This is a genomic window from Pseudomonas sp. DL (assembly GCF_047199225.1).
Lineage (GTDB): Bacteria > Pseudomonadota > Gammaproteobacteria > Pseudomonadales > Pseudomonadaceae > Pseudomonas > Pseudomonas aeruginosa.
In genome coordinates this window covers 6084127-6139931 of record NZ_CP178323.1, presented here as the reverse complement: position 1 = coordinate 6139931, position 55805 = coordinate 6084127, and the positions used below count along the sequence as shown (strand labels likewise).

Here is a 55805-nt window from a genome sequence, read left to right as displayed (position 1 = left end):
AAGAGCGTGACGCCCTCGCCAAGGCGATGGAGGAGTTCCTTTCCCGCGGTGGAAAGGTGCAGGAGATCGAACCCAACGTGGTGGCCGATCCGCCGAAGAAGCCGGACAGCAAGTACGGCAGCCGCCCCATCTGATTTCGCGCCATCCCAAGGCCCGCCTCCCGCAAGGGATGGCGGGCCTTGTGCTATGGCGCCGGTCACTTTGACGGGCATCTCGCCCCGCCGCATCCCGGTTGGCGAGCCGATCTTTCGCCTGTTCAGGCACGGCTGGCGACGGGCCAAGGCCTTTTCCTTTCCGGTGGCAGCGCTACCGTTCCACATCGTCAACCGAAGCTGCTTGCCATCCAGGCGCTCCAAGCGGCGTCCGGGGTTGCCGGAGAGCGAGCTGTAGAGCTTGCTTAAGAATTTTCCTAGCGATTCTTAGGCGGATTCGCGGAGCCGTGTAGGTCCTGTCTTATGGCTCCTTTCCAGGTGTTCTGAAAAGATTAGCCACCCATCAAGTTCACTCCGGTTCCGGCGGATTTTCCCGGACATGCCGGACACATCGGTTGTCATCCCATGGAGTTCAAGACGTTCCGTCGAACCCTGCTGCTCGCGGCAGTCCTGTTCGTTCCCGCCGGCACCAGCATGGCTGCCAATCTGTACGCTTTCGGCGGCCGCGATATCGCCGTGCCCTCGATCCTTCCCGAGGGAAGTGTCATGTCGCGCTACACGTTCACTCCCATGCAACTGTGCGGCAAGCCCAGCTGCGATCTCATCGGCGTCTCTCTGTACAACAAGGGAAGTGTCTGGGACCCGGTCGATGGTCCGGACCTGAATACCAACGTGCCGGGCCTCTCGGTGCGCCTGCTGCTGGATGGCATACCGGCGAGCAGCCGTTTCAAGGGCACTTTCTCGCAAATCGCGGAGATCCAGTTGTTCCGCAACTCGACGCCGCTCTCCGACGGCCAGTTCGCGAGCGGAGCCTTCAACTCGTACTTCCTCATTACCTACAAGGACGGGCTTATCGCGTCTGGCACCTCCTCCATCAGGTTGACCGGGAGCGTCACCACGATCAATGCGACCTGCCAGGTCGCCGACCAGACCGTGAAGCTGCAGTCGATCGCTGCCGCCCGGCTGAACGGCGTCGGCACCTACGCGGCCGTTACCCCGTTCAATCTGGTAGTGGCCGGCTGTCCTCGCGGGTACAACCGCGTCGGCTACAGCCTTCAAGCGGTGGGGGGCGCGGTGGCCGAAGGCTCGGGTGTATTGCCGCGCCTGGCGGGCAGCACCGCGACCGGCGTATCGATCCGGGTCACCGACGAGGCCGGCGTGCCGCTACGGATGGGACTCTCGTTGCCGGTGACCGCGTACGACAAGAACACCGGCGGGGCTTACTGGATCCCGATGAAAGCGTCCTATGTGCAGACCGCCGAGAAAATCACGCCCGGCTCGGTCCTGGCCGCGATGGTGATCCTGCTCGACTACCAGTGAGGCAGGGGAGGGCAAGAGCGCGCCTCACCCGAACGCCTCGAAGAACGCCAGGGCCCGCGGGTCGCTGGCATAGGCGATGTTGATACGCAGCCAGTCGCTCTCCTCGCCTTCCGGGCTGAAGCCGCTGCCCGGCGACAGCAGCACGTCCAGGCGTGTCGCCACGGCCTGCAATTCGGCGAACGGGTAGTCGCCGATACGGGCCCAGACGAACATCCCGCCGACCGGTTCGGCGAACACCTCCCAGCCGTTGTCCCCAAGCACCCGCAGGGTCGCCGCCATCTGCCGGGTCAGGCGCTGGCGCAGGCGTTGCACCAGCTTGCGGTAACTGCCGTTGGCGAGCATGGTCGAGACCACGCATTCGGCGAAGCGCTGGCTGCCGATGCTGGTGTACATCTTCACATCCGCCAGGCGCCGGATCAGCTCGGGGCCGGCGATCAGGTAGCCGACCCGTAGCGAGCAACTGAGGGTCTTCGAAAAGCTCGCCAGGTAGATCACCCGGCGCAGCGAATCGAGGGTTGCCAGGCGGGTGCTGGGGCCGTTCTGGAAGTCGGCGTAGATGTCATCCTCGACGATGTGGAAATCATGCTGCTCGGCCAGTTGCAGCACGCGGTGGGCCACTGAGGGGCTGAGGCTGGTGCCGGTGGGGTTGTGGTACATGCTGTTGGTGAAAAGGAACTTCGGCTTGTGCGCGCGGAGGATCGTCTCCAGCGCGGCGGTGTCCGGGCCGTGGCGGGTGCGCGGCACGCCGAGCATCTTCACCCCGTGGAACTTCAGCAGGTTGAACAGGTTGTAGTAGCCGGGGTTCTCCACCACCACCACGTCGCCCGGCTTGAGCAGCGTGCGTACCAACAGGTCGAGGGCATGGCTGGCGCCGGTGGTGGTGAGGATCTGCTCCGGGTCGACATGGATATCGATCAGCCGCAGGCGTTTCTGGATGTGCTGGCGCAGCGCCGGCAGGCCCAGCGGAGTGCTGTAGTCGAACAGCCCGGCGAGTTCGCTGCGGGCGACCTGGCGGATCGCGTAGCTGAGTTCCTCGACTTCCCGCCAACTGTCCGGAATCCAGCCGCAGCCGAGCTTGAGTTTCGTCGAGCTGCCGCTGAACTGGCCCCATGCGTTTTCCGCGCCTTCGTGCCATTCGCTGTCGAGGTCGGTAGTGGCGGCGGGCGCCTCGGCGACGAAGAACCCCGAGCCGTGCCGCGATTCCAGCATCCCCAGGGCGACCAGGCGGTCGTAGGCCTCGATCACGCTGGACTGGCTGAGCTGGTTTTCCCTGGCCAACTGGCGTATCGACGGAATCCGCGTGCCGGCGCGGACGCGATTGCCGCGGATCCAGCCGCTGACCCCTGCGACGATCTGCTGCACCAGCGGCTCGCTGGCATTGCGGTCGATCCGGAGGTGCATGCCTGACTCACTGTTTGGTCTTTTGGGGCGAACAGTTAAGCACAAATCCGAACAGCTGTTACTTGTTCCGTAGCGCCGCCGCGCCGGATAGTCGACGCCTCTTCTCGCGGGCTAGCCAATGCCCACCGCTCTGCCGCGGCAGGCCCTTGAACGGAGAAACGCATGAGCAATACCCGTCGCCACGCCGCATGCCTGGCCTTCGGCCTGTGCCTGATCACCTTGGCGGTGAACCTCCAGGCGCCGCTGTACACCGCCTACGCGGAGCTTTCCGGCTACGGCGCGGCAGCTACCGCCAGCGCTTTCTCCGGCTATGTGCTCGGCGTACTGCCGGTGCTGCTGGTACTCGGCGGGTTGTCCGATCGGATCGGGCGCAAGCCGCCGATCGTCGTCGCGCTGCTGCTGTCGATGGTGGCCACCCTGGTGATGGCGCTCTGGCCGCGCCTGGAGGCGCTCGGCGTGGCGCGCCTGTTGCTCGGCGTCGGCACGGCCCTGGCATCGGCCACCGGGACGGCCTACATGAGCGAACTGATCGCGGGCGGGGATTCTCGCACCTCGGCCAACTGGGTGACCGCCAGCACCTCGCTCGGCTTCGGCCTCGGCGCGGCACTGACCAGTCTGTTCCTGCTGTTCCGGGAGAGCCTGGTGCCCGGCAGCTTCTGGGTCCAGCTGGGACTGGCCTGCGTGGCCCTGGCGGCGGTGGCGGGCCTGCCGGACGAGGCGCCGCGCGGGCGCGATACGCCGATGCTGCGGCTGCCGTTCTTTCCCGCCGGCAGCCTGCCGTACGGCCTCTCGATCCTGCTGGCATGGGCCACTGTGGGTCTGGTCATCGCGGTCCTGCCTTCGCTGCTGGCGGCCCACGGGCTGGCGCGCTGGTCGGGCTTCTTGACCTTCACCGTGATCAGCTGCGGCCTGCTGTTCCAGCCGCTGGCGCGGCGGATGGCGCCGGCCTCGGCGACCTGCCTGGGGCTGGTGATCCTGCCGCCGAGCTATGCCCTGCTGGCCTGGGGCGCGATCCACGGCTCACTGGCTGCGGTGCTGTTCGGTGCGCTGGGCGCGAGCAGTTCCTGCTACGGCTTCACCTACCTGGGCGGGCTGTCGGCGGTGAATGTCCTGGCCGGTGCGGAAAAGCCGCGGGCCAGCGCGGGCTACTTCCTGTTGGCCTACCTCGGCTTCAGCCTGCCGGTGATCTTCACCGGGTTGATCGCGGATCGCTTCGGTGCGTCGACGGCGTTGCTGCTTTTCGGCGTGTCGCTGACGTTGGCTGCCGTTGCGGTGGCGTTTTCCATCTTGCGCGGGGTCGGGCGCTTAAAGGCCAGCGCTTCGCGTGCCTAGGCGCTACCCGCGACCGGGGGCCCGGTCCGTCATTGCAGGCGGGCGAGCAGGGCCGGCAGCTCGGCGAGGCTGCGGATCTCCGCGCTCGGCTCTTCCTCCCCGGCCCAGGGCTTGCCGCTTGGGTTGAACCAGATGGCACGCATGCCGGCGCGGCGCGCTCCGGCGATGTCGTCGCTGGGGTGGTCGCCGATGTGTACCGCTGCCGAGGCCTCGACGCCGGCGCGCTTCAGGGCTTCGCGGAATGGCGTCGGGTCGGGCTTGCCGACGCCCAGTTCCTCGGCGCAGAGGGCGAACCGGAAGTAGTCGGCCAGGCCCAGGCGGCGCACGTCGGCGTTGCCGTTGGTGAGCACGCCGAGGGTGAAGCGGTCGGCGAGGATCTCCAGGGTCGGGTGGACGTCGGGAAACAGGGTGACCCGGTGGCGCGCTTCGAGGAATACCTGGAAACCGGCCTCGGCCAGGCTTTCCGCCTCCGCCTGTGGATAACCGGCGTCGAGCAGGGCATGGAACAGGATGCGCCGGCGCAGCTCGCTGAGACGGTGGCGCAGCATCGGCTCGCGATCCAGCAGGCGGGTGCGGATCGCCCACAGGTGCTCGATGGGTACCGGACCCAGGCGCGCCGCGTTGCTCGCCAGCCATTCGCGGAGCAGGGCCTCGGCGTTGTTCATCACCGGGGCGACGTCCCACAGGGTGTCGTCGAGGTCGAAGGTGATCAGTCGCAGGCTGCTCATGGGTCGTTGCCTCCATCGGCGTTGCCCTTGCGCTTGGCGCGGGGATGGGCGCGGTCGTAGACCGAGGCCAGGTGCTGGAAGTCCAGGTGGGTATAGATCTGGGTCGTGGCGATGTCGGCGTGGCCGAGCAGTTCCTGCACGGCGCGCAGGTCGCCGGACGACTCCAGCAGATGGCTGGCGAAGGAGTGCCGCAGCATGTGCGGGTGCAGGTGCTGGCCCAGCTCGCGGACGCCGGCCTGGCGCACCCGCAGCTGGATCGCCCGCGGCGTCAGGCGCTTGCCGCCGCGACCGATGAACACCGCACCGTCTTCCGGAGCGGCCTGGGCGCGCAGCGGCAGCCAGGCTTCGAGCGCCTGGCGCGCGGCCTTGCCGACCGGCAGCTCGCGGACCTTGTTGCCCTTGCCGCGCACTCGCACCAGGCCTTCCTTGAGGTCCAGCCATTCGAGATCGAGGCCGACCAGTTCCGAGAGGCGCAGCCCGGAGGAATAGAACAGCTCCAGCAGGGCCTGGTCGCGGCGGGCGATGAAGTCATCCTCCACGGCACCGTCGAGCAATTGCAGGGCGCGGTCGGCGTCGAGGGTCCTGGGCAGCTTGCGCGGACTCTTCGGCGCGCTCAGGCCGTTGGCAGGGTCGTGCCGGCAGCGCCCTTCGCGTAGCAGGTACTGGTAGAGGCCGCGCGTCGCCGAGAGCAGCCGTGCCAGGCTGCGGCTGGACTGGCCCTGCTGGTGCAGGCGGGCGACGAAGGTGCGCAGGCTGCGGGTGTCGAGGGCGTTCCAGTCGGAGAGCCCGGCCTTTTCGGCGAGGGCGAGGATCTTCAGCAGGTCGCGGCGGTAGCCGTCGAGGGTGTGCGCGGAGACCTGGCGCTCGCTGCGCAGATGTTCGAGGAAGGCATCCAGGTCGGCGCGCATCTCGGACCGCCCGCCGCGCTCAGCGGACCGAGCGCAGCGGCGAGGAGAAACGCGGCAGCACGCGGGCCAGGACCTCGGCGACGTAGCCGAGGAACAGGGTGCCGAGGGAACTCTTGTAATGCTGCGGATCGGGACTGCCGATGGCGAGCACGCCGTGCAGGCCCTGGAAACTCAGGGAGACCACCGCTGCGGAGCCGATCTCGTCGCGGTCGCTCTCGCCGAAGAGGAACGCCAGTTCGTGCGGACGCAGCACGCCGCAGACGGTCTTGCCGCCGGAGAGCAGGCCGCCGATGGCCTGGTGCGCCTCCGCGCTGCTCACCGAGCGGCCCACCGAGACGCTACTGTCGCTGAACAGGATCAGGCTCACGTAGGGCACCTGGAACTCGTGGCGCAGGCTGTCCTCGACGGTACTGACCACGTCTTCCAGGCTGGTGGCGTCGAGCAGGTCGAGGACCAGGCGGCGGGTCTTGTCGAACAGGCGGTCGTTCTCGCGGGCCACGTCCATCAGTTGCGAGAGCCGGTGGCGCATCTCGATGTTGCGCTCGCGCAGCAGGCGTACCTGGCGCTCCACCAGCGACACTGCGTCGCCGGGCTGGTGTGGGATGCGCAACTCGGGGATCAGCTCGTCATGCTCGACGAAGAACTCCGGGTGCTGGCTCAGATAGGCGGCCACCTGCTCGGCGTCCAGCGCTGCTGTCGGTTCCTGGCTTTTCTCGGTCATAAGCGTCTCGGTTCTCGCGGGCGACGGCCCTTACAGGCGGACCTGGCCTTCATACACGCGGACGGCAGGCCCGGTCATCATAACGGGCTGGCCGGGACCTGCCCACTCGATGTGCAGGCGGCCGCCGGGGAGGTCGATCTGCACCGGCGATTGCAGCCAGCCCTGGCGAATCCCGGCAACCGCCGCGGCGCAGGCGCCGGTGCCGCAGGCTTGGGTCTCGCCGACGCCGCGCTCCCAGACGCGCAGGCGCGCATGGTGCGGATCGAGCACCTGGAGGAAGCCGATGTTGGCCTTCTTCGGGAAGCGCGGATGGACTTCCAGTTGCGGACCGAGGCTGTGTACCGGTGCGCTGTCGACGTTCTCGACGCGCAGCACGCCATGGGGATTGCCCATGGATACCGCGGCCAGTTCGACGCGCTGGCCATTCACCTCTATCTCATAGGACAAGGCTTCGCGCTCGGCCTGGAACGGTATCTCGGCCGGGGCCAGGCGCGGCGGACCCATGTCCACCGTGACCTGGCCGTCCGGGCGGATATTCAGCTCGATGATGCCGCCCTTGGTTTCTACGCGGATGCTCTTCTTCACCGTCAGGCGCTTGTCCTGAACGAAGCGGGCGAAGCAGCGAGCGCCGTTGCCGCACTGCTCGACCTCGGAGCCGTCGGCGTTGAAGATCCGGTAGCGGAAGTCGACGTCGGGGCTGCTCGGGGCTTCGACGATCAGCAACTGGTCGAAGCCGATTCCGGTGTTGCGGTCGCCCCAGAGCTTGACGTGCTTGGGCTGCACATGGGCGTGCTGGCTGACCAGGTCGAGGACCATGAAGTCGTTGCCCAGGCCATGCATCTTGGTGAAGCGCAAAAGCATGGTCTGGGCCTCACTGCGGCAGCAGGCTTTCGCCGGCGTAGAGCTCTTGGACGGTCTCGCGGCGACGGACCTCGTGGGTCTGCTCGCCATCCACCAGCACCTCGGCGGCGCGGCCGCGGGTGTTGTAGTTCGAGCTCATGACGAAGCCGTAGGCGCCGGCCGAGCGCACCGCCAGGAGGTCGCCTTCGGCGAGCGCCAGGTCGCGATCCTTGGCGAGGAAGTCACCGGTCTCGCAGATCGGCCCGACCAGGTCGTAGCGGCGCGGCGCGGCGTCGCGCGGGCGTACCGCCTGCACGTCCATCCAGGCCTGGTAGAGAGCCGGGCGGATCAGGTCGTTCATCGCCGCGTCGACGATGGCGAAATCCTTGTGCTCGGTGTGCTTGAGGTACTCGACACGGGTCAGCAGCACGCCGGCGTTGGCGACGATGGACCGGCCCGGCTCGAACACCAGGGTCAGGTCGCGGCCGTGCAGGCGCTCGCGGATGGCGCGGATGTAGTCGCCGGCCAGCGGCGGCTGTTCGTCGCGGTAGCGCACCCCGAGGCCACCACCGAGGTCCAGGTGGCGAATGCCGATGCCTTTGCCGGCCAGGCGGTCGACCAGCCCGAGCAGGCGCTCGAGGGCGTCGAGGAAGGGCTCCAGCTGGGTCAACTGCGAGCCGATGTGGCAGTCGACGCCGATCACCTCCAGGTGGTCAAGCTCGGCGGCGCGGGCGTAGACCGCCTCGGCCTCGTCGATGGCGATGCCGAACTTGTTCTCTTTCAGGCCGGTGGAGATATAGGGGTGGGTCTGGGCGTCCACGTCCGGGTTGACCCGCAGCGATACCGGCGCTTTCACGCCGAGTTCCGCAGCTACCCGTTGCAGGCGCTCCAGCTCTTCGCCGGACTCGACGTTGAAGCAGTGCACGCCGACTTCCAGGGCGCGGCGCATGTCGTCGCGGGTCTTGCCGACGCCGGAGAACACCACCTTGGCCGGATCGCCGCCGGCGGCCAGGACACGCTCCAGCTCACCGCGGGAAACGATGTCGAAACCGGCGCCGAGGCGCGCCAGCACATTCAGCACCCCGAGGTTGGAGTTGGCCTTGACCGCGAAGCAGACCAGATGCGGCATGCCGGCGAGGGCATCGGCATAGGCGCGGTACTGGGCCTCGATGTGTGCGCGGGAATAGACGTAGGTGGGCGTGCCGAAACGCTCGGCGATGCGGGAAAGCGCCACCCCTTCCGCGAACAGCTCACCGTCGCGGTAACTGAATGTGTCCATGGGCGCTCTCTCAGAAACCGTAGCGGTCTTTGCTGTGTTCTTTCTTGGCTTTTTCGTCGTCCGGCAGGTACAGCGGGCCTTTCTGGCCGCAGGCGGCGATGGAGCCGGCGAGGAGGGCGAGCGCGACGAAGGACAGGAACAGCCGCTTCATGACGGAATCCTTGTAGAAAACGTGAATTGTTCCGGAGTATACCGACCCCCCGGCGCCTTGCCTATGCGAGCCGGATCAGGTGTGCCGGGGCTTGCAGGGGAATGGCCTGCGGCAGAGGGGATGCCGGCGTTTTCCGCGAGCGTCGCGGCAAAACAGCGCGGACTACGGCAATACCAGCGTAGAATTGTCGGAATAGGGCAAGACGAAGGTAGTCGTCCGCCTTTTTTCCCGTTAGCGAATGCCGAGGCAATGCATGAGTACGATGAATGAAGCGCGTTTCCACGACCTGGTCGATGCGCTCCAGCAGCAGGTGGAAGACGCCTTCGATGACAGCGACTTGGACCTCGACCTGGAGAACGCCGGCGGCGTGCTCACCGTACGCTTCGAGAACGGCTCGCAGCTGATCCTCAGCCGCCAGGCGCCGTTGCGCCAGCTGTGGGTGGCTGCGAAGTCGGGCGGCTTCCACTTCGATTACGACGAGGCCAGCGGCCTCTGGCGCCACGATGGCAGCCAGGAACCGCTGGGCGCGCTGCTCAACCGGGCGACCCTGGAGCAGGGGGGCGAGGATGTCGAGTTCCCCGGCCTCTGAGGCTTCGCCGCCGGCGGTGGCCTCGCCCTGCCGGCGCCTGTGCTGCCTCGACGATGCGGACGTTTGCGTCGGCTGCGGACGTTCCCTGGCGGAAATCCGCGAGTGGGGCAAGGCCGACGATTCCCGCCGCTTGCAGATCAGGTCACAGGCCGCTCGACGCCAGTCGCTGGCGGGCCGTCTCTCCTGATAGGGGGGATGTTGCTAATTCCTGCGACTGTGTTAGTGTCCGGGAAAACCCCGCCTTCGGGCGGGGTTTTTGCTTTTTTGCGATTCCTGCTTTTCATCGATCAACCGAACCGGACCAAGGAGCACGCCTGCGATCATGAGCACGCCGCCGATCACCATCACTCGTCTGGACCTGCAGCGCCTGGAGCGCCTGCTGGATGGCCTGGACGAATTCGGACCCGCCGCCGAGGCGCTGGAGGCCGAACTGTCGCGCGCCCAGGTGGTGGGGCATGACGAGATTCCGCCGGGCGTCGTGACCATGAACTCCACCGTGCGCTGCCGCGAGGAAAGCAGCGGCAAGGAGTACACCCTGACCCTGGTCTATCCCGAAGACGTCGCCGGCGAAGGCAAGGTCTCGATCCTCGCGCCGGTGGGCACCGCGCTGCTGGGCCTGACCATCGGCCAGACCATCGACTGGCCGGCGCCGAGCGGGAAGACGCTGAAGCTGACCCTGCTGGAAATCGAATACCAGCCGGAAGCCGCCGGCGACTACGCGCGCTGATCGGTTTTCGCCCGTCGCCATTCGGCGACGGGCTTCGCGACCCTCAGTCGCCCCCACCGCCCCCGCATCCTCCACCCCCGCAACCGCTGCCGCCGTCTCCGCCGCTATCGCCGCCGCAGCCGTGGCGCGAATCCTGTCCGTCCGAACCGAAGGTACTGCCGCTATCGCTGGCGCAGCCGCTGCTGCAACCGATATGGCTGGCGCAATACACCGCTGCGCCGCCGTCTTGCCGCTGCGCGCAGTTCAGGGTGTAGCGGAAGCCGTCGGCGATCGCCAGTTCCGTGTCGAGAGCGAACAGCAGCGGTAGGCGCGTGGGGTTCTGGGGGTCGATGCCTTCGCGGCGACAAGCCAGCTTCCAGGCGCGCCGAATGCCTTCCTGGGCCTGTCGGGGGCTGCGCATCGCCTGCGCCGGCGTATGGTGGAGGAAGCGCCCGAGTCCCTTGCGGCAGACGTGCTGGTAGAGCCGGGTATGCAGGATCAACTCGTGCCAGGCGACATCCACCACCTGGGACGGCATCGCGACCATCCGCTTGCCGGCGGCGCGGCATAGCAGCAAGTATTCGCGCAGGCCGCCGAGCACCCGTTGGACCTGTTCCTCGCTGAGCTGCGGATAGCGCTCGCGGACCGCCTGGGCGACCCGCGGCGGCAGGCGGAATTGCTGGATGAAGCGGTAGCGCCGGCGATCCAGGCCGCGGCGGTAGAGATAGCCGCCCACGAATGCGGCGCCAGCGAGCAGGGTAATACCGAGGAGTGCCATCCGTACGTCCTTGTCGAGCCCCGCGCGGTGCGGCGCTGGGTCATTGTTCCAGCAGCGCCTGGTTCAGCGCCGTTTCCAGGACGCTTTTATAACGCAGATAGTGCAGCGTTTGCGGCTGTTCGTCGGCGAACAGCCGCGACAGGTCGAGGTCGGTCAGGTAGCAGGGGTAGGGTTCGCTTTCCGCGCGATGCGCCAGGATATGCCGGGCGACCGCCTTGAACAGGCCGGCGCCGTACTCCAGTTCGGAAAACTCCTGGTGGTCGCAGTACAGGGTGACCTGCACGCGCTTGCGTTCGCCGCGTTCGAGTAGCGCCTGTAGCTCGTACAACGCGGGTCCGGCCAGGGCCTCCGGCGCTTCGCGAGGCTCGACGTGCAATCTGCCGTCGTTGGAGAGCAACTCGTAGTAGCGGATATCCAGCGAGGCCGGCACCTGTTCCGCCAGCGACAGGGCGTTGCGCCGGTACAGCAGCGATTGCAGGAAGCGCTGCAGCGGTGCGAGCAGGCTGCGTTCGTCACGCAACGCCTGGCGCTGGCGCCAGAGCGCGTTGCGTTCGTCGAGCAGGCTGATCTCGGCGCTGTCGAAGTCGCGCCGGTAGAACACCTGGATGCAGTCCGGCCGCCCCATGGACAGGATCAGCCCGAGGTCCTCGCCTTCCAAGGCGTGGCGATCCAGCTTCAGGGCGCTGTAGCCATCGCGCTCGCGGCCCAGGTGCTGGAGCAGGCTCGGCAGGTCGGGCAGGCTCTCGTGGCTGACCGCCTCCGGCGACATTTCCAGCAGGTGGTACTGCTGGCGGATCTGCAGCAGGTAGCGGCTCGGCTGGCCGCCAAGCAGTTGCCCGTAGGTTTCGCGGAACAGCTCTTCGACCCGCACGGCGATGGCGGCGGCCCGGTTGCGACAGAAGCAGCGCACCATCAGTTCGGGTGGCTGCGGCGGGCTTCCGGGCTTTTCGCGGACGGCGTCGAGGAACTCGGCAAGGCACTCGGGCAGCGCCTGGGGGCCTGCGTAATGGCGCACCGTCAGTTCGTTCCAGCTGTTGAGGCTGAGCTGGTCGAGGGTCAGCACCAGGTTGTCGCGCACCCCGGCATAACCGAGCACGTCGGTACGCCCGGTAGCCATGTGCAGGTTCATCTGGCTGTGGTGGCGCAGCGGGTCGACACCGACGTTGACCAGCAGCAGGACGCTCTTGAGCCGACGCGGTTGCAGCAGGTCGGCGTCGTCCACGGTCGCCAGGGGGACCGGCAGGAACTGCCGCAGGCTGCCCAGGAGATTGTCCAGTTCGGCATCGCCGAGGTCGCTCTGGCCGGGATGCAGGGACAGCCGGGTGGCGCTGTCGATGACGCCGTTGCGATGGCACCAGGCGAGCAGCTCGACCAGCCTGAGGCTGCGTTTCAGCGGCGCGTAGTCAGGCCACTGGTGAGCGCCCAGGGCACCGGGGAAGATCGCCCACTGCGCCTGCTCGCGGTCGTCGTCGGCGGGCAGCTGGACCAGGGTCAGGACGTCTTCGCCGAGATCCGGGGCGATCCCCGGGTTGATGTTCTCCACCTTGCCTGCCTTGCGCTCGAAGGCGGCATACAGGCGGCGGCCGAGCAGGCCCAGGTCGCGGCTGTCGATGCCGCTGTCAGCGCCTTGCTGGCGGGCGATCTGGAACAGCAGGCGGTAGCTGTAGGTCAGTTCGTTGACCACCGTGCGACGCTCTTCCATCACCTGGCGCATCTTCCACTGGCTGCGGCTGTCGAGCAGGGCCAAGCGGCGAGGCTCCCATTGCCATTCCACGACGAGCCGCTCCATCGACAGGTGCTGCCAGCCCTTCTGCGCCTGGCGCTGGCGACCGCCGAGCTTGCGCCCGACCTTGAGGTACAGGCAGCGCCGCACGAGTTCCAGGCGTTCCGGCGCCTGCTGTTCCCGCAGGTAGCGTTCGAGATGGCGATAGACCAGGACGTAGGGGTCCAGTTCGTCGAGATCGAGCTGGCCGGCGAATACCTGCTCCTTGAAGCGCAGGGCGACGCAGCGGACCCGCGGGTGCTCGCTGGCGTAGGCTTCGGTGAGCAGCAGCTTGAGCAGCGACTTGTAGGGCGAATCGATGGCCTTGGACAACTGCCAGAGGCCGGCGCCGATGAACTCCCGGGCGGGGATGTGCGCCAGGTGGCCGAGGTCGAGCACCTCTTCGGCGCGGATGAAGCGTTTGCCGAGCAGGGTCCGGCAGTATTCGTCGTAGCGCCGTTCATGGGCCGGCGGCACCAGCCACCATAGAGGGGTGCGTCCGCCGAGCCAGATCGCGCTACGGTAGAACTCGTCGAGCAGCAGGAAGTGCTGGGTATTGCCGTCGCCGCCGGACTCTTTCCAGTCTTTGCGTTCGTCCTGGCCGAAACGGGCGACGTCGATCAGGAAACAGTGCACCTCGCTGCCCTGGCTGCGCGCCCAGTCCTCGATCAACGCGCACTTGCGGCGCAGCTCCTGGCGCGCGCCGGGCTCCAGTTCTGGGGCATGGCAGACCCAGAGGTCGAGATCGCTCTGTTCCTCCTGGGCCAGGCTCCCCAGGCTGCCCATCAGGAACAGGCCGTGGATCGGCTGCTGTGCGGGTTCTTGCCTGCGTGGCTTGTAGACAAACGAGCGGGCCAGGCGCTGGGCTTCGGCGAGTACTTCGTCGTCCGCCTCAAAACCGCTCAGGCCCGCTGGCGTGCTGGCCGACAGGTAGCCCGGCAGCAGCGGATGGTTGATGTGGAACAGCAGCGGTAGCAGGCGCAGGACCCGCTCCTGGCGGCTGGACAACGCCTGCCGGGCGCGTTGCAGGCGACCGGCATTGACCGCCAGGAAGCGTTGGCGCAACTGGCCGAGGACCTTGCGGTCGATGCCATCGTCGAGATCGAGGCTGAGTGCGGGATGTCGGTTCATGGGCGTCCGGGCACAGGCAAGGCCAGGCGCCGTGCCTGGCTCCGGTCATGCCATTGTATCGCCCGGAAGCGCGGCGGCTTGAGCACCGCACCGCGAACCGGGGTAACCGTCGCGGCCTGTCGGGAGCAGGTCGCGATGGCCGCTTCCGTCAACCCTTGAGGATGGTCAGCAGGCCCTGTGCCTGCTCCGCGGCGTCCAGCCCCAGACTGGTCAGGTAGCCGCCGTCGGGCTGGTCGATCAGCCCCTTGTCGTGCAGGCGTCGGGCGGCGGCGACGGCCTTGCCGTCGGCGGTGTGATGGACCTTGAGTCCTTCCTGGGTGTTGTTCAGGTTGAAGAGCGCCAGCAGTTCCAGTTCGTCGATCAGCTCGGGAGTGAAGGCCATGTCGGCTCCTTGCGGTGTTGAGCACCGGTGAGTGTAGTTGGACTAGGGCGTAGCGTCGGCGGCCTGGCTCCAGCCGTCGAGGATCTTCTGGTACTCGCCGCTGGCGAGGATGCGCTGCATGCCGAGGTCGAAGCGTTCGAGCAGATGCTCGGCCTGCGGGTGGCGGCGCGAGAACGACAGGTACAGCTCCGGGCGGTGGACCGTGGCCACCGGCTGGAACTGGCCTTCCAGTTCGGGATGTTCGCTGAACAACTGGCGAGCCGTATTGCGGTAGGCCAGGGCGTAGTCGACGCGGCCGCGCTGGAGCATGAGGAAACCGTAGTAGTCCTTGCGCACCGGGATGCGCACCAGGTCGTGGCGGCGATCGAAGCCGTCGCCGTATTCATAGCCGAGGGTCACCGCGACTTTCCGTCCGCTCAGCGCCTGCTCCGCATTCACCGGCCGCGCTTCGTCGCGTCGCGCCCAGAGCTGGATCTCCGCGCGGAACAACGGATGCCGGGGCAGACGGTAGTCGGCGAGGATGTGCGGGTTCGGCGAGGTATTGAAGCAGCCGGCGATCAAGCCTTTCAGGGCCAGCTTCATGCAGCGGGAGTAGGGGTAGGGATTGAGCTGGACCGGCGTGTCCGCAGCCCTGAAGGCGGCCCGCACGATGTCCGCGCTCATGCCCTGGATGCGGCCGTCCTTGTAGGCAGTATAGGGATACCAGTCGTCTTCGGCGCCGAGCACCAGGGGTTCTGTCGGGACGGCCGCTGCCGGGCCGGAAAGGGCCAGCAGCAGGCAGATGGGCAGGAAGTGGAACCAGGATCGCATCCGGTATCGCTCCGCGAAAGCAGGTGGCACGGAGAGTGGGCGCCACCTTTCTACCAGAGCGGCAGGCGTTTGGCGAAACAAAACCGCATGGATACGAGGGGAATTCGCCGGCACCAGTCGGCCCGGCTCCGCTCATTCGTCGTCCGGCAACGTCGGCAGGGCACGCAGCGCATGCTCGTAGCCGGCGCTGTCGAAAGCGCGGTCGGCGGCGAGCATGGCGTTGATCTCGTGGGCCAGCACGTAGGCCATCATGCCCAGCGCCTCGTCGCGCTCGTAGCCGACCAGGGTCAGCTTGTTGAACACGGCGCGCGCCGCCGGCGGATTCTCGCTTTCGATCTGGTTCTCGATGGCCTGGATCAGTTTTTCCTCGGCGAAGCCGTCTTCCTGGTTGTCGTCCTGTTCGCTCATCGGGCGTTCCTCGTTCTGGCGCAAAGTACCGCTTGTGCGGCGGCGGGAAGTTGTCCACCCTGCTTGGCCAACGGATGGCCGCGAAGGTAGCGATACCCGACATGATCACCTATTACATCCTTTCCGGCGACCGCCTGGAGCGACGCCAGCACGGCGATGCCCAGCGGGGGTTGCCGCCGGGCACCCTGTGGATCGACCTGCATCACCCGACCCCCGAAGAGGAGCGCCTGCTCGAATCCCACCTGCAGGTGAACATCCCGACCCGCGAGGAGATGGCCGAGATCGAGGATTCGTCGCGCTTCTACGAGGACGGCAACGTCCTCTACATGACCACTTCGGTGGTCGGCGGGATCACCGAGCACCGGCCGAGCACAGAGGAAGTGACCTTCGTCCTCAGCGAGAAATGGCTGATTACCGTGCGCTACGCCGACCTGCGTTCGTTCCGCGAGTTCGAGAACCGCTGCATCCGCCAGCTCGACGCCAACCGCAGCAGCACCCAGTTGTTCGCCCTGATGATGGACAGCCTGGTGGACCGCATCGCCGACGTGTTGGAGGCCGTACAGGGGCAACTGAGCAGCATGTCGCGGGAGATCTTCGCCGAGTCCACCGCCCAGACCCGCAAGCCGAAGACCGACCTGCAGCAGATCATCAAGCACCTCGGGCGCAGCAGCTCGCTGCTGTCCAAGCTCAACGACAGCCTGCTCAGCATCAATCGGATGAACAGCTATTTCCGCCAGGGTTGCAACGGCTGGCTTTCCGAGCCGGCCAAGGTGCTGGCGAAGACCGTGGAGCGCGATGTGCGCTCGCTGGACGAGTACCTGGCGAAGATGTCCACCGAGATCAACTTCCTCCTCGACGCGACCCTTGGCCTGATCAACATCGAGCAGAACAGCATCATCAAGGTGTTCTCCATCGCCGCCGTACTGTTCCTGCCGCCGACCCTGGTGGGCACCGTCTACGGCATGAACTTCAAGGACATGCCCGAGTTGGACTGGTCCATCGGCTATCCGATGGCGCTGGGGATGATGGTGGTATCGGCGATCCTTCCGTACCTCTGGTTCAAGTTCAAGAACTGGCTCTGAGGCACTCGGCAGGTGTGCAACTTTTTGCTGGATAACTTCGGGAAAAGCTGTGGATACCACGCTGGGGCCAAGGCCTGACGGGGTCTTCGATGAAGTGAGCAAGTTCTTGCATAGCACTGTGCAACAACTTGCTCACTTTTTCGGGGTAAACCCAGGGGAAAGTGTTCGTGCGGGCCGGGAGATTCTTCAAGAATTTGATTTAAAAGGTAAATATTTTATTGGCACGAAGCTTGTTGGGTAGCTGCCGCACCAGGACATGTCGTCCCGGCTACCACTGACAAGGAATGCATCCATGGCAACCCCCGCCTATATGTCCATCACCGGCACCAAGCAGGGCCTGATCACCGCCGGCGCCTTCACCGAGGATTCGGTCGGCAACACCTACCAGGAAGGCCACGAGGACCAGGTGATGGTCCAGGGCTTCAACCACGAAGTGATCATCCCGCGCGACCCGCAGTCCGGCCAGCCGACCGGCCAGCGCGTGCACAAGCCGGTGGTCATCACCAAGGTCTTCGACAAGGCCTCGCCCCTGCTGCTGGCCGCCCTGACCTCCGGCGAGCGCCTGACCAAGGTCGAGATCCAGTGGTACCGCACCTCCGCCGCCGGCACCCAGGAGCACTACTACACCACCGTCCTGGAAGACGCGATCATCGTCGACATCAAGGACTACATGCACAACTGCCAGGACCCGGGCAACGCCCACTTCACCCACCTGGAAGACGTGCACTTCACCTACCGCAAGATCACCTGGACCCACGAAGTCTCCGGCACCTCCGGCTCCGACGACTGGCGCTCCCCGGTCGCCGGCTGAGCCGCGACCGCCGCACGCGGCCAGCCTCGCTGGCCGTCGTGCCCTCGATGACCCACAGCGCCGTGGCCAGGAAAGCCCGCGCCGGGTCGATGCCGCTTTGTTTGTTGTAGGCAGCTTCCGATCGAGCCTGCGCGCCCTTGTCTCGCCCGCGCCAGGCAGGACAATCGAATCGGTCGCCTGCGCCAGTGAGGGACAACGGATGTTCGCAGCAGCCAACCAGACCCATTTCAGCCTCGCCATCGACGGCCTCGCCCTCGACCTGCAGGTGCTCTCCTTCAGCGGCCGCGAAGCCATCAGCCAGCCGTTCGCCTTCGACCTGGAGCTGGTCGGCGAACGCCCCGTGCCGGACCTCGAAAGCCTGCTGCACAAACCCGCCTTCCTTACCCTCGGGCCCGCCGGCAACGGTATCCACGGCCTGGTGCGCAGCGCCGGACAGGGCGACTCGGGCAAGCGCCTGACCCGCTACCGCATCACCCTCGTCCCGCAACTGGCCTACCTCGCCCAATGCACCAACCAGCGCATCTTCCAGCACCTCACGGTGCCGCAGATCGTCGGCCGGGTGCTGGAGGAACACGGCATCCTCGCCGACGCCTACCGCTTCCAGCTCGGCACCCGCTACCCCGAGCGCGAATACTGCGTGCAGTACGACGAGAGCGACCTGCAGTTCGTCCAGCGCCTGTGCTGCGAGGAGGGCATCCACTTTCATTTCCAGCACAGCGCCACGGCGCACCTGCTGGTGTTCGGCGACGACCAGACGGTGTTCCCGCGGCTCGCGCCGGTGGCCTACCAGCAGGACTCCGGCCTGGTCGCCGACCGGCCGGCGGTCAAGCGCTTCGGCGTACGCCTGGAAACCCGCACCAGCCGCGTCACCCGCCGCGACTACGACTTCGAGAAACCGCGCCTGACGCTGGAAAGCGCCGCCCGCGGCGAAGCCCGGCCGGACCTCGAGGACTACGACTATCCCGGTCGCTTCGTCGACCGCGAGCGCGGAAAGCACCTGGCCAGGCGCGCCCTCGAACGGCAGCGCAGCGACTACCGCCTGGCCGAGGGCCGCAGCGACCAACCGTTGCTGCTCAGCGGCCACTTCCTGCCGCTGGCCGCCCATCCCCAGGCGGGCTGGAACGACCTCTGGCTGCTCACCGAGGTGATTCACGAGGGGCGGCAGCCTCAGGTGCTGGAGGAAAGCATCGTCTCCGATGCCTCGGCGAGCCCGGACGACTTCCGGCAGGGTTACCGCAACCGCTTCCAGGCCACGCCCTGGGAGGCGTTCTTCCGTCCCCCACCGACGCCGCCGAAGCCGCGCATCCTCGGCACGCAGAGCGCGGTGGTGACCGGTCCGAAGGGCGAGGAAATCCACTGCGACCGCTACGGTCGGGTGAAGGTGCAATTCCACTGGGATCGCGAGGGCCAGGCCGACGACAGCAGCAGTTGCTGGTTACGCGTTGCCTCCGGCTGGGCGGGAAGGAACTACGGCGCCATCGCCATCCCGCGGGTCGGCATGGAGGTGCTGGTGACCTTCCTCGAAGGCGACCCCGACCAGCCGCTGGTCACCGGCTGCCTGTTCCACAGGGAACATCCGGTGCCCTACGAACTGCCGGCGCACAAGACCCGCAGCGTCTTCAAGAGCCTCAGCAGCCCTGGCGGCGGTGGCTACAACGAGCTGCGCATCGAGGACCGCAAGGGCCAGGAGCAGATCTTCGTCCATGCCCAGCGCGACTGGGACGAAAACATCGAGCACGACCAGAAGATCCGCGTCGGTCACCAACGCCACGACACCGTGGAGGCGAACAGCTACAGCGAGTTCAAGGCCGAGGAACACCGCACCACCCACGCCGAGCGCAAGGTGGAGGTCCGCGCCAGCGACCACCTCACCGTAGCCAACGACCAGCACCTGAAGATCGCCAGCGGCCAGTTCGTCGAGGCCGGGCAGGAGATCCACCTGAGCAGCGGCCTGAAGGTGGTGCTGGAGGCCGGCGCCGAACTGACCCTCAAGGGCGGCGGCAGCTTCCTCAAGCTCGACGCCAGCGGCGTGACCCTCTCCGGGGCCAACGTCCGGGTCAACTCCGGCGGCAGCCCGGGCAGCGGCAGCGGCGCGGCGCCGCTGTTGCCGGGGCCGCCGCTCGACGCGGATGCGGCGACAGTGGGCCAGGTACTGGACAACCCGGCGCGTAGCCGTTCCGAGCGGAAGGGGCCGGAACAACTGGTCGTCGATGTCTGGGGAGACCCGGCGCAAGGAAGCCAGGTCGTACTGTTGCCACCGGAGAGCGAGGCATGAGCGGATTCCAGGACCAGAGTATCGACGAAGGCGTGCGCAAGCGCACCGCCTACCAGAACGATCGGCGTGCACGACTGGCATTGAACGTCGAGCGACAGGACGGCGGTATCCTGCAGATTCCGGTGGCCAGCGATATGCTCGGCCATGAGGAGCACGAGCGTATCCAGCAGAACACCTTCCTGGCCGTGATGCCGCTGGTCCGCCTGCCAACGCTGGGTAAGGCCGGTTATGGCGACCAGCTGCCCGCCGGCGCGCTACCGCGGGCGGGACGGATCTACCTGTTCCAGGACGGCAAGCTGTGGCGCGAACTGGAGTGTGATGGCAAGGGCAACCTGTTTGAAGTCGACCTCCTGCAGGGGCGCAGCCAGCGTGCGGACAAGCGTCCGGCCGTAGGCAAGACACAAGCGCTGATCCTGGTGCCGGTGCTGGTCAAGGGGCAGTTCGTGATCCCACGCTACACCATGGCCTATAGCGAAACTCCCTGGCCTTGGTCGTACATCGACTGGCTGGAGGAGGACCCGCAGCGGGTCAACCGGCGCTGCCAGCAGATGGCGTCCGCTTGGAACGCCTCGGTGGCCAACCAGCACTGGAAAGCCTCCATCCATCATCCCGCGCTGGTCATTGATCATCACGCCCAGGGTTTGCGACCTCGCGACTTCAACGTCGAGAGCGCGCTGGAAGACCCGGCGGAATTCACACCTGCGTTCGCCGCCTTTCGCGAAGAGTCGCTGGTGTGCCAGTTGCAGCGACGCCAGCAGGAATTGGCGCCCCTGCTGAAGCAGGCTCCGCCCTCTGCGCTACCTACTCTGGAGGCCGGAGAGGACGTACTGGAAACCCTCAAGCTGCGTGGCCATCCCAACCTCATCGGGCTGATGCTCGACGACTCGCTGTTCGCCTTGCGCCACGCTGCGGCGCAGGCGCGCCACTGCGCTGCCTACTTGCGCAGCCTCAATGCACTGCTGCCGCACCGTCCCAACGGACGCTATGCACAGGTGCTGAGCAACATGCTCGACGGCCCGCTCGCCAAGCTCAGGGGCGAGGTCGATCAGGCCGAACTGGACGAGGCGATCTTCGCCGAGGAGCGACAGTCTTGCCGAATCCACCTGACGCAGCAGGTCGAGCATCTGGTTGCCCTGCTGGAAGGCCCCTTGCACCCGGTGTTGCAGGACTGGACCCACCAGTGCGACGAAGCCCTGCTGGAGCCCTACAGCCTGATGAGCGAGGCACTGGCTGCGCTGAACCAGCTTCCCGACCGCTGCGACGCACTGTACAGCGGTACCGCCTACCGGGCGCTGGCGGCACATGTCGAGCGGGTGGTCAGCACGGTTCTGCAGGCAAGCCACCCGCTTGGCGCCATGCTCCTGGCCAAGGACGAAGGACAACTTCCCGAGCCGGTTCGGCGCCTGCAGGCGCTGCGCGATAGCCCGCGGACGCCGGACCCCGATGCAATGGGCCTCAGCACGCTGATGCTGGGAGCCAGTCTGCTGGGCGAGGTCGACCAGCCCAGCGCCGGCAAGAGCCTCGCCTACTTCCTCGGCGACCTGCTGGACGTGTTCGGCGCCAGCGTAGTCGAGCAACTCGGCCGGCTGTCCCAGGGCGCCACCCAGATCCAGCTCGACCGCTTGTTCGCACCGACCTTCAATACTCTGAGCGCCCTCTCGGTGAAGATGAAAGGTATCCGCCTGCTGCCCGACAGTCAGGTGCCGCTCGACATGGTTGTCGTCGGCGTGCGCGGAGCCGGCCTGCGCAACGGTCTGACCGAGGTCGAGCGCCAGGAGCTGAGGCGCAAGAGCTATCGGCGCGCCATCGTTCAGGACGGTGCCGGCAATCCCCTGGCCGGCACCAGTCCCCGCGACACCGGCATGAGTCGCGCCAACCTGCGCAACGTCATGGTGGTGGCGGTACCCAAGGATCACCCGGACCTGCTTGCCTACACGAAATTCCGTACGCAGTTAGGCACGTTGACCCAGGTGATGGAGAACACTCGCATCGTGCCGACGATGATGCTGGGGTTTGCGATTTATAACTTGAATGTGCAGGTGCAGGCATACAGTGGCTTTGTAGACAGTGGAGAAAAGCACAGAGGGACGATCGGGGCTGTCGGTGCAGTAATCGATTTAACAGCCGCTGGAGGAAGCCATGCAAAGCTGCTTTTCGGACCATCTACTGCAAAGTATCTAGAAACCCCACGTATATCGGTAGCCCAAATATCCCCTCGATGGGCCAGGAATCTAGAAGTTCAAACAGGCAGCCCTAAGTTAGGGTTGCTACGTGGGCTTGGTGGCGCAGCCACACTATTCGGTGCAGGCATCAGTGTATGGGATGGCTACCGAGCTTTGAGGCAGGGAGATAGCGATGCGGCTGCGGCCTACGGTGTGGCCGCAGTGGGTGGGGGCCTGTGGGGTGCCTACGTCCTAGGATGGATAGTAAACCCTTATGCTTTGCTGGCTGGTGCGGTTTTGGCGATCGGAGGCACTGTGGTCGCTAATCTACTGACTGACAGCGATGCGGAAACCATCGTCAAGAAAGGCCCCTTCGGCCGGCAATTCGCCGAGGCTGGCCTGCTCGATTCGCTGATGGGCCAGGACCAGCGCTTCGCCCATCTGAAAGACCCGCAAACGGCCTATCGCCAATTGCTGGGAGTCCTCGGCCATCCGCGGGTCTTTGTCCATCGCCTGGAAGACTGGCGCAAATTGGCGCCGGCGGCGCATCGATCTGTCTTGCAGGAAGCGGAACGGGGTCGCCAAGCGGTCAGCCGCACTGCGCTATCCTGCATCGACCCCAAGTTGCAGGCGCTGGAGGCAAACGATTGGGCCGTGGTGCTGAGTTCCCCGCTCCTGGCCATGTTCGAGAATGGCCAGAAGGCGTTCCGCCTGGTGGCCCAGGAGTTTCTCAGCAGCTTGCCGATCGATCCGGGCACCCTGTTCGGCGTCAAGCGCTACCATCGGGTCCCCGCGGGCCCCGCCAAGCTCGAAGCCTTGCCGTTGGATGCTGCCAGCGTGCTCTACGTGCTGCCGGCCAGCCTGCCGATTCCGCAGTTGTCTCCTCGGGCCCGCTATAGCATGCGCATGACCCAGGGTTTGAAGATCAGCGCACAGTTCGAACTCAATGCCGACCAGCCTGAGCAGCGGCTTGTCCTGCCTCAACCCAGCCCGAAGAGTTGGAGTGCATTCACATCCGCCAATCGGTACCTTCCCCCGGACGACTTGGACCCCCATGCTGCGCCACCTTATTGGTTGATAGAGAACAGTGAGTTCAACGTATGACTGTACACATGGATGCCACGTACTCAGCCAGTGCTTATCGCAGTGAAGTCAACGACTCTTTACCGCCGCCAAGGTGGAAGGAGGAGTCTAACCGTAATGGTATTTTTGACACCCATCTTGCCTTTGGGAACTATGCCAATCTAGATCCGGAAATGGAGATTGTAGGGCAGCTTTCGATCGGGGCTGAGGATAAGTCAGAGGTTGGAGGTGCTGAGGCATATTGCAACTCTATGCGTTGGCAGTTTCAGAACTCTAGCAGAATTCCTTATATAATATTCACGCTTAGGATGCTGTGCTATTTTTTTGTATGGATTGCTTTGGGAATTGGCATAATGGGAGAAGCCACCGGAGAGTGGAGGAGGGACATGCAGCAACTCTACACCTTGGTTTGCTCATTCTTTGTGGTGGCTGTTTCAGTAATATCCATGGTGGCCTTTCTTTCGAATAAAAAATATCTTCACGTTATTCAGATGTCGGGTTTTTTATTTTCAATCCCATTGGCTTTGTACCAGTATGGAACAATATTTGGAACCAATGGTTTGCAAATAGCAATTTGGATAGGCGTAGCTACTTATTTTATGGGTGCAGTCGGCTTCAGCGCCATCCTTTGGCTCTACAGCAAAGTCTTCAAGCAAGATGGCAGTGAATTCAATCGCCTGGACGGCATGCTCCGCTTCAAGCGTCGCTTCCGCCGCCTGTTCGTCGCTCCCTTCGACGAGTTCGATCCGGTGCTGCAATTGCTGCCCAGTGGCTACGGCAGCCACGACTATGCGCTCTGGTTGCATCACCGCTATACCGACAACAAGGTCTGTCTGGCCACCCGCGTCCACTCCCTCGGTCTCGACAAGGTCAATGCCCTGGCCTTCTGGGACTGCCTGCAACGCTACATGGACGTGACCCAGCCGTTGCCCGACCTGCCGGTCCTGGAGCCGAGCCGCCCCTTAGATCCGGTCACCGCCGAGCATGATCGGCATACCGGACGCGATCCCCATTACTGGCGCCAGCGCACCTACCAGGGCTGGCCAGCCAAGGAGCGCAAGGAGCTGGACCGACGCCTGCATGAGTATCCCTGGCAACAGCAGCCCTGCATCGTCAGGGCGCGCATCGATCCCGGGCTAAGCATCGAAGCCTATTACCGGCGCCAGGAAGCCAAGGGCATTTTTGCCACGCCCAGGGCCGATGATTTCAATGATGAGCACTGATGCTGAGTTATTCCGCCATTGCGACCGGTTAGCGAAGAAGGACTTTCACTAGAGTGGCTGTCGATCTACAAGGGCGTTCCTGTCCCGCCGTGCGATCAAGTCTCGGGTAGGACAGGGAGATCTGCCGGGCACTGGGCGCGACTTCAGCGCTGTGCCAGCAGTTTTCTGCCGCGGGCGACGGCGGCACGGACCTGGTTCGGCGCGGTGCCGCCGATATGGTCGCGGGCGTTGACCGAGCCTTCCAGGGTCAGCACGTCGAAGACGTCGGCGTCGATCTGCTCGCTGAAGCGGCGCAGTTCGTCGAGGCTCATCTCGGCGAGGTCCTTGCCGCTGTCTACGCCGTACTTCACTGCGTGGCCGACGATCTCGTGGCAGTCGCGGAACGGCAGGCCCTTGCGCACCAGGTAGTCCGCCAGGTCGGTGGCGGTGGAGAAACCGCGGCGTGCCGCCTCGCGCATGATCTCGCGCCGGGGCCGGATCGCCGGGACCATGTCGGCGAAGGCGCGCAGGCTATCGCGCAGGGTGTCGGCGGCGTCGAACAGCGGTTCCTTGTCTTCCTGGTTGTCCTTGTTGTAGGCCAGCGGCTGGCCCTTCATCAGGGTCAGCAAGCCGGTGAGGGCGCCGAACACCCGGCCGGACTTGCCGCGTACCAGCTCCGGCACGTCGGGGTTCTTCTTCTGCGGCATGATCGAGGAGCCGGTGCAGAAGCGGTCGGGCAGGTCGATGAACTGGAACTGCGCGCTGGTCCACAGCACCAGCTCTTCCGAGAAGCGCGACAGGTGCATCATCGCCAGGCTGGCGGCGGCGCAGAATTCGATGGCGAAGTCGCGGTCGGAGACGCCGTCCAGGGAGTTGCCGCCAACCGCGTCGAAGCCCAGCAACTGGCAGGTGATCTCGCGCTGGATCGGGTAGGTGGTGCCGGCCAGGGCCGCCGAGCCGAGCGGCATGCGGTTGACCCGCTTGCGGCAGTCGACCAGGCGCTCGTAGTCGCGGCCGAGCATCTCGAACCAGGCCAGCAGGTGGTGGCCGAAGGTCACCGGCTGGGCGGTCTGCAGGTGGGTGAAACCGGGCATGATGGTGTCGGCTTCCGCTTCGGCCAGGCCCAGCAGGCCCTCCTGCAGGCGGGTGATCTCGGCGAGGATGGTGTCGATCTCGTCGCGTAGCCAGAGGCGGATGTCGGTGGCCACCTGGTCGTTGCGCGAGCGGCCGGTGTGGAGCTTCTTGCCGGTGACGCCGATGCGGTCGGTCAGGCGCGCCTCGATGTTCATGTGCACGTCTTCCAGGTCGACGCGCCAGTCGAAGCTGCCGGCTTCGATTTCCGCCTGGATCTGTTGCAGGCCGTCGACGATCGCATCGCGCTCGGCGTCGCTCAGCACGCCGACCTTGGCCAGCATCGTGGCGTGGGCGATGGAACCCATGATGTCGTGGCGGTAGAGACGCTTGTCGAAGTCGACGGAGGCGGTGAAACGGGCGACGAAGGCGTCGACGGGCTCGCTGAAGCGGCCGCCCCAGGACTGGTTGGTCTTCTCTACGCTCATGGTATCTCTCGCTGCAACAAGAAACGGACAGGCCGCGCGGCCTGCGTGACGGGCAAAGTGCGACGATGATAGCAGGCCGGGAGGAAAAACCGGCGGCTCGTCGACGAAGCCGGAACGAGCGCTGTTTCGCGGTTTTTTGCGGCAGATGGCATTTCGGTGCTTTATTTCGCCCGTACGCCCGCGGCTGTCTTGCGGGCGCCACGGGCCTTGCGGAAACTCTGTCGATGCCTATCCGATTCAAGCCCGGCCGCTCGACCCGGCCGGCCGTCCAAGACGACTTCTTCATTCCCGAGCTCTGCGAAGCCGAAGCCCTGTTCACCCTGGTGCTGCTGGCGGAGCTGCTGGTGCTCGTGCTGGTGCTGGCGGAGCCGATGACGCCGAGCTTCAACTGGGTGCGCCTGGCCCTGGCGTCGCTGTTCGTGCAGTGGATCGTACTGCTCTCGGCGGCGCTGTTCTGCCGCCTGCGGCCATTGCTCGCACGCCTGCCGGTGGCGCTGGCGGGGAGTGCCTGCTGCCTGTTGGTGGTGGCCCTCACCCTGGGCTGCACGGCGGTCGCCGAGCACTATCAGCTGGGCGGAGAACTGACGCGTGCCGGCGAGGTCAATCTGTATCTGCGGCACGCGCTGATCGCGCTGATCATGTCCGCCCTGGTGCTGCGCTACTTTTACCTGCAGAGCCAGTGGCGCCGGCAGCAGCAGGCCGAGTTGCAGGCGCGCCTGGAATCGCTGCAGGCGCGGATTCGCCCGCACTTCCTGTTCAACAGCCTGAACAGCATCGCCAGCCTGATCGAGCTGGACCCGCTGAAGGCCGAGCATGCGGTGCTGGACCTGTCCGACCTGTTCCGGGCCAGCCTGGCGAAGCCCGGCACTTTAGTTTCCTGGGAGGAGGAACTGGCGCTGGCAAGGCGCTATCTTTCCATTGAGCAGTATCGTCTTGGCGATCGCCTGCAACTGGACTGGCAGGTGCACGGGGTGCCGGCCAACCTGCCGATCCCCCAACTGACCTTGCAGCCGCTGCTGGAAAATGCGCTTATCTATGGCATCCAGCCGCGGGTCGAAGGTGGCCTGGTGCAGGTCGAGGCGGTTTATCGTGAAGGAGTGTTCCAGCTATGTGTGAGCAACCCCTACGACGAGGCGCTCGAGTCGCCCCCGTCGAAAGGCACGCGACAGGCGTTACACAATATCGATGCACGACTTGGGGCACTTTTCGGGCCTAAAGCGAGTCTCAGCGTCGAGCGCCGTGACGGACGGCACTACACCTGTCTACGCTATCCATGTGCGCGACTCATGCAGGAAGCCTGAGCTTATGAATGTCCTGATTGTCGATGACGAACCTCTGGCGCGAGAGCGCCTGGCCCGATTGGTAGGGCAACTGGACGGCTATCGCGTCCTCGAGCCCTCGGCCAGCAATGGCGAAGAAGCGCTGACGCTGATCGACAGCCTCAAGCCCGATATCGTCCTGCTGGATATCCGCATGCCCGGTCTGGACGGCCTCCAGGTCGCGGCCAGACTCTGCGAGCGGGAAGCGCCGCCGGCTGTGATCTTCTGCACGGCCCATGACGAATTCGCCCTGGAAGCCTTCCAGGTCAGCGCCGTGGGCTACCTGGTCAAGCCGGTGCGCAGCGAAGACCTGGCCGAGGCGTTGAAGAAAGCCTCGCGACCGAACCGCGTGCAACTGGCCGCGCTGACCAAGCCCCCGGCCTCCGGCGGCAGCGGTCCGCGCAGCCACATCAGTGCACGGACCCGCAAGGGGATCGAGCTGATCCCGCTGGAAGAGGTGATCTTCTTCATTGCCGACCACAAGTACGTGACCTTGCGCCATGCGCAGGGCGAGGTGCTGCTGGACGAGCCGTTGAAGGCGCTGGAAGACGAGTTCGGCGAGCGCTTCGTGCGCATCCACCGCAACGCGCTGGTCGCCCGCGAACGGATCGAACGCCTGCAGCGTACGCCGCTGGGGCATTTCCAGCTCTACCTGAAAGGCCTCGACGGCGATGCGCTGACCGTCAGCCGGCGGCACGTGGCCGGGGTCAGGCGTCTGATGCATCAGCTCTGACGGCGGTCGGCGGTTCGCCAGCGACCCGGGTGCGGCTATCGGGCCCAGCGTCCGCGCACTCGGGTTCGAACTGTTATCATGGGCGCATCCCTGTGCACGGAATATCCCATGTCGTCCCGCGAAATCCGCATCGCCACTCGCCAGAGCGCCCTCGCCTTGTGGCAGGCCGAATACGTCAAGGCGCGCCTGGAACAGGCGCATCCCGGCTTGACCGTCACCCTGCTGCCGATGACCAGTCGCGGCGACAAGCTGCTCGACGCACCGCTGGCGAAGATCGGCGGCAAGGGCCTGTTCGTCAAGGAACTGGAAACCGCCCTGCTCGAAGGCGCCGCCGACATCGCGGTGCATTCGATGAAGGACGTGCCGATGGACTTTCCCGAGGGGCTCGGCCTCTACACCATCTGCGAGCGCGAAGACCCGCGTGACGCTTTCGTCTCGAACACCTACGCCAGCCTCGAGCAACTGCCAGCCGGGAGCGTGGTCGGCACCTCCAGCCTGCGCCGCCAGGCGCAGCTGCTGGCGCGCCGGCCGGACCTGCAGATCCGTTTCCTGCGGGGCAACGTCAATACCCGCCTGGCCAAGCTGGATGCCGGCGAATACGACGCGATCATCCTCGCCGCCGCCGGCCTGATCCGCCTCGGCTTTGAGTCGCGCATCCGCTCCTCGATCAGTGTCGACGACAGCCTGCCCGCCGGCGGACAAGGCGCCGTCGGCATCGAATGCCGTACGGCCGACAGCGACCTGCATGCCTTGCTGGAACCCTTGCACCATACCGACACGGCTCTGCGGGTCACTGCCGAGCGCGCGCTGAACAAGCGGCTCAACGGCGGTTGCCAGGTGCCGATCGCCTGCTACGCCATCCGCGAGGGCGACCAGCTGTGGCTGCGCGGCCTGGTCGGCCAGCCTGATGGCACCCAGTTGCTGCGCGCCGAGGGGCGGGCGCCACTGGCGGAAGCCGAGGCGCTGGGCGTGCGGGTGGCCGAGGACCTGCTGGAGCAGGGCGCCGAAGCGATTCTCGAAGCCGTCTACGGCGAGGCCGGACATCCGTGAGCGGCTGGCGGCTCCTGCTGACGCGCCCCGACGAGGAGTGCGCGGCCCTGGCCGCCAGCCTCGGCGAGGCGGGCGTCCATAGCAGCAGCCTGCCGCTGTTGGCGATCGATCCGCTGGAAGAAACCCCGGAGCAGCGTACGCTGATGCTCGACCTGGACCGCTACTGCGCGGTGGTGGTGGTCAGCAAGCCGGCGGCGCGCCTGGGGCTGGAGCGGCTCGACCGCTACTGGCCGCAGCCGCCGCAGCAGACCTGGTGCAGCGTCGGCGCGGCGACCGCGGCGATCCTCGAGGCCTACGGCCTCGACGTAACCTACCCTGAACAGGGCGACGACAGCGAAGCGTTGCTGGCGCTGCCGGCGTTCCAGGATTCCCTGCGCGTGCACGATCCGAAAGTGCTGATCATGCGCGGCGAAGGTGGCCGAGAATTCCTCGCCGAGCGCCTGCGCGGCCAAGGCGTGCAGGTGGACTACCTGCCACTCTACCGGCGCCGGGCTCCGGACTATCCGGCCGGAGAGCTGCTGGCAAGGGTGCGGGCGGAACGCCTGAACGGCCTGGTGGTCAGCAGTGGACAGGGTTTGCAAAATCTGTATCAGTTGGCGGCAGCCGATTGGCCCGAGATAGGCCGGTTGCCGCTGTTCGTACCCAGCCCGCGGGTCGCCGAGATGGCGCGCGAACTGGGTGCGCAACGGGTGATTGATTGCCGGGGCGCGAGCGCGCCGGCCTTGCTGGCGGCCCTGACGAGCGCCGCCTAGAACTTTCTTGACCAAAGGATGGACCTGTGAGCGAAGCAGTCACTCCCCAAGACGACGCAAGAACTTCCACTTCCACCCCTTCTCCCGTTGCACCCGATGCATCCAGGCGTTCCGGTACCGCCACCGGCCTGGCGTTGCTCGCCCTGCTGGTTGGCGTGGCGGGACTCGGCGCGGGTGGCTGGAGCTTCTGGCAGGTCCAGCAGTTGCAGGGCACCGAGCGTGACCAGCTGGCGCAGCTGGAAGATGCCCGTGGCAAGACCGAATCCCTGGCCCAGCGTAACCAGCAACTGGCTGCCCGCCTGGACGCTTTGCCTACCGCGGACGAACTGGAGGCCCGGCGACGCCTTGTGGTGGAGCTGCAGGGCGACCAGCAGCATCTCAGCGAGCAACTGAAGAAGGTCCTCGGCCAGAGCCGCCAGCAATGGCGACTGGCCGAGGCCGAACACCTGCTGCGCCTGGCCAGCCTGCGCCTGTCCGCCTTGCAGGACGTGGGCAGCGCCACCGAACTGGTGCAGGGCGCCGATGACATCCTGCGCGCGCAGAACGATCCCGGCGCCTATGCCGCCCGCGCCAAGCTGGCGGCCAGCCTCGAGGCCCTGCGTGCGTTGCCGGAGCCGGACCGTACCGGGCTGTTCGTGCAACTGGCGGCGTTGCGCGAGCAGGTCAACCAGTTGCAACCGCTCACGCCGACCTTCAAGGAAGGCGAAAGCGGTGCCAGCAATGTCGCCTGGGGCGACGGCAACAGCACCTGGGAGCTGTGGTGGGAGAAGATCTCGCGCTACATCCGCATCGACTTCAATGCCGGCCAGGACATTCGTCCGCTGCTGGCCGGCGAGCAATTGGCGCAGGTGCGCCTGACCATCGGCCTGGCCCTGGAGCAAGCCCAGTGGGCGGCGCTGAATGGCAAGCAGGAAGTCTACGAGCAGGCGCTGAAGCAGGCCCAGGACGTGCTGGACGGCTATTTCAACGTAGAGCTGGCCGACAGCCGCGCGTTGAAGTTGCGTATCGATGAGTTGGCGAAGCAGCCGGTCACCGTGCAGGTCCCTGACCTCGCACCGGCCCTGAGCGCCTTGCAGTCCTACGTGTCGCGCCGCGAGGCCGCCGGCAACCTGGTGCCCGAGGCGCAGGCGGCTCCGGCCACGGAGGGCCGTCCATGAGACGCATCTACCTCCTGGTTCTGGCGGTGGTGCTGGTCGCCACGCTGGTTGGGCTGGCGATCTCCGAGCAGGCCGGCTATGTGCTGATCGCCTACAAGAGCTTCCGTTACGAATCCAGCCTGTGGTCGTTCCTCGCCCTGCTGGCGGTGGTCTGGCTGCTGGTGGTGCTGGTGCGCCTGGTCCTGCGCCTGCTCGGCAGCTCGGGGCGGGTGGTCAACCCCTGGTCGCGCTACAACCGCCGGCGTCGCGTGCAGATGGCCGAGCACAGCGGCCTGCGCGATCTCGGCGAAGGCAACTGGCCGCAGGCGCTGCGTCATTTGCGGCGGGCTGCGGAGATGGGCGAGCGGCCGCTGATGCATTACCTCGGCGCGGCGCGGGCCGCCAACGAACTCGAGCGCTACGACGAGGCCGACGACCTGCTGAACCGGGCTCGCGAGCGCGAGCCGGATGCCCAATTGCTGGTCGGCCTGACCCGTGCGCAACTGCTGATCAATCGCGGCGACTACCCGCAGGCACGCAATACCCTCGAAGAGCTGCACGGGCTCCAGCCGCAGCACCGCACGGTATTGCGGCTGATGCAGCAGCTGTACGTCACCCAGCACGACTGGCAGGCCCTTTGCGTCCTGCTGCCGGAGCTGCGCAAGGAGCGTGTGCTGAAGGATTCCGAACTGCGCGACCTCGAACGCCGTGCCTGGGTGGCTTCCTTGCAGGAAGCCGGCGAGCGTGGACTGAACGAGGGCGAGACGGCGTTGCAGCCGCTGACCCAGCGCTGGCAGAACGTGCCTTCGGCGCTGCGTGCAGACCCGGCGATCGTCGCGGGCCATGCCGCCCAACTGCTTCGCCTGGGCGCCGAGGAAGAGGCTGAAGAAGTCCTCCGCCATGCGCTCAAGCAAGGCTTCGACGCGACCCTGGTGCAACTCTACGGGCAGGTGCGCGGGCGCGATCCGGGCAAGCAATTGCAGGCCGCGGAAGGTTGGCTCAAGGAACATCCGAACGATCCCGGCCTGCTGCTGACCCTGGGGCGCCTGTGCCTGATCAACAAGCTCTGGGGCAAGGCCCGGGAATACCTGGAGGCCAGCCTGAGCTTCCAGCGCAGTGCCGAGACCTGCGCCGAGCTGGGACGCCTGCTGGCGCAGCTCGGCGAGGTCGAGCGCAGCAACCAGTTGTTCCAGGAGGGCCTGGTCCTGCTCGATCGGCGTACTCCGGGGCTGCCCGTGGTGGTGGCGGGGATTTGAGCATGGGGAACGCCACCCGGCGTTCCCCGTTCGGCTCCATCGGCAGGACTGTGGCGGCTTGTCGCGGGCGCCCGGCATGATTCGGGGTGCCTTGCCGCAGAGCTGCCTTGCGGCTTGAAACGGCCGGAGGCTTTCCACTACCGTAGGCGGCCTTTCCCCTGTGTACCTGTGGATCCGCCATGCCCCTGGCCAGCCCCCGTCAGCTTTTCCTTCTCGCGTTCCTGGCCTGCGTCGCCATCATGGGCGGGGCGCTGTACCTGGAACATGTGGTTGGCCTGGAGGCCTGCCCGCTGTGCGTCGTGCAGCGGATCTTCTTCATCCTGATCGGCCTGACCTGCCTTGCTGGCGCGATCCAGGGGCCCGGCCTGCGTGGGCGGCGTATCTACTCCGTGCTGGTGTTCCTGCTCGCTCTCGGCGGCGGGGCCACGGCCGCCCGCCAGGTATGGTTGCAGACCGTTCCGCTGGACCAACTGCCGGCCTGCCTGCCCAGCCTCGACTACATGATGCAGGCGCTTCCCTTCCAGGAAGTGATCCGCCTGGTCCTGCATGGCACCGCGGATTGTGCCCAGGTGAGCTGGACGCTGTTCACCCTGAGCATTCCGGAATGGAGCCTGCTGGCGTTCGTTGCCTATCTCGGTTTCTCCATCGTGCAGTTCCTCCGACGTGCCTGACGCGGGCTGTCCCGTGGCCTTTCGTCAGCTCTCGAGCGTCGGCCGTATCGATTTGGCGAAAACCAGAGCGGATGCGGGATACCGATCAAACATCCGTATGAATTTTTCTGTACGGGCGTCTTGATGGGGTCATCCCGGGGGCATAATCTGGCTTTCCGTAGCGCCGGAGTCCGCCCCTTGCACAGGCGTTCTCCCACAGAGCGCAGAGAGTGCGTCAGCAATGCGTCTCGGAGCGGACGATGATTCTCCGGGACGTCCGAAGAGGGAAGCGAGGACAACATGCTCGAAAGCTGCCGTAATGCCCAAGAGCGGTGGGGGGGCGTGCACCAACTGATCGATCGCTGGCTGCATGAGCGCCAGCAACTGGTGCAGGCCTTCGATGCCCTGAGCGGTATTCAGGCACCGGCGCCCAACGCCGAAGAACTCCAGCATTTCTGCCAATTGCTGCTGGACTACGTATCTGCCGGACACTTCGAGGTCTACGAGCAACTGACGGCGGAAGGCAAGGCCTTCGGCGATCAGCGCGGCCTGGAGCTGGCCAAGCAGATCTTCCCCCGGCTGGAAGCCATCACCGAATCCGCGCTGAACTTCAACGATCGCTGCGACAACGGCGATTGCCGTGAAGGAGCCTGCCTCATCGCGGAGCTGAAGGTCCTGCGGCAACAGTTGCACGAACGCTTCGAGCTGGAGGACTGCCTCATCGAAGTCCTGCACAACGCCCACAGCCAGAGCGGCGCAGAGGGTTCGGCAGTACCGGTCTGATTCACCGGCGAGTCGTTACGAAACGGCGCGTCTCCATGCGGGAGAGCGCCGTTTTTGCATTTCAGCGGAAGCCCAGCAGGTCGATCTCGAAGACCAGCGGAGCGTCGGGCGGGATCAGGTCGCCAGCGCCTTCGTGGCCATAGGCTTGCGCCGAAGGAATCACCACTCGCCAGCACGCGCCGACAGGCATCGCTCGCAACGCTGTGCGCCATCCCTCTATCACACTGTCCAGGGCGAACCACTCGGCGCTTTCGCTCTGGTCGAACACTTGACCGTCGGCGAGCAGGCCGCGGTAACGGACGTGTACCTGGGTTGCCGCGCCGATGCCGTTACCTTGGCCACGACGTAATTCGCTGACGAGGACGCCGCCGGTCAATTCGCGGACGCCGAAGCGGGCTTTTTCGTTGGCCAGGAAGCGGGCCTCGGCGGGTGTGGTCCGCGGTGTTTCCGTCGTGGCGTTCTCGTGTTGCAGCAGAAGTTTTTCGATGCGTTCGGGGGGGATTTCAAGTGCCTCGCCGCGATAGGCCTGGCGCAGTCCGAGAAGTAGTTCGGATAGCTCTAGGTCGGGCATTTCCTGCTGTAGGCGCGTGCCCAGGCGGGCGCCTACGGCATAGGCCAGTTCGTCCTTGGGGGGCGCGGCGAAAAGCGGCAGCGGCAGTAGAAAAAGACCGATGAAAAGGCGGCGCGGCATGCGGTTTCTCCAGACGAATCGGCGGGCAATCCTGGCGCACGTCGCTTGTAGCACATCGAACCCGTTGGCGAGAGGGGGTTTGCGGGTCTAGTATGGGCGCAACCACGTCCGCCTGGAGGCACGTCATGTCGGCCAACAAGAAGCCCGTCACCACCCCCTTGCACCTGTTGCAGCAACTTTCCCACAGCCTTGTCGAGCACCTGGAAGGTGCGTGCAAACAAGCGCTGGTCGATTCGGAAAAGCTCCTGGCCAAACTTGAAAAGCAACGTGGCAAAGCCCAGGAAAAACTGCACAAGGCTCGCACCAAGCTGCAGGATGCTGCCAAGGCCGGCAAGACCAAGGCACAGGCCAAGGCGCGCGAGACCATCAGCGACCTGGAAGAAGCGTTGGATACCCTGAAGGCCCGGCAGGCGGACACCCGTACCTACATCGTCGGCCTCAAGCGTGACGTACAGGAAAGCCTCAAGCTGGCGCAGGGTGTCGGCAAGGTGAAGGAAGCTGCTGGCAAGGCTTTGGAGAGCCGCAAGGCGAAACCCGCGACCAAACCTGCTGCGAAGGCGGCAGCCAAGCCTGCGGTGAAAACCGTAGCGGCGAAGCCTGCGGCCAAGCCGGCTGCGAAACCGGCTGCGAAACCGGCGGCCAAGCCTGCGGCGAAAACCGCAGCCGCGAAGCCCGCAGCCAAGCCGGTGGCGAAGCCTGCTGCGAAACCGGCGGCCAAGCCCGCGGCGAAAACCGCAGCCGCGAAGCCCGCAGCCAAGCCGGCGGCGAAGCCTGCGGCGAAAACCGCAGCCGCGAAGCCCGCCGCCAAGCCGGCGGCGAAGCCTGTCGCGAAACCGACGGCCAAGCCCGCGGCGAAAACCGCAGCCGCGAAGCCCGCCGCCAAGCCGGCGGCGAAGCCTGTCGCGAAACCGGCGGCCAAGCCTGTGGCGAAACCCGCGGCCGCGAAGCCTGCAGCCAAGCCGGCTGCGAAGCCTGCGGCGAAACCGGCGGCCAAGCCTGCGGCGAAACCCGTAGCCGCGAAACCTGCCGCAGCCAAGCCCGCCACCGCTCCTGCTGCGAAGCCTGCGGCGACTCCCAGCGCCCCGGCAGCCGCCTCCAGCGCTGCTTCGGCAACGCCTGCCGCGGGCAGCAACGGCGCCGCCCCGACCAGCGCCTCCTAAGGCGCTGTCTGCAAAGCCGCCGAGCCAAGCACCAGCAAAGCCCGGCGCTCTGCTTCCGTGCAGATGTCCCGGCTGCAGGCTTGCAGCCAGGCATCCGCACTGCGATTCGCTTCCTGGCCCTCCAGCCAGGCTGTGGCCAGGTCGGCCAGGCGTTGCAGGTGTTCCCGTTCCGCTCGTAGTTCCTGGGCCTTCATTTCCTCGCGGAGTTCGGCCAGGCAGGCGTCGTGGGTTGCCGCTTCGCGCCAGGCGCAACGCAATCTGCGCAGGGGTTCGATGACCGTTTCGCGCCAGGGACGCGCGGCGTTCTCCAGGATCTGGGCGCGTTCTTTCGAGCAGCTCACACCGCGCCTGCCAAGCCAGGCGGCGACCAGCAACAGGCAGACGTCCGCACCTTGCTCCTGAAGCGCGAGGCAAGCCGTTTCCACGCCCGGCCGGGCATAGACGTCCACCGCGAATTTCCAGACATTTCCAGTCATACAGCCTCACGCTCCGCAAGGGCGAAACTGATAAACTCCGCCGCCATGATCCGACTCCTCAATCTTACGCTACAGCGCGGGCCGCAGCGCCTCCTGGAAGCTGCTGAACTGACCCTGCACGCCGGCCAGAAAGCCGGTCTCATCGGGGCCAATGGCGCTGGCAAGTCCAGCTTGTTCGCGCTGTTGCGCGGCCAGCTCGGGCAGGATGCCGGCGACTGCCTGTTGCCCGCCGACTGGCGCATCGCGCACATGCGCCAGGAGGTCGATACCCTGGATCGCCTGGCGGTGGATTACGTGCTCGACGGCGACAGTCGCCTGCGCGAGATCCAGGCGGCGCTGGCCGTCGCCGAAGCGGCGCACGACGGTTCTGCCCTGGCGCGCCTGCATACCGAGCTGGACAACGCCGACGGTTATACCGCCGATGCACGGGCGCGCAAGCTGCTGGCCGGGCTCGGCTTCAGCAGCGAGCAGATGGAGCGCCGGGTCGGTGATTTCTCCGGTGGTTGGAGGATGCGCCTGAACCTGGCGCAGGCGCTGATGTGCCCGTCCGACCTGCTGTTGCTCGACGAACCGACCAACCACCTCGACCTGGACGCCATCCTCTGGCTGGAAGAGTGGCTCAAGGGTTATCCCGGCACTCTGGTGCTGATCTCCCACGACCGCGACTTCCTCGATGCGGTGGTGGACCACGTGGTGCATCTGGAAAACCGCAAGCTGACCCTCTACCGCGGCGGCTATTCCGCTTTCGAGCGGACCCGCGCCGAGCGGCTGGCTCAGCAACAGCAGGCCTACGAGAAACAGCAGGCGCAGCGTGCGCACATGGAAAGCTTCATCGCCCGCTTCAAGGCCAAGGCCACCAAGGCGCGCCAGGCGCAGAGCCGGATCAAGGCGCTGGAGCGTCTAGAGGAACTGGCGCCGGCACATGTCGATTCGCCGTTCAATTTCAGTTTCCGCGAGTCGGACAAGATCTCCCGGCCGTTGCTGGATCTCGGCGAAGGCCGTCTCGGCTATGGCGACAAGGCGGTGCTGGAGAAGGTCAAGCTGCAACTGGTGCCCGGTGCGCGGATCGGCCTGCTCGGTCCCAACGGCGCCGGCAAGTCGACGCTGATCAAGACCCTGGCCGGGGACCTGCCCGAGCTGGGCGGCCGCCTGCTGCGCGGCGAGAACCTGGCCATCGGGTACTTCGCCCAGCACCAGCTCGATTCGCTGGATCCACAGGCCAGCCCGTTGCTACATCTGCAGCGTATCGCCCCCGGCGAGCGCGAACAGACCCTCAAGGACTTCCTCGGCGGCTTCGACTTCCGCGGCGTTCGGGTGGACGAGCCGGTATTGAACTTCTCCGGTGGCGAGAAAGCGCGCCTGGCCCTGGCGCTGATCGCCTGGCAGAAGCCCAACCTGCTGCTGCTCGACGAGCCGACCAACCACCTCGACCTGGAAATGCGCCTGGCCTTGACCATGGCTCTACAGGAGTTTTCCGGGGCGGTCCTGGTGGTTTCCCACGACCGGCACCTGCTCAAAAGCACCACCGATGAATTCCTCCTGGTCGCCGATGGGCGCGTGGTGCCGTTCGATGGCGATCTCGACGATTACGCCCGTTGGCTGGTCGACTATCGCGCGCGCAAGGCGCCGCAGGCCGAGACCGCGCCGGGTGCGCCGACCGAACGCACCGACAAGCGCGCCCAGCGCCAGGCAGCGGCCGCGCTGCGCCAGCAGCTGGCGCCGCACAAGCGCGAGGCCGACAAGCTGGAGCGCGAACTCGGCGGCCTGCACGAAAAGCTAGCCGCTATCGAGGCGCGGCTGGGCGACAGCGCCCTGTACGACGTATCGCGAAAGGACGAATTGCGCGAGTTGCTGTCCGAACAATCGAGCCTGAAGGTTCGCGAAGGCGAGCTGGAGGAACGTTGGCTGGAGGCCCTGGAAACCCTCGAAGCCCTGCAGAAAGAACTAGAGGCCAGTGAGTGATGGAAGACTTGCAGGTGTTGACGCAGACCTGGAGCGGGCCGCTGGTGGTGGCGATGCAGATCCTGCTCATCCTGCTGGTCGCCTGGCTGCTACAGCGCCTGGTCCGACGCACGGTGACCCGTATCGGCGAGCGTTATCCGGTGCCGCCGGAGCTGCTCCTGCCGCTGCGTGGGGGCCTGCGCTGGCTGATCATGGTCAGCGCACTGATCATGGTGCTGGAGCGCCTGGGCGTGTCCGCCGAAGTGCTGTGGACCGCGCTGACCGGTTTCGCCGCGGTGGCGGCGGTAGCCTTCTTCGCCATCTGGAGCGTGCTCTCCAACCTGTTCTGTGCGTTGCTGATCTTCACCGTCGGGCCGTTCCGCATCGGCGACCGCGTGGAGCTGATCGATAGCGCCGACAAACCGGGCGTCACCGGACGCGTGGTTGCCATCAATCTCTTGTATACGACACTGGAAGAAACCCTCGAGGATGGCTCGCCGGGCCCGCTGCTGCAGGTTCCCAACAGCCTGTTCTTCCAGAAAGCCGTGCGTCGCTGGCGTGGGCCAGGTTTTTCAACTCCAACAAAAAACGGGAAATAACCATCTATGGAATGGCTCGCCAGTCCTGAAATCTGGGTCGCGTTCCTGACCCTGACCGCCCTGGAAATCGTCCTCGGCATCGACAACATCATCTTCATCTCGATCCTGGTCGGGCGCCTGCCGCCGGCCCAGCAACCGAAGGCGCGCTTCTTCGGCCTGGCCCTGGCCATGGGCACGCGGATCCTGCTGTTGCTCTCGATCACCTGGGTCATGCGTCTGACCACCGACCTGTTCCACCTGTTCGGCCAGGGCATCTCCGGGCGTGACCTGATCCTCTTCTTCGGCGGCCTGTTCCTGCTGTTCAAGAGCACCATGGAGATCTACCACAGCCTGGAAGGCGCGGAAGAAGAGCAGAAGAGCGGCGGCAAGGTCCACGGCTTCATGGGCATCATCGTCCAGATCGCGATCATCGACATCATCTTCTCCCTGGACTCGGTGATCACCGCCGTCGGTCTGGTGCAGAACGTGCCGGTGATGGTCGCGGCGATCGTCATCTCGGTCGGCGTGATGATGCTGGCGGCAGGCACCATCAGCGACTTCATCGAGAAACACCCCTCGCTGAAAATGCTCGCCCTGTCGTTCCTCATCGTGGTCGGCACTGTGCTGGTGGCCGAGTCCTTCGAAGTGCACGTGCCGAAAGGCTACGTCTACTTCGCCATGGCCTTCTCCCTGGCGGTGGAGGCGCTGAACATCCGCTTGCGCGGGGCCCTGGCGCGCAAGCGCGGCGAGGAGCCGGTGAAGCTGCGCAAGGGTTCGCCGGACTGAGAGCGTTCGGAGCCAGGGCGAATAGCCGCATCGCGGTGGTCCGCCCAACATGGCTGAGCGCGTATCCTCGGGAAAGCCCGGCATCTGCCGGGTTTTTTCTGTCCGCCAGGTTGCGCCCGCAAAGGTTGGGAGAGGCGCGTGGTCGGAAAACCTGTGCGGCTGCTCCGCCTTGGTGCACACTGGCTTTTTCGTTCCCGCCGCCAGCCGCGTTCGCTTTCCGAGGTGTGCAATGCTCGTCAGTACCTGGTTCGCCTTCTTCCTCGCCTGCTGGGCCATCAGCCTGTCGCCGGGCGCCGGAGCCATCGCCTCGATGTCCTGCGGGTTGCAGTACGGCTTTGCGCGAGGCTACTGGAACGCGCTGGGCCTGCAGATCGGCCTGGCCCTGCAGATCGCCATTGTCGCCGCCGGCGTCGGTGCGTTGCTGGCGACCTCGGCACTGGCTTTCAGCCTGATCAAGTGGTTCGGCGTGGCCTACCTGGTGTACCTGGCGGTGCGCCAGTGGCAGGCGCCGCCACAGGCCTTGAGCACCGATGGCGAACGGCCTCTGGGGCGACCGTTGACCCTGGTGCTGCGTGGTTTCCTGGTCAACGCCAGCAATCCCAAGGCGGTGATCTTCATGCTCGCGGTGCTGCCGCAGTTCATCGACCCGCACCAGCCGCTGCTGGCGCAATACCTGATCATGGGCGGCACCATGATCGTCGTCGACCTGATCGTCATGGCCGGCTACACCGGGCTGGCTGCGCGCGTGCTACGCGTACTGCGTTCGCCGCGCCAGCAGAAGCTGGTGAACCGTACCTTCGCCAGCCTGTTCGTCGGTGCCGCGGGGCTGCTGGCGACGGTACGCCGAGCGCCGCTCTGAGCCGCCCGACACGCTGATGGGCGTGATTGTTACAGAGTATTTCTTGCATGGGCGGGAAGGCGAAGGGACAATTTAATCTCTTCCATTCTCACTTCGTCTTCGCCATGCACCCTCCGAAAATCCTGCTGTGGCTGCTGCCGCTGGTCTGCGCGTTCAGCCTTGGAGCTCTTGCCGACACGGCCGTCGACCCCTCCCAAGCCTTGCATCTGTTGAGTTACCTGGCGGCCGACTATCCGCCGACCGTGGCTGACGGCAAGATCGTCGACCCCAGCGAATACCAGGAACAGGTGGAGTTCGTCGGCAACCTGCAGGCATTGGTCCTGACCCTGCCGATGCGCCCCGAGCGCGCCGAGCTGGAGAGGGGCGTCGCCAGCCTGCGCCAGGCCATCGAGCAGCGCTTGCCGGGAAGGGACGTGGCCCTCCAGGCGCGCAACCTCGAGGCACGGGTGGCGGATATCTACCAGGTGGTGCAGACCCCCGCGATCACCCCCGACCCGAGCCGCGCGGCGCCGATCTATGCCCAGCAGTGCGCGATCTGCCATGGCGATGCGGGCAAGGGCGACGGCCCCGCCGGCATCGGCCTGGAACCGCCGCCAGCGAACCTCACCGATCGCCAGCGCCTCGACCACCTGAGCCTCTACGACCTGCGTAACGTCATCGGCCTGGGCGTGGCGGGCACCGACATGCCGGCGTTCGCCGACCAGCTCGACGAACGCCAGCGCTGGGATCTGGCCAGCTATGTGGCCGGCCTGAGCGCCCGCAGTGCGCAGCCGGACAAGGCCCATGCCTACCCGCTGGCGACCCTGGCCACGCAGACTCCGGCCGAAGTCGCCGAGTACGACGGCGAGGCCGCTGCGGAGAGCTTCCGCGCCCTGCGTGCGCATCCGCCGCTGGAGCAGCGCGGTCCTGGGCAGTTGATCGACTATACCGCCGCCACCCTGGACAAGAGCTTCGCGGTCTATCGCGAAGGCGACCGCGACCAGGCCTACGACCTGTCGGTGGCGGCCTACCTGGAAGGCTTCGAGCTGGTGGAAAGCTCGCTGGACAACGTCGACGCCGATTTGCGCCGCTCCACCGAGAAACAGCTGATGGCCTACCGCCAGGCGTTGCGCGATGGCCTCCCGGAAGCCCAGGTGGCGCAACAGCTGGAGCTGGCCAAGGGCAAGCTGGCAGAGGCCGCCAAGCAGCTTGGCGGCGACTCGCTGAGTTTCTCCATCAGTTTCGTTTCCGCCTTGTTGATCCTGTTGCGCGAAGGGGTAGAGGCAATCCTGGTGCTTGCCGCCATCCTCGCCTTCCTGCGCAATACCGGGCAGGAAAGTGCCGTGCGTGGCGTGCACGTCGGCTGGGGGCTGGCCTTCGTCGCCGGCTTCGCCACCTGGGCGTTGGCCGCCTATGTGATCGATATCGGCGGTGCCCAGCGCGAGCTGATGGAGGGCTTCACCTCTCTGTTCGCCTGCGTGATGGTGCTCTGGCTCGGCGTCTGGATGCACGACCGCCGCCACGCGGCAGCCTGGCAGGACTACATCCGCAGCAGCCTGGTGGGCGGTGGCGGACGCTTCGGCTTCGCAGTGCTGGCGTTCTTCTCGGTCTACCGCGAGTTGTTCGAGGTCATCCTGTTCTACGAAACCCTCTGGTTGCAGGCCGGACCGGTCGGGCACAATGCCGTGATCGGCGGCGCGGCGACCGCCGTGGTCCTGCTGATCGGCCTGGCCTGGGTGATCCTGCGTGGTTCGGCGAAACTGCCGCTGGGGTTGTTCTTCAGCATCAACGCGGCGTTGCTCTGTGCGCTCTCGGTGGTGTTCGCCGGACATGGCGTCATCGCCTTGCAGGAAGCCGGGGTGATCGGCACCCGTCCGGTGCCGTTCTTCGACTTCGACTGGCTGGGGATCAAGGCCGACGCCTATTCGCTGTCGGCCCAGGCCATGGCGCTGGTGGCCATCGCGCTGCTCTACGGACGTAGCCGGATCGTCGAGCGCCGGCGTGCGGCGGCCAACGCGGCCGACTGAGCGGGTTCGCGCAACCACGACGGCCAGTGCGATACTGGCCGTCGTCATTTCTACGGAAGTCCGTTCATGCGTATCTGGATCGATGCCGACGCCTGCCCCAAGGCGGCCAAGGAACTGGTCTGCAAGTTCGCCCTCAAGCGCAAGCTGGAAGTCTGGATGGTCGCCGGCCAGCCGCAGGTCAAGCCGCCGTTCGCCTGCGTGCGTCTGGTGGTGGTGGAAAGCGGGATGGATGCGGCTGACGATTACCTGGTGGAGCAGGCCGAGCCGGGCGACCTGGCGATTTGCAGCGACGTACCGCTGGCCGATCGGCTGATCAAGAAACAGGTTGCCGCCCTCGATCCTCGCGGCCGCGAGTTCGACGCGCGGAACATGGGCGATAAGCTGGCCATGCGCAACCTGATGGCCGACCTGCGTGACCAGGGGCAGATGGGCGGCGGCCAGGCGCCCTACGCTGAGCGTGACCGCCAGGCGTTCGCCAACGCCCTGGACCGCCTGCTCACCCGCCTGCAGCGGGAAGCCGATCTACGCGCGAGTCAGCCGCACAGATAGGTACCGGTACCGACGGCGACCAGCGTGCCGTCGTCGCTATGCAGTTCCGAGCGCACCACTGCGACCTTGTTGCCCGAGCGAAGCGGCACCGCATGGGCGGTGAACGTCCGGCCGCGTCCCGGGCGCAGGTAGTCGACGCGCAAGTCGATGGTGCCGAGCTTCGACAGCCGCGCCATGCGCTCGTGGCCTGGCAGTTCGCGATGCCGTTCGAGGGCGCCGATCAGGGCCATCGCTCCGCCGGTGACGTCGAGCAGGCTGGAGATCACCCCGCCGTGGAGAATGCCCTGAACGAAGTTGCCGATCAGTTCGTCCTTCATCGGCAGGTCGAGGACTACCCGCTCGCGGCCGAGGCTCGCCACGCGGATGCCGAGCATGCGGTTGAAGGGGATGCGCTGGAAGAAATCCGCCACCAGTTGGTGGACGTCGTCAGGCAGGGCGGAGGAGGGCGTTTCGCTCATCGCGGCGTCTCGATTCGATGGTTTCGAGACGCACGCTGGCGTAGCGGCACGGATTTGAAAAGGGCGGCGGCGCGACCGCCCTCGTGCTTGGCCGATCAGGCCTTGTCCTGGTCCACCAGTTCGAGCACCCGGTCGACCAGCTTGTTGATCCCGGAAGCGGCTTCGGCTATCGACTGGGCGAGCATGTAGGCCGGGGTGGTCACCAGCTTGCGCGCGCTGTCTTCGACGATCTCGTCCACCGGCGCGTCGATGTGCTCGGCACCCATCTGCTTCAGCGCGTCGGCGGTGTCGGCGTCGTTGCCGATGGTGCATTGGACGCCGGCGCCGTAGATCTTCGCCGCCATCGCCGGAGCGATGCAGATCAGCCCGACTGGCTTGCCGGCTTCGGCGAAAGCCTTGGCCAGCGCCAGCACGTCCGGCTGCACCTGGCATTGCGCGCCGTTGATGGCAAAGTCGCTGAGGTTCTTCGCAGCGCCGAAGCCACCGGGCACGATCAGCGCGTCGTAGTCCTCGGCGCGGGCTTCGCGCAGGTCCTTGACTTCGCCGCGGGCGATACGCGCGGACTCGACCAGGACATTGCGGCTTTCCGGCATTTCCTCGCCGGTCAGGTGGTTGACCACATGGTGCTGGGCGATGTTCGGCGCGAAGCATTGTGCCTCGGCGCCACGCTGGCTGAGGCGGAGCAGGGTGATCACGCTTTCGTGGATTTCCGCGCCATCGTAGACGCCACAACCGGAGAGGATGACGGCAACTTTCTTGTGCATGAGGCTTACTCCTTGGGAACGCAGGATCCGGACCGGACGGGCCTGGCCGGGGTCGGTATCGCGCAAGCATAGCGAGCCGCCGGCCCCGGCGGCCAGCCGGAGCGGAGGGTACAAGGAGTTGGAGTGTGCGAAGGGGCCGGCTGTTCAGTCGCGCCGGCGCGGGTTCACTCGGATTTGTCGGCGTTGCCGCCCGCGCCGTTGCCGCGCGGTGTCTTGAAACGCCGCCATAGCCAGAGCAGCAGGCCCAGCACGATCAGGCCGCCGAGGACCATGAGTTCGTATTTCTTGATGTTGCCGAGCATGCCTTCCAGTACGCTGCCGAAATAGTAGGCGGCGGAGCCCAGCGCGGCGGCCCAGACGATGGCGCCGATGCCGTTGAGAAGAAGATAGCGGGCCGGTGGATAGCCGGACAGGCCGATGGCCACCGGCATCACCGTACGCAGGCCATAGACGAAGCGGAAACTCAGCACCCACAGGTCGGGATGGCGGCGCACATGGTCCAGCGCCTTGTCGCCGAGCTTCTGCCAGCGCGGCTTGCGCGCCAGCAACCGGCGGCCGTGGCGGCGGCCGAGGAAGTACCAGAGTTGGTCACCGGCGTAGCTGCCGAGGAAGGCGGTGAGAATCACGGTATCCAGCTGCATGTAGCCGCGGAAGGCAAGGAACCCGGCCAGCACGAGAATGGTTTCGCCCTCGAAGAAAGTACCGAGAAAAAGGGCGAAATAGCCGAAGTCCTGCAGGAATTGTTGGAGCATCATCGGGGCAGCGAAGCGAAATGAACGCGCAGCCTAACTCGGTTGAGGGCGTGGGGAAAGCGCGATCGTCACGGCCCAGGTCATTGATTGTGCAATGAATGGCCTTTGCCGCTGGCTTTTTGCGATGATTGGCGGTGCGGCAGGATGCCGCGACCTTGAGTCACTGTCGTCGCTTGTTGCCAATCCGTCATAATCAGGGACTATAACTGTCACACTGTGCCCGTTATCTGGGCCCTGGAGTAAACCGTGAGCTTCACTCCCGCCAATCGCGCCTATCCCTACACCCGCCTGCGGCGCAATCGCCGCGATGACTTCTCCCGCCGCCTGGTCCGCGAGAATGTCCTCACCGTCGACGACCTGATCCTGCCGGTGTTCGTCCTCGATGGGGTCAACCAGCGTGAAAGCATTCCGTCGATGCCCGGCGTCGAGCGCCTGTCCATCGACCAGTTGCTGATCGAGGCGGAAGAGTGGGTGGCCCTGGGCATTCCGGCGCTGGCGCTGTTCCCTGTGACCCCGGTGGAGAAGAAGTCCCTGGACGCCGCCGAGGCATACAACCCGGAAGGCATCGCCCAGCGCGCCACCCGTGCCCTGCGCGAGCGCTTTCCGGAGCTGGGCATCATCACCGACGTGGCGCTCGACCCGTTCACCACCCATGGCCAGGACGGCATCCTGGATGACGATGGCTACGTCCTCAACGACGTCAGCATCGACGTGCTGGTACGGCAGGCGCTGTCCCACGCCGAGGCAGGCGCCCAGGTGGTAGCGCCCTCGGACATGATGGACGGTCGCATCGGTGCGATCCGCGAGGCCCTGGAGTCTGCCGGCCACACCAATGTGCGGATCATGGCCTACTCGGCCAAGTACGCCAGCGCCTACTACGGTCCGTTCCGCGATGCGGTCGGCTCGGCTTCGAACCTCGGCAAGGGCAACAAGGCCACCTACCAGATGGATCCGGCGAACAGCGACGAGGCACTTCACGAAGTGGCCGCCGACCTGGCCGAAGGCGCCGACATGGTGATGGTCAAGCCGGGCATGCCCTACCTCGACATCGTGCGTCGGGTGAAGGATGAATTCCGCGCCCCGACCTTTGTCTACCAGGTCAGCGGCGAGTATGCGATGCACATGGGCGCCATCCAGAACGGCTGGCTGGCCGAATCGGTGATCCTCGAGTCCCTTACCGCCTTCAAACGTGCCGGCGCCGATGGCATTCTGACCTACTTCGCCAAGCAGGCCGCAGAACAATTAAGACGGGGGCGTTGACCCCCTCGGGAAGATGAATGAATACGCAGCAAGGACTTGATGAGATCGAACGTATCGCCGCCGACGAAACCGTAGTGGCGAACGTGGAAAGCGAAGCAGAAGTGAAGATGGCCGAAACGATCCCGGTGGAAACGCCACCTGCGGTGGTTCCCAGCGTGGATGACAGCAGCCTGTACATTCATCGCGAGCTCTCCCAGTTGCAGTTCAACATCCGCGTGCTGGAGCAGGCGCTGGACGAGTCCTACCCGCTCCTGGAGCGGCTGAAGTTCCTCCTCATCTTCTCGAGCAACCTCGACGAATTCTTCGAGATCCGCATCGCCGGCCTGAAGAAGCAGATCACCTTCGCCCGCGAGCAGGCCGGCGCCGACGGCCTGCTGCCGCACCAGGCACTGGCGCGGATCAGCGAGCTGGTCCACGAGCAGGTGTCGCGGCAGTACCGGATCCTCAACGAGACCCTGTTGCCGGAGCTGGCCAAGCACCAGATCCGCTTCATCCGCCGGCGTCACTGGACGCTGAAGATCAAGACCTGGGTGCGGCGCTTCTTCCGCGACGAGATCGCGCCGATCATCACCCCGATCGGCCTCGACCCGACCCACCCGTTCCCGCTGCTGGTGAACAAGAGCCTCAACTTCATCGTCGAGCTGGAGGGGATGGATGCCTTCGGCCGCGACTCCGGCCTGGCGATCATCCCGGCGCCGCGCCTGCTGCCACGGATCATCAGGCTGCCGGAAGACGTTGGCGGCGAGGGCGACAACTACGTGTTCCTGTCGTCGATGATCCACGCCCACGCCGACGACCTGTTCCCCGGCATGAAGGTGAAGGGCTGCTACCAGTTCCGCCTGACCCGCAACGCCGACCTGTCGGTGGACACCGAGGATGTCGAGGACCTGGCCCGCGCGCTGCGCGGCGAGCTGTTCTCGCGTCGCTACGGGGACGCGGTACGCCTGGAGGTGGTGGATACCTGCCCGCAGAACCTGACCAACTACCTGCTCAAGCAGTTCGGCCTGTCCGAAAGCGAGTTGTACAAGGTCAGCGGCCCGGTCAACCTGACCCGCCTGTTCAGCGTCACCGGCCTGGAAAGCCATCCGGAGCTGCAGTACCCGCCCTTCACCCCGGCGATCCCGCGTCTTTTGCAGAAGAAGGAAAACCTCTTCAACGTCCTCAGCAAGCTCGACGTGTTGCTGATGCACCCGTTCGAGTCCTTCACCCCGGTGATCGACCTGCTGCGCCAGGCCGCCAAGGATCCGAACGTGCTGGCGATCAAGCAGACCCTGTACCGCAGCGGTGCCAACTCTGAGATCGTCGACGCCCTGGTCGAGGCGGCACGCAACGGCAAGGAGGTCACCGCGGTGATCGAGCTGCGCGCCCGCTTCGACGAAGAGTCCAACCTGCAACTGGCCAGCCGCCTGCAACAGGCCGGCGCGGTAGTGATCTACGGCGTGGTCGGCTTCAAGACCCACGCCAAGATGATGCTGATCCTCCGTCGCGAGGACGGCGAACTGCGCCGCTACGCGCACCTGGGCACCGGCAACTACCATGCCGGCAACGCTCGCCTGTACACCGACTACAGCCTGCTGACCGCCGACGTGGCGCTCTGCGAGGACCTGCACAAGCTGTTCAACCAACTGATCGGGATGGGCAAGACGCTGCGCATGAAGAAGCTGTTGCATGCGCCGTTCACCCTGAAGAAGAACCTGCTGGAAATGATCAACCGCGAGGCGGCCCAGGCGGCGCTCGGCCAGCCTGCGCACATCATGGCCAAGGTCAACTCGCTGACCGATCCGAAGGTCATCCGCGCCCTGTACAAGGCCAGCCAGGCCGGGGTCAGGATCGACCTGGTGGTGCGTGGCATGTGCTGCCTGCGGCCGGGCATCCCGGGGGTCTCGCACAATATCCACGTGCGCTCGATTATCGGGCGCTTCCTCGAGCACAGCCGCATCTACTACTTCCTCAACGGCGGCGACGAGAAGCTCTATCTCTCCAGCGCCGACTGGATGGAGCGCAACCTCGACATGCGCGTCGAGACCTGCTTCCCGGTGGAAGGCAAGAAGCTGGTGCAGCGGGTCAAGAAGGAACTGGAAACGTACCTGACCGACAACACCCAGGCCTGGGTGTTGCAGGCCGACGGTAGCTACCAGCGGCTCAGTCCCACCGGTAACCAGAACCCCCGCAATACCCAGGCGACCCTGCTGGAGAAGCTGGCCGCGCCGGTGCTTACCGCACGTTGAGGCTGTAGCCGACCCGCTTGAGCCATTCGGCTTCCTGGGCGAAGTCGGCCTGGGTCAGCGGGTTGGCTTCCAGCCAGCCCTCGGGGAAGGTCACCGAAAGGCTCTTGGGCTCTGCCTTCAGACGCACCGAGGGCATTTCCTGGGTGCCGCGAATGTGGTGGAAGAGGATCGCGAAGCGCAGCACGATGCACAGGCGTACCAGCTTGTCGCCTTCCTCGGCGAACTCCGCCAGCTTGTCCGCCGGAATGTTGCGGCGGTGGCCGCGTACCAGTAGCGACAGCATCTGCTGGTCCTGGCGCGAGAAGCCAGCCAGGTCGGAGTGCTCGATCAGGTAGGCGCCGTGCTTGTGGTAGTGGTAATGAGCGATGTCCAGGCCGATCTCGTGGACCCGTGCGCCCCAGCTCAGCAGGTCGCGGTGCAGTTCGCCGTTCAGCTCCCAGGCGTCGCCGACTTCGGCAAGCACCTTGAGGGCCTTGGCCTCCACCCGCGAAGCCTGCTCCGGATCGACGTGGTAGCGCTGCATCAGCGAGCTGATGGTGCGTTCGCGCACGTCCTCGTGCTGGTGACGGCCGACCAGGTCGTAGAGAACGCCTTCGCGCAGGGCGCCCTCGGAGTGAACCATCTGTTCCAGTTCCAGCGCGTCGAAGATCGCTTCGAGAATGGCCAGTCCGGCCGGGAAGATGGTCCGGCGGTCCGGCTTGATCCCTTCCAGATCGAGCTTCTCCACGTCGCCGAGCTTGAGCACCTTGCGCTTCAGCCAGGCCAGTCCGTCCGGGCTTATCTCGCCGTTGCCGTGGCCGCCGGCCTTGATCGCCAGCGCCACTGCGCGGATGGTGCCGGAGGCGCCGACCGCCTGTTGCCAGCCGAGGCGCCGCAGGCTGTTCTCGATGCCCATCAGTTCCAGGCGTGCGGCGGTGTACGCCTGGGCGTAGCGGGCCGGGGTGATCTTGCCGTCGCGGAAGTAGCGTTGGGTGTAGCTGACGCAACCCATCTGCAGGCTTTCCCGCAGCTCGGACTCGAAACCCTGGCCGATGATGAACTCGGTGCTGCCGCCGCCGATGTCGCTGACCAGCCGGCGACCGCCGCTGTCGGGCATGCTGTTGGCGACGCCGAGGTAGATCAGGCGGGCTTCCTCGCGGCCGGAGATGACTTCCACGGGATGGCCGAGAACCTCTTCCGCACGACGGATGAAATCGCTGCGGTTGCGCGCCTCGCGCAAGGCGTTGGTCGCGACCACGCGTACGGAACCCTGGGGCATGCCGCTGATGAACTGGGCGAAGCGGCGCAGGCAGTCGAGGCCGCGCTGGGTGGCCTCTTCGCTGAGATTGCGCTCCTCGTCGAGGCCGGCGGCCAGTTGGACCTTCTCGCCCAGCCGTTCGAGGATGCGGACTTCGCCGTGGATATTGGCCTTGGCCAGACAGAGGTGGAAACTGTTGGAGCCCAGGTCCAGGGCGGCAATCAGCGGGAATGCCTCGGCAGGTTTTTGCGGCATGCTTTGCAAGTCCATTGGAAAACTGCGCCATCCTGCCACGATAGGGCGAGGGTCGCCAATGCGGCAGCCGATCAATCGGGAATCAGCCGACCAACGATAGAGACTCTCAATCGGCTGCGCCTTCCGGCGAGGGTCAAGGCGGGATATGATGGTCGGCACTTTCGCGTTTCAATTCGCGTCCGACTACGGAGAGATTTCATGAGCGAACATATCGTCAACGTTACTGATGCCAGCTTCGAGCAGGACGTGCTGAAGGCCGACGGCCCTGTGCTGGTGGACTACTGGGCCGAGTGGTGCGGTCCGTGCAAGATGATCGCGCCGGTGCTGGACGAAGTCGCCAGGGACTATCAGGGCAAGCTGAAGGTCTGCAAGCTGAACATCGACGAGAACCAGGATACCCCGCCGAAATACGGCGTGCGTGGCATCCCTACCCTGATGCTGTTCAAGGACGGCAATGTCGAGGCGACCAAGGTCGGCGCACTGTCCAAGTCGCAGCTGGCGGCCTTCCTCGACGCCAATATCTGAGCCGGGCCCAGGCCTCGCTGGAAAGCCCCGCGATTCGCGGGGCTTTTTTTTGCGTTTCTATAGACGCCACCCGGCCACGGTGTTAAATTCGGGTTCGCGACGTTTTTTCCGTCGCCTTCTGCATGCCGTCCCGGACGCACTTCCTACTCGAACTTTCTAGCGCTCCTGTCGCCCCCTTGCGACACGGCTTTCCCAAGCTCGACGCTTTCTCCAATTCCTCTTTCTGCGTACCTATCTCTTTCCTATGAATCTGACCGAACTCAAGCAAAAGCCGATTGCCGAACTGCTGGAAATGTCCGATGCCATGGGCCTGGAAAACATGGCCCGTTCGCGCAAGCAGGACATCATCTTCGCCCTGCTGAAGAAGCACGCGAAAAGTGGTGAAGAGATCTCCGGCGATGGCGTGCTGGAGATTCTTCAGGACGGCTTCGGCTTCCTGCGCTCCGCCGACTCTTCCTACCTGGCCGGCCCCGACGACATCTATGTCTCGCCGAGCCAGATCCGGCGCTTCAACCTGCGCACGGGCGACACCATCATCGGCAAGATCCGGCCGCCGAAAGAGGGCGAGCGTTACTTCGCCCTGCTCAAGGTCGACTCGATCAACTTCGATCGTCCGGAGAATGCGAAGAACAAGATTCTCTTCGAGAACCTGACGCCGCTGTTCCCCAACGAGCGGATGAAGATGGAAGCCGGCAACGGCTCCACCGAAGACCTGACCGGCCGCGTCATCGATCTCTGCGCGCCGATCGGCAAGGGCCAGCGCGGCCTGATCGTGGCGCCGCCGAAGGCGGGCAAGACCATCATGCTGCAGAACATCGCCAGCAACATCACCCGCAACAACCCCGAATGCCACCTGATCGTCCTGCTGATCGACGAGCGCCCTGAGGAAGTGACCGAAATGCAGCGCACCGTGCGCGGCGAAGTGGTCGCCTCGACCTTTGACGAACCGCCGACCCGTCACGTACAGGTCGCCGAGATGGTGATCGAGAAGGCCAAGCGCCTGGTCGAGCACAAGAAGGACGTGGTCATCCTGCTCGACTCCATCACCCGTCTGGCGCGGGCCTACAACACCGTGATCCCCAGCTCCGGCAAGGTGCTCACCGGCGGTGTCGACGCCCATGCCCTGGAGAAGCCGAAGCGCTTCTTCGGCGCCGCGCGGAATATCGAAGAGGGCGGTTCTCTTACGATTCTCGCCACGGCGTTGGTGGAAACCGGCTCGAAGATGGACGAGGTGATCTACGAGGAATTCAAGGGTACCGGCAACATGGAACTCCCATTGGATCGCAAGATCGCCGAGAAGCGCGTGTTCCCGGCCATCAACATCAACCGTTCGGGTACCCGCCGCGAAGAGCTGCTGACCAGCGAGGACGAGCTCCAGCGCATGTGGATCCTGCGCAAGATCCTGCACCCGATGGACGAGATCTCCGCGATCGAGTTCCTCATCGACAAGCTCAAGCAGACCAAGACCAACGATGAGTTCTTCGATTCGATGAAACGAAAGTAGTCTTCGAGAGTACCAAACAAAGGCGCTCCGGTTGACCGGGGCGCCTTTTGCATATCTGGAGGGACGTGGATGTCGAGCCTGGCCTATCGAAGGGACATCGATGGTTTGCGAGCGTTGGCCATTCTGCCGGTGGTGTTCTACCACCTTGGCTTGGGGGGCATCACCGGCGGCTATGTGGGCGTCGATGTTTTCCTGGTCATTTCCGGCTACCTGATCACTTCGATCATCCGACGCGAGCAGCAGGCCGGACGTTTCAGCTTCGTCGACTTCTGGGCGCGCCGGGCACGCCGCATTCTCCCCGCGCTGTTCGTGATGATGGCGGCGAGCCTGGTGATCGGCTGGTTCCTCATGGCGCCGCGCGACTACGAAGAGTTAGGGCGTTCGGTTCGCTACCAGACGATGTTCGCCTCGAACATCCTGTTCTGGAAGCAGGATGGCTATTTCGACGCCGCGTCCGAATTCAAGCCGCTATTGCATACCTGGTCGTTGTCGGTGGAAGAGCAGTTCTACATTCTCTTCCCGCTACTGCTGGCCGCGATCTCCGGGCGCCTGCTGCGCTGGCGGCTCGCCATCCTCCTCGCGGTCCTGGCGCTATCGCTGGCGGCCAGCGTCTGGGCGGTGAGCCAGCGACCTGGCAGTGCATTCTTCCTCCTGCCGATGCGCGCCTGGGAACTCCTGGCGGGTGCCGCGCTGGCGTTGCTGCCGGGCGCTAGCCGCGGTCATTCGCAGTGGTCCCTGCAACTGGCGGCCACCCTCGGCATAGCGGCGATTCTCCTGCCGGTGTTCTTCTACGACAGCGACACTCCTTTCCCCGGCCTCGCGGCGCTGCCGGCGGTGCTTGGCACCGCCCTGCTGATCTGGGCCAACGGCGCAGGCGACACCTGGGCTCGCCGCCTGCTGGGCTGGCAACCGCTGGTCTGGTTCGGTCTGATCTCCTATTCGCTGTACCTCTGGCACTGGCCGCTGTACGTCTTCGTCCAGTACCACGCACTGGAAACCCTGGGCCTGCCGGCACGCCTGGGGTTGCTGGCGGCGAGCATCGGCCTGGCGGCACTGTCGCTGTACTACGTCGAGGCACCGTTCCGCGAGCGCAAGCTGTTCGCCGGGCGCCGGCAGATGCTTGGCGCGGCGCTGTGCAGCTTGCTGCTGCTGGGAGTCGTCGGCCAGTTGGTGCGGCATTACGACGGCGTGCCGTCGCGTCTTTCCGAGGAAGCCTTGCGTTATGCCAAGGCGTCCAAATGGCGCGATGGGCAGACCGACTGCATGTTCGACAAGAAGGCGCTCAGTCAGGAAAGCATCTGCCGCTTCCCGGCGGAACTGGCTGCCGAACGACCGCTGCTGGTCAGTTGGGGCGACAGCCATTCCGCGGCGTTGAGCCCGCTGCTGCGCGAACTGGCTACCAGTCGCCGACTGCCGATCTGGCAGGCTTCGCTGGCGGGCTGTCCGCCGTTGCTGGGGATGTTGGAAAAGGACACTTGCCTGCGTTTCAACCAGCAGATGCTCGAGTTCGTCGAACAGCAGCGGCCGGGCGGGGTGATCCTCGCCGGGCGCTGGGACATGTATATATACGGCGACTCGCAGGACGGTACCCGCAACATTCTCCGCGAGCCGGACGACACGCCGGACAGCTCGATCGCCGAGGCGCTGCTGCGGCAACGCCTGAGCGGGATGATCGAAAGGCTGAACGCGGCCGACGTACATGTCTGGCTGGTCAAGGACGTACCGCTGCTGCCATTCAAGGCACCGGCGCGGCTGGTGCGGCTGAGTCTGAGCGGGGAGGATGTCGGGCGCGCACGTTTTCCCTTCGCTGAGCACGCTGCGCGCGTCGCCTACGTGAATGCGCTGTTCGATGCGTTGGCCGAAGGCAACCCGCGGGTGAGCGTGCTCGACCCCTCCAGCGTGCTCTGCGATGGCCTGGATTGTTTCGCCGAACGTGATGGCTGGTCGCTGTACATGGATAACAACCACCTTTCGACCCAGGGGGCCCATGAACTCGGGCCTTTGTTCGAGCCGATGCTACAGAGCCTCGACGACTCGAGGATCGCCAGCCAGCAGTGACCGAATGCCGCGTTTGCCTGCTGCCGGATGGGCCGGGAGCAGGTAGGATGTGGGGTCTTGCAGTGAATGGTTAGGCCAATGACGTTCAAGGATCTCCGCGATTTCATCGCCCAGCTGGAGCAGCGCGGTGCGTTGAAGCGCATCCAGGTGCCGATTTCCCCCGTGCTCGAGATGACCGAGGTGTGCGACCGCACGTTGCGCGCCAAGGGCCCGGCATTGCTGTTCGAAAAGCCGACCGGCTTCGACATGCCGGTGCTCGGCAACCTGTTCGGTACGCCGGAGCGCGTGGCGCTGGGCATGGGCGCCGAGGACGTCGGCGCACTGCGCGAGATCGGCAAGCTGCTGGCGCAACTCAAGGAGCCCGAGCCGCCGAAGGGCCTCAAGGACGCCTGGGCCAAGCTGCCGATGTACAGGAAGGTCCTGTCCATGGCGCCGAAGGTGCTCAAGGACGCCCCCTGCCAGGAAGTGGTCGAGGAGGGCGAGGACGTCGACCTCGGCCGGCTGCCGGTCCAGACCTGCTGGCCGGGCGATGTCGGGCCGCTGATCACCTGGGGCCTGACCGTTACCCGCGGGCCGAACAAGGAACGGCAGAACCTGGGCATCTACCGCCAGCAGGTGATCGGCCGCAACAAGGTGATCATGCGCTGGCTCAGCCATCGCGGCGGCGCACTGGACTACCGCGAGTGGTGCCAGAAGCATCCGGGCCAGCCCTATCCGGTAGCCGTGGCGCTGGGCGCCGATCCGGCGACCATCCTCGGTGCGGTGACGCCGGTGCCGGACACCCTTTCCGAATACGCTTTCGCCGGCCTGTTGCGCGGGCATCGTACCGAGCTGGTCAAGTGTCGCGGGAGCGACTTGCAGGTGCCGGCCAGCGCCGAGATCGTCCTCGAAGGGGTGATCCACCCCGGCGAGATGGCCGACGAAGGTCCCTATGGCGATCACACCGGCTACTACAACGAGGTCGATCGCTTCCCGGTGTTCACCGTCGAGCGCGTCACCCGCCGGCAGAAACCGATCTACCACAGCACCTACACCGGGCGTCCGCCGGACGAGCCGGCGATCCTCGGGGTGGCGCTGAACGAAGTGTTCGTGCCGATCCTGCAGAAGCAGTTCCCGGAAATCGTCGATTTCTACCTGCCGCCGGAAGGTTGTTCCTACCGGATGGCGGTGGTGACCATGAAGAAGCAGTACCCAGGGCACGCCAAGCGCGTGATGCTCGGGGTCTGGTCGTTCCTGCGGCAGTTCATGTACACCAAGTTCGTCATCGTCACCGACGATGACATCGATGCGCGCGACTGGAACGATGTGATCTGGGCCATCACCACGCGGATGGACCCCAAGCGCGACACGGTGATGATCGACAACACGCCCATCGACTACCTCGACTTCGCCTCGCCGGTTTCCGGCCTCGGCTCGAAGATGGGGCTTGATGCCACCCACAAGTGGCCGGGCGAGACCAGCCGCGAATGGGGGCGCGCCATCGTCAAGGACGAAGCGGTGACACGGCGCATCGACGCCCTCTGGTCGAGCCTCGGGATCGACTGATGCGTATCGTCCTGCAACCGTCCGGCGCCTGCCTCGAGCTGCTGCCGGGGGAACGCATCCTCGATGGCGCCCGGCGGCTTGGCTACGACTGTCCGCAGAGCTGCCGCAACGGCAACTGCCATATCTGCGCGGCGCTGCTGGTGGAGGGGCGGGTACGCCAGAACGGCGAGGTACGCGATCATGGCGAACTCTTCACCTGCCTCGCTGAGCCGCTGGAAGACTGCGTGCTGCATTGGGACGGGGTGCTGGCGCCGGGTGAACTGCCTCTGCGCAAGCTGACCTGCCAGTTGAGCTTCTGCGAAGAGGTCGGCGGCGACGTCTACCGGGTCGGCCTGCGCGCGCCGGCCGGCAAGCCGCCACGCTATCACGCCGGGCAGTACCTGTTGCTGGAGCGTGACGGCGGCGACAGCGCGGCGTTTTCCCTGGCCTCCGCGCCGCATGCGGGACGCGACCTTGAGTTGCACATCCTGGCCAAGGAAGACAGTGCCGTCGCGCTGATCGCGCAATTGCAGCGCGAGCGCCTGGCACGGATCCAGCTGCCGTTCGGCGACGCGCATCTGGCGGAACTGCCCGACGGTCCGCTGGTGCTGATCGCCGCGGGAACCGGCATGTCGCAGATGCACAGCCTGATCGAGCACTGCCGCGCCGCCGGCTTCGCCCATCCTGTACATCTCTACTGGGGCGTTCGGCGTCCGGAGGATTTCTACCGACTGCCGCACTGGACGGAGTGGGAAGGCCTGCCGAACCTGTTCCTGCACCGGGTGGTCAGCGACCTCTGTGGCTGGGAGGGGCGCTGCGGCTTGCTGCACGAGGCGGTGCGCGAGGATTTCGCCGACCTGTCGAGCCTGCATGTGTATGCCAGCGGCTCGCCGGCGATGGTCTACGCGACCCTGGATGCCCTGGTCGAAGCAGGGATGGACGC

General features: G+C 65.6%; 53 protein-coding genes (2 of these 53 only partly in view). 34 read left to right on the top strand and 19 right to left on the bottom strand.

Translation table 11 applies throughout. From position 1 onward, the window contains the following. Window positions 1–134, top strand: the 3' end of a protein-coding gene (gene sutA, locus ACI766_RS28610) for a transcriptional regulator SutA (protein WP_003098240.1). Its footprint begins 184 nt before the window's first position; only the last 134 of its 318 coding nucleotides appear in the window; the start codon falls outside the window, past its left edge; its stop codon occupies window positions 132–134. 423 nt (window positions 135–557) lie between these two features. Next, the gene (locus ACI766_RS28605; RefSeq protein WP_003114348.1) at window positions 558–1472 is read left to right on the top strand and encodes a fimbrial protein; all 915 of its coding nucleotides are present in this window, start codon (window positions 558–560) and stop codon (window positions 1470–1472) included. A 24-nt stretch (window positions 1473–1496) separates the two neighbouring features. Here the strand turns inward: ACI766_RS28605 and ACI766_RS28600 are convergent, their stop codons facing one another. After that, window positions 1497–2873 (bottom strand): PLP-dependent aminotransferase family protein, encoded by a 1377-nt coding sequence (locus ACI766_RS28600; RefSeq protein WP_003098233.1) that lies wholly within the window; start codon window positions 2871–2873, stop codon window positions 1497–1499. 162 nt (window positions 2874–3035) lie between these two features. On the opposite strand from ACI766_RS28600, the gene ACI766_RS28595 reads away from it, so the two are divergent. Then, on the top strand, window positions 3036–4205 hold the full coding sequence (locus ACI766_RS28595; protein ID WP_412828485.1) for an MFS transporter: 1170 nt from the start codon (window positions 3036–3038) through the stop codon (window positions 4203–4205). Window positions 4206–4234: 29 nt separating this feature from the next. Here ACI766_RS28595 and ACI766_RS28590 read toward each other — a convergent pair whose 3' ends face one another. The 6 genes from ACI766_RS28590 to lptM are packed head-to-tail and all read right to left on the bottom strand — an operon-like array spanning window position 4235 to window position 8832. Then, window positions 4235–4933 (bottom strand): HAD family hydrolase, encoded by a 699-nt coding sequence (locus ACI766_RS28590; RefSeq protein WP_087823681.1) that lies wholly within the window; start codon window positions 4931–4933, stop codon window positions 4235–4237. Further along, the gene (gene xerC / locus ACI766_RS28585) at window positions 4930–5841 is read right to left on the bottom strand and encodes a tyrosine recombinase XerC (RefSeq protein ID WP_003096434.1); all 912 of its coding nucleotides are present in this window, start codon (window positions 5839–5841) and stop codon (window positions 4930–4932) included. The genes ACI766_RS28590 and xerC overlap by 4 nt, the downstream gene beginning before the upstream one ends. Window positions 5842–5860: 19 nt before the next feature. Then, the gene (locus ACI766_RS28580) at window positions 5861–6562 is read right to left on the bottom strand and encodes a DUF484 family protein (protein WP_003096433.1); all 702 of its coding nucleotides are present in this window, start codon (window positions 6560–6562) and stop codon (window positions 5861–5863) included. 30 nt (window positions 6563–6592) lie between these two features. Next, window positions 6593–7423, bottom strand: a complete 831-nt coding sequence (dapF, locus tag ACI766_RS28575) for a diaminopimelate epimerase (RefSeq protein WP_003114344.1) — start codon at window positions 7421–7423, stop codon at window positions 6593–6595. 10 nt (window positions 7424–7433) lie between these two features. Next, window positions 7434–8681: a diaminopimelate decarboxylase gene (gene lysA / locus ACI766_RS28570; RefSeq protein ID WP_003118055.1), complete on the bottom strand. Its 1248-nt coding sequence runs from the start codon at window positions 8679–8681 to the stop codon at window positions 7434–7436. Between the two features lie 10 nt (window positions 8682–8691). Continuing rightward, window positions 8692–8832 (bottom strand): LPS translocon maturation chaperone LptM, encoded by a 141-nt coding sequence (lptM, locus tag ACI766_RS28565; protein ID WP_003096430.1) that lies wholly within the window; start codon window positions 8830–8832, stop codon window positions 8692–8694. 253 nt (window positions 8833–9085) lie between these two features. Here lptM and cyaY point away from each other — a divergent pair, with 253 nt between their 5' ends. The 3 genes from cyaY (at window position 9086) to rnk (ending at window position 10148) form a co-directional block, all read left to right on the top strand. Continuing rightward, the gene (cyaY, locus tag ACI766_RS28560; protein WP_003121284.1) at window positions 9086–9421 is read left to right on the top strand and encodes an iron donor protein CyaY; all 336 of its coding nucleotides are present in this window, start codon (window positions 9086–9088) and stop codon (window positions 9419–9421) included. Next, window positions 9399–9608 carry a DUF1289 domain-containing protein gene (locus ACI766_RS28555; RefSeq protein WP_003161172.1) on the top strand — a complete coding sequence of 70 codons (210 nt, stop codon included), beginning with the start codon at window positions 9399–9401 and terminating at the stop codon, window positions 9606–9608. Before cyaY ends, ACI766_RS28555 begins: the two co-directional genes overlap by 23 nt. A 135-nt stretch (window positions 9609–9743) precedes the next feature. Next, the gene (rnk, locus tag ACI766_RS28550; protein WP_003096424.1) at window positions 9744–10148 is read left to right on the top strand and encodes a nucleoside diphosphate kinase regulator; all 405 of its coding nucleotides are present in this window, start codon (window positions 9744–9746) and stop codon (window positions 10146–10148) included. Window positions 10149–10191: 43 nt separating this feature from the next. Here the strand turns inward: rnk and ACI766_RS28545 are convergent, their stop codons facing one another. From ACI766_RS28545 to ACI766_RS28525, 5 genes are all read right to left on the bottom strand, one after another. Beyond that, entirely contained in the window at window positions 10192–10905 is a 714-nt protein-coding gene (locus ACI766_RS28545) for a glycine-rich domain-containing protein (protein ID WP_023086746.1), read from the bottom strand. A gap of 40 nt (window positions 10906–10945) precedes the next feature. Further along, entirely contained in the window at window positions 10946–13798 is a 2853-nt protein-coding gene (locus ACI766_RS28540; RefSeq protein WP_087823679.1) for a class I adenylate cyclase, read from the bottom strand. A gap of 148 nt (window positions 13799–13946) precedes the next feature. Then, window positions 13947–14180, bottom strand: a complete 234-nt coding sequence (locus ACI766_RS28535; RefSeq protein ID WP_003096418.1) for a TIGR02647 family protein — start codon at window positions 14178–14180, stop codon at window positions 13947–13949. Between the two features lie 42 nt (window positions 14181–14222). Further along, complete coding sequence (locus ACI766_RS28530; RefSeq protein ID WP_003096415.1) at window positions 14223–14990, bottom strand: substrate-binding periplasmic protein; 768 nt, start codon at window positions 14988–14990, stop codon at window positions 14223–14225. Between the two features lie 132 nt (window positions 14991–15122). After that, complete coding sequence (locus tag ACI766_RS28525; protein ID WP_003114340.1) at window positions 15123–15398, bottom strand: hypothetical protein; 276 nt, start codon at window positions 15396–15398, stop codon at window positions 15123–15125. Between the two features lie 101 nt (window positions 15399–15499). Between ACI766_RS28525 and ACI766_RS28520 the strand changes: the two genes are divergently transcribed. From ACI766_RS28520 to ACI766_RS28495, 6 genes are all read left to right on the top strand, one after another. Further along, window positions 15500–16480, top strand: a complete 981-nt coding sequence (locus ACI766_RS28520) for a magnesium transporter CorA family protein (RefSeq protein ID WP_003114339.1) — start codon at window positions 15500–15502, stop codon at window positions 16478–16480. A gap of 49 nt (window positions 16481–16529) precedes the next feature. Next, a complete protein-coding gene (locus ACI766_RS28515; protein ID WP_123788632.1) occupies window positions 16530–16721 on the top strand; it encodes a hypothetical protein in 192 nt (63 codons plus the stop codon). Between the two features lie 51 nt (window positions 16722–16772). Continuing rightward, window positions 16773–17291, top strand: coding sequence for an Hcp family type VI secretion system effector (locus ACI766_RS28510; protein ID WP_003083317.1), 519 nt, complete (start codon window positions 16773–16775; stop codon window positions 17289–17291). 199 nt (window positions 17292–17490) lie between these two features. Continuing rightward, the gene (locus tag ACI766_RS28505) at window positions 17491–19566 is read left to right on the top strand and encodes a type VI secretion system tip protein VgrG (protein ID WP_010793652.1); all 2076 of its coding nucleotides are present in this window, start codon (window positions 17491–17493) and stop codon (window positions 19564–19566) included. Further along, window positions 19563–22832, top strand: coding sequence for a hypothetical protein (locus ACI766_RS28500; RefSeq protein WP_023083278.1), 3270 nt, complete (start codon window positions 19563–19565; stop codon window positions 22830–22832). The genes ACI766_RS28505 and ACI766_RS28500 overlap by 4 nt, the downstream gene beginning before the upstream one ends. Window positions 22833–23410: 578 nt before the next feature. Continuing rightward, the gene (locus ACI766_RS28495; protein WP_003099240.1) at window positions 23411–24034 is read left to right on the top strand and encodes a hypothetical protein; all 624 of its coding nucleotides are present in this window, start codon (window positions 23411–23413) and stop codon (window positions 24032–24034) included. Between the two features lie 143 nt (window positions 24035–24177). Here the strand turns inward: ACI766_RS28495 and argH are convergent, their stop codons facing one another. After that, window positions 24178–25572 (bottom strand): argininosuccinate lyase, encoded by a 1395-nt coding sequence (argH, locus tag ACI766_RS28490; protein ID WP_003114030.1) that lies wholly within the window; start codon window positions 25570–25572, stop codon window positions 24178–24180. 224 nt (window positions 25573–25796) lie between these two features. On the opposite strand from argH, the gene algZ reads away from it, so the two are divergent. The 8 genes from algZ (at window position 25797) to rsd (ending at window position 33251) form a co-directional block, all read left to right on the top strand. Continuing rightward, on the top strand, window positions 25797–26873 hold the full coding sequence (gene algZ, locus ACI766_RS28485) for an alginate biosynthesis two-component system sensor histidine kinase AlgZ (RefSeq protein WP_003096404.1): 1077 nt from the start codon (window positions 25797–25799) through the stop codon (window positions 26871–26873). A 4-nt stretch (window positions 26874–26877) separates the two neighbouring features. Then, window positions 26878–27624 (top strand): alginate biosynthesis regulator AlgR, encoded by a 747-nt coding sequence (gene algR / locus ACI766_RS28480; protein WP_003096397.1) that lies wholly within the window; start codon window positions 26878–26880, stop codon window positions 27622–27624. Between the two features lie 108 nt (window positions 27625–27732). Further along, the gene (gene hemC, locus ACI766_RS28475; RefSeq protein WP_003114031.1) at window positions 27733–28674 is read left to right on the top strand and encodes a hydroxymethylbilane synthase; all 942 of its coding nucleotides are present in this window, start codon (window positions 27733–27735) and stop codon (window positions 28672–28674) included. Then, on the top strand, window positions 28671–29426 hold the full coding sequence (locus ACI766_RS28470) for a uroporphyrinogen-III synthase (protein ID WP_003114032.1): 756 nt from the start codon (window positions 28671–28673) through the stop codon (window positions 29424–29426). Before hemC ends, ACI766_RS28470 begins: the two co-directional genes overlap by 4 nt. A gap of 26 nt (window positions 29427–29452) precedes the next feature. Further along, window positions 29453–30583, top strand: coding sequence for a uroporphyrinogen-III C-methyltransferase (locus ACI766_RS28465; RefSeq protein WP_003123705.1), 1131 nt, complete (start codon window positions 29453–29455; stop codon window positions 30581–30583). Next, window positions 30580–31818 (top strand): heme biosynthesis protein HemY, encoded by a 1239-nt coding sequence (locus tag ACI766_RS28460; protein WP_023086742.1) that lies wholly within the window; start codon window positions 30580–30582, stop codon window positions 31816–31818. Before ACI766_RS28465 ends, ACI766_RS28460 begins: the two co-directional genes overlap by 4 nt. A gap of 179 nt (window positions 31819–31997) precedes the next feature. Next, window positions 31998–32489 (top strand): disulfide bond formation protein B, encoded by a 492-nt coding sequence (locus ACI766_RS28455; protein ID WP_003099230.1) that lies wholly within the window; start codon window positions 31998–32000, stop codon window positions 32487–32489. Between the two features lie 279 nt (window positions 32490–32768). Continuing rightward, window positions 32769–33251 (top strand): sigma D regulator, encoded by a 483-nt coding sequence (gene rsd, locus ACI766_RS28450; protein WP_003120370.1) that lies wholly within the window; start codon window positions 32769–32771, stop codon window positions 33249–33251. A gap of 61 nt (window positions 33252–33312) precedes the next feature. Here the strand turns inward: rsd and ACI766_RS28445 are convergent, their stop codons facing one another. Continuing rightward, on the bottom strand, window positions 33313–33942 hold the full coding sequence (locus tag ACI766_RS28445) for an FKBP-type peptidyl-prolyl cis-trans isomerase (protein WP_023086741.1): 630 nt from the start codon (window positions 33940–33942) through the stop codon (window positions 33313–33315). A gap of 125 nt (window positions 33943–34067) precedes the next feature. On the opposite strand from ACI766_RS28445, the gene algP reads away from it, so the two are divergent. Continuing rightward, on the top strand, window positions 34068–35102 hold the full coding sequence (algP, locus tag ACI766_RS28440) for an alginate regulator AlgP (RefSeq protein WP_087823886.1): 1035 nt from the start codon (window positions 34068–34070) through the stop codon (window positions 35100–35102). Here the strand turns inward: algP and ACI766_RS28435 are convergent. Beyond that, window positions 35099–35551 (bottom strand): TIGR02444 family protein, encoded by a 453-nt coding sequence (locus ACI766_RS28435; RefSeq protein ID WP_003114036.1) that lies wholly within the window; start codon window positions 35549–35551, stop codon window positions 35099–35101. The genes algP and ACI766_RS28435 overlap by 4 nt on opposite strands. A gap of 72 nt (window positions 35552–35623) precedes the next feature. On the opposite strand from ACI766_RS28435, the gene ACI766_RS28430 reads away from it, so the two are divergent. The 6 genes from ACI766_RS28430 to ACI766_RS28405 all read left to right on the top strand — a co-directional run bounded on the left by ACI766_RS28430 (window position 35624) and on the right by ACI766_RS28405 (window position 42297). Continuing rightward, complete coding sequence (locus ACI766_RS28430) at window positions 35624–37540, top strand: ATP-binding cassette domain-containing protein (protein WP_003114037.1); 1917 nt, start codon at window positions 35624–35626, stop codon at window positions 37538–37540. Continuing rightward, window positions 37540–38118, top strand: a complete 579-nt coding sequence (locus ACI766_RS28425) for a mechanosensitive ion channel family protein (protein ID WP_003099225.1) — start codon at window positions 37540–37542, stop codon at window positions 38116–38118. Before ACI766_RS28430 ends, ACI766_RS28425 begins: the two co-directional genes overlap by 1 nt. A gap of 6 nt (window positions 38119–38124) precedes the next feature. Beyond that, window positions 38125–38883 (top strand): TerC family protein, encoded by a 759-nt coding sequence (locus ACI766_RS28420; protein WP_003099222.1) that lies wholly within the window; start codon window positions 38125–38127, stop codon window positions 38881–38883. Between the two features lie 229 nt (window positions 38884–39112). Continuing rightward, window positions 39113–39742 (top strand): LysE family transporter, encoded by a 630-nt coding sequence (locus ACI766_RS28415; protein WP_003096365.1) that lies wholly within the window; start codon window positions 39113–39115, stop codon window positions 39740–39742. 104 nt (window positions 39743–39846) lie between these two features. Next, entirely contained in the window at window positions 39847–41748 is a 1902-nt protein-coding gene (locus ACI766_RS28410) for a cytochrome c/FTR1 family iron permease (protein WP_031675357.1), read from the top strand. Window positions 41749–41814: 66 nt separating this feature from the next. Next, the gene (locus ACI766_RS28405; RefSeq protein WP_003136094.1) at window positions 41815–42297 is read left to right on the top strand and encodes a YaiI/YqxD family protein; all 483 of its coding nucleotides are present in this window, start codon (window positions 41815–41817) and stop codon (window positions 42295–42297) included. On the opposite strand, the gene ACI766_RS28400 is transcribed toward ACI766_RS28405, so the two are convergent. The 3 genes from ACI766_RS28400 to ACI766_RS28390 form a co-directional block, all read right to left on the bottom strand. Next, window positions 42282–42755: a thioesterase family protein gene (locus ACI766_RS28400; RefSeq protein ID WP_003111254.1), complete on the bottom strand. Its 474-nt coding sequence runs from the start codon at window positions 42753–42755 to the stop codon at window positions 42282–42284. The two genes, ACI766_RS28405 and ACI766_RS28400, sit on opposite strands and share 16 nt — an antisense overlap. Before the next feature lie 95 nt (window positions 42756–42850). After that, window positions 42851–43519, bottom strand: coding sequence for an isoprenoid biosynthesis glyoxalase ElbB (gene elbB, locus ACI766_RS28395; RefSeq protein WP_003099212.1), 669 nt, complete (start codon window positions 43517–43519; stop codon window positions 42851–42853). Window positions 43520–43683: 164 nt separating this feature from the next. Next, window positions 43684–44274 carry a DedA family protein gene (locus tag ACI766_RS28390; RefSeq protein ID WP_003096354.1) on the bottom strand — a complete coding sequence of 197 codons (591 nt, stop codon included), beginning with the start codon at window positions 44272–44274 and terminating at the stop codon, window positions 43684–43686. A 243-nt stretch (window positions 44275–44517) separates the two neighbouring features. Between ACI766_RS28390 and hemB the strand changes: the two genes are divergently transcribed. Then, window positions 44518–45531: a porphobilinogen synthase gene (hemB, locus tag ACI766_RS28385; protein ID WP_003096352.1), complete on the top strand. Its 1014-nt coding sequence runs from the start codon at window positions 44518–44520 to the stop codon at window positions 45529–45531. A 17-nt stretch (window positions 45532–45548) separates the two neighbouring features. Further along, window positions 45549–47759, top strand: coding sequence for a polyphosphate kinase 1 (gene ppk1, locus ACI766_RS28380; protein WP_003099209.1), 2211 nt, complete (start codon window positions 45549–45551; stop codon window positions 47757–47759). Here ppk1 and ppx read toward each other — a convergent pair. Beyond that, window positions 47746–49251, bottom strand: coding sequence for an exopolyphosphatase (gene ppx / locus ACI766_RS28375; protein WP_003114040.1), 1506 nt, complete (start codon window positions 49249–49251; stop codon window positions 47746–47748). The genes ppk1 and ppx overlap by 14 nt on opposite strands. A 198-nt stretch (window positions 49252–49449) precedes the next feature. Here ppx and trxA point away from each other — a divergent pair, with 198 nt between their 5' ends. The 5 genes from trxA to ACI766_RS28350 all read left to right on the top strand — a co-directional run. Next, window positions 49450–49776 (top strand): thioredoxin TrxA, encoded by a 327-nt coding sequence (gene trxA, locus ACI766_RS28370; RefSeq protein WP_003096336.1) that lies wholly within the window; start codon window positions 49450–49452, stop codon window positions 49774–49776. 244 nt (window positions 49777–50020) lie between these two features. Then, window positions 50021–51280, top strand: a complete 1260-nt coding sequence (gene rho, locus ACI766_RS28365) for a transcription termination factor Rho (RefSeq protein ID WP_003096334.1) — start codon at window positions 50021–50023, stop codon at window positions 51278–51280. Window positions 51281–51349: 69 nt separating this feature from the next. Further along, complete coding sequence (locus tag ACI766_RS28360) at window positions 51350–53338, top strand: acyltransferase family protein (protein ID WP_003457805.1); 1989 nt, start codon at window positions 51350–51352, stop codon at window positions 53336–53338. Window positions 53339–53416: 78 nt separating this feature from the next. Further along, window positions 53417–54883, top strand: a complete 1467-nt coding sequence (ubiD, locus tag ACI766_RS28355) for a 4-hydroxy-3-polyprenylbenzoate decarboxylase (RefSeq protein ID WP_003096332.1) — start codon at window positions 53417–53419, stop codon at window positions 54881–54883. Beyond that, window positions 54883–55805, top strand: the 5' portion of a protein-coding gene (locus ACI766_RS28350; protein WP_003096331.1) for a CDP-6-deoxy-delta-3,4-glucoseen reductase. 46 nt of this gene lie beyond the right edge of the window; 923 of the gene's 969 nt are visible here — the first part of the coding sequence; the start codon lies at window positions 54883–54885; its stop codon lies beyond the right edge, outside the window. Before ubiD ends, ACI766_RS28350 begins: the two co-directional genes overlap by 1 nt.

Coding starts and splice junctions, on each gene's coding strand:
- ACI766_RS28580 (WP_003096433.1), bottom strand. CDS start 6,562: ATGACCGAGAAAAGCCAGGAACCGACAGCAGCGCTGGACGCCGAGCAG.
- ACI766_RS28605 (WP_003114348.1), top strand. CDS start 558: ATGGAGTTCAAGACGTTCCGTCGAACCCTGCTGCTCGCGGCAGTCCTG.
- ACI766_RS28455 (WP_003099230.1), top strand. CDS start 31,998: ATGCCCCTGGCCAGCCCCCGTCAGCTTTTCCTTCTCGCGTTCCTGGCC.
- elbB (WP_003099212.1), bottom strand. CDS start 43,519: ATGCACAAGAAAGTTGCCGTCATCCTCTCCGGTTGTGGCGTCTACGAT.
- ACI766_RS28590 (WP_087823681.1), bottom strand. CDS start 4,933: ATGAGCAGCCTGCGACTGATCACCTTCGACCTCGACGACACCCTGTGG.
- dapF (WP_003114344.1), bottom strand. CDS start 7,423: ATGCTTTTGCGCTTCACCAAGATGCATGGCCTGGGCAACGACTTCATG.
- algZ (WP_003096404.1), top strand. CDS start 25,797: ATGCCTATCCGATTCAAGCCCGGCCGCTCGACCCGGCCGGCCGTCCAA.
- rnk (WP_003096424.1), top strand. CDS start 9,744: ATGAGCACGCCGCCGATCACCATCACTCGTCTGGACCTGCAGCGCCTG.
- lysA (WP_003118055.1), bottom strand. CDS start 8,681: ATGGACACATTCAGTTACCGCGACGGTGAGCTGTTCGCGGAAGGGGTG.
- ACI766_RS28555 (WP_003161172.1), top strand. CDS start 9,399: ATGTCGAGTTCCCCGGCCTCTGAGGCTTCGCCGCCGGCGGTGGCCTCG.
- ACI766_RS28595 (WP_412828485.1), top strand. CDS start 3,036: ATGAGCAATACCCGTCGCCACGCCGCATGCCTGGCCTTCGGCCTGTGC.
- ACI766_RS28420 (WP_003099222.1), top strand. CDS start 38,125: ATGGAATGGCTCGCCAGTCCTGAAATCTGGGTCGCGTTCCTGACCCTG.
- ACI766_RS28530 (WP_003096415.1), bottom strand. CDS start 14,990: ATGCGATCCTGGTTCCACTTCCTGCCCATCTGCCTGCTGCTGGCCCTT.
- ACI766_RS28425 (WP_003099225.1), top strand. CDS start 37,540: ATGGAAGACTTGCAGGTGTTGACGCAGACCTGGAGCGGGCCGCTGGTG.
- cyaY (WP_003121284.1), top strand. CDS start 9,086: ATGAGTACGATGAATGAAGCGCGTTTCCACGACCTGGTCGATGCGCTC.
- ACI766_RS28535 (WP_003096418.1), bottom strand. CDS start 14,180: ATGGCCTTCACTCCCGAGCTGATCGACGAACTGGAACTGCTGGCGCTC.
- ACI766_RS28430 (WP_003114037.1), top strand. CDS start 35,624: ATGATCCGACTCCTCAATCTTACGCTACAGCGCGGGCCGCAGCGCCTC.
- lptM (WP_003096430.1), bottom strand. CDS start 8,832: ATGAAGCGGCTGTTCCTGTCCTTCGTCGCGCTCGCCCTCCTCGCCGGC.
- algP (WP_087823886.1), top strand. CDS start 34,068: ATGTCGGCCAACAAGAAGCCCGTCACCACCCCCTTGCACCTGTTGCAG.
- ACI766_RS28500 (WP_023083278.1), top strand. CDS start 19,563: ATGAGCGGATTCCAGGACCAGAGTATCGACGAAGGCGTGCGCAAGCGC.
- ppx (WP_003114040.1), bottom strand. CDS start 49,251: ATGCCGCAAAAACCTGCCGAGGCATTCCCGCTGATTGCCGCCCTGGAC.
- ppk1 (WP_003099209.1), top strand. CDS start 45,549: ATGAATACGCAGCAAGGACTTGATGAGATCGAACGTATCGCCGCCGAC.
- ACI766_RS28360 (WP_003457805.1), top strand. CDS start 51,350: ATGTCGAGCCTGGCCTATCGAAGGGACATCGATGGTTTGCGAGCGTTG.
- argH (WP_003114030.1), bottom strand. CDS start 25,572: ATGAGCGTAGAGAAGACCAACCAGTCCTGGGGCGGCCGCTTCAGCGAG.
- ACI766_RS28520 (WP_003114339.1), top strand. CDS start 15,500: ATGATCACCTATTACATCCTTTCCGGCGACCGCCTGGAGCGACGCCAG.
- ACI766_RS28505 (WP_010793652.1), top strand. CDS start 17,491: ATGTTCGCAGCAGCCAACCAGACCCATTTCAGCCTCGCCATCGACGGC.
- xerC (WP_003096434.1), bottom strand. CDS start 5,841: ATGCGCGCCGACCTGGATGCCTTCCTCGAACATCTGCGCAGCGAGCGC.
- ACI766_RS28390 (WP_003096354.1), bottom strand. CDS start 44,274: ATGATGCTCCAACAATTCCTGCAGGACTTCGGCTATTTCGCCCTTTTT.
- hemC (WP_003114031.1), top strand. CDS start 27,733: ATGTCGTCCCGCGAAATCCGCATCGCCACTCGCCAGAGCGCCCTCGCC.
- ACI766_RS28510 (WP_003083317.1), top strand. CDS start 16,773: ATGGCAACCCCCGCCTATATGTCCATCACCGGCACCAAGCAGGGCCTG.
- ACI766_RS28405 (WP_003136094.1), top strand. CDS start 41,815: ATGCGTATCTGGATCGATGCCGACGCCTGCCCCAAGGCGGCCAAGGAA.
- rsd (WP_003120370.1), top strand. CDS start 32,769: ATGCTCGAAAGCTGCCGTAATGCCCAAGAGCGGTGGGGGGGCGTGCAC.
- ACI766_RS28540 (WP_087823679.1), bottom strand. CDS start 13,798: ATGAACCGACATCCCGCACTCAGCCTCGATCTCGACGATGGCATCGAC.
- ACI766_RS28445 (WP_023086741.1), bottom strand. CDS start 33,942: ATGCCGCGCCGCCTTTTCATCGGTCTTTTTCTACTGCCGCTGCCGCTT.
- trxA (WP_003096336.1), top strand. CDS start 49,450: ATGAGCGAACATATCGTCAACGTTACTGATGCCAGCTTCGAGCAGGAC.
- ACI766_RS28545 (WP_023086746.1), bottom strand. CDS start 10,905: ATGGCACTCCTCGGTATTACCCTGCTCGCTGGCGCCGCATTCGTGGGC.
- ACI766_RS28600 (WP_003098233.1), bottom strand. CDS start 2,873: ATGCACCTCCGGATCGACCGCAATGCCAGCGAGCCGCTGGTGCAGCAG.
- ubiD (WP_003096332.1), top strand. CDS start 53,417: ATGACGTTCAAGGATCTCCGCGATTTCATCGCCCAGCTGGAGCAGCGC.
- ACI766_RS28410 (WP_031675357.1), top strand. CDS start 39,847: ATGCACCCTCCGAAAATCCTGCTGTGGCTGCTGCCGCTGGTCTGCGCG.
- ACI766_RS28525 (WP_003114340.1), bottom strand. CDS start 15,398: ATGAGCGAACAGGACGACAACCAGGAAGACGGCTTCGCCGAGGAAAAA.
- ACI766_RS28495 (WP_003099240.1), top strand. CDS start 23,411: ATGGGTGCAGTCGGCTTCAGCGCCATCCTTTGGCTCTACAGCAAAGTC.
- ACI766_RS28400 (WP_003111254.1), bottom strand. CDS start 42,755: ATGAGCGAAACGCCCTCCTCCGCCCTGCCTGACGACGTCCACCAACTG.
- algR (WP_003096397.1), top strand. CDS start 26,878: ATGAATGTCCTGATTGTCGATGACGAACCTCTGGCGCGAGAGCGCCTG.
- ACI766_RS28415 (WP_003096365.1), top strand. CDS start 39,113: ATGCTCGTCAGTACCTGGTTCGCCTTCTTCCTCGCCTGCTGGGCCATC.
- rho (WP_003096334.1), top strand. CDS start 50,021: ATGAATCTGACCGAACTCAAGCAAAAGCCGATTGCCGAACTGCTGGAA.
- ACI766_RS28460 (WP_023086742.1), top strand. CDS start 30,580: ATGAGACGCATCTACCTCCTGGTTCTGGCGGTGGTGCTGGTCGCCACG.